Here is a 57,671-nt window from a genome sequence, read left to right as displayed (position 1 = left end):
TACAGTTATCGCCTTTGATGGGGCATGCTGCGCCTTCAGGGGGAGTACTCGGAACGTTATCTGCTTTGCCGGAGACCATTTCTAACCTTAAGTTCAGTGAGTTGTTTTTGGGACTACTGACTTTGGGGATTCTTTTTTTCTTCCCTAAGCAATATCGTAAATACGTTCCTGCACAGCTCGTGGCATTGGTCGCGGTGACTTTATTGTCTGTGATTCTCTTTGATACAGAAGATATTCGTCGTATCGGTGAAATTCCTGCTGGGTTACCTTCTCTCGTCGCCCCTTATATTGACACAGATATGTTTGTCGAGATGGTCATTGATGCATTAGTGCTCGGCACATTAGGTTGTATTGATACTTTGTTAACGGCGGTTATCGGTGACTCATTAACTCGTAAAGAACACGACTCAGATAAAGAGCTGCGAGGTCAAGGGTTAGCTAACATGATCTCAGGCTTGTTTGGTGCGCTGCCGGGGGCGGGGGCTACCATGGGGACGGTAACGAATATCCAAGTTGGGGCTCGTTCGCCATTATCTGGTGTGATTCGTGCACTAATGTTGGCGTTGGTTGTACTGGTTGCTGGCGGATTAACAGAGCCAATCCCGATGGCTGTGTTAGCAGGCATTGCGGTGTATGTTGGCTTTAACATCCTAGACTGGAGCTTTATTCAGAGGGCACATAAGGTAAGCTTTTCCGGAATGGCGGTGATGTATGGCGTTATGTTGCTTACAGTATTCGTTGATCTTATCGTTGCGGTGGGTTTAGGCGTCTTTATCTCGAACATTATCATCATCGAGCGTTTGAGCCGAGAGCAGGCGCGACAAGTAAAAGCGATCAGCGACGCGGATGAAGATGATGTGCCGCTGACTGACAGCGAGCGTGGTTTGTTGGATCGTGCTAATGGTAAAGTGCTGTTCTTTTATCTTTCCGGTCCGATGATCTTTAGTGTTTCTAAAGCCATTTCACGTCAGCACTCTAGTATTTCGGACTATGACGTGATGATTCTCGATCTTACGGATGTACCAATGATTGATGTAACCGTCGGTTTGGCGTTAGAGAATGCGATTAAGGATGCTCTCGATGCCAATTGTGCCGTGTATTTATTATGCCCGAATGAGCGAACACGAGAACAGCTAGAGAAATTCCATGTGATTGACCTTGTCCCGGATGAAAATATGTACCAATTCCGTTACGAAGCATTGAATGCGGCGGCGGCACATGTTGAGGCAGACCAGTATCAGCGCATAACGGCGTAATCATTCTGACAGTTAAAAACGCAACAGTTTCCTGTTGCGTTTTTTTATGCTCTATTTTGTCTTACTTAGAGATAACCTTTACGAGGTAAGGGTTATATTTCCAATATTATCGAAAGGTTTATTTGTAATCATCGTTATTCAACGATAAACTGATGGACCTCCAGTACGATACCCAAGGCGATTTTGTAGTAAACCGCTGCTAAATATGAGTCGGTATTAGTAATCACAAACAAACGGCAATCAAGACCTTATGTACGCATTAGAAATTGAACAATTGCGCAAGACGTATGCAGGTGGCTTTGAGGCGTTAAAAGGTATAAGTCTCCAAGTGAAAAAGGGTGACTTCTACGCGCTTCTGGGTCCCAATGGTGCAGGAAAATCGACCACGATTGGCATCATTTCCTCCTTAGTGAATAAAACCTCCGGAACGACGAAAGTTTTCGGTTATGACATTGATACCGACCTCGAATTGGCCAAGCAGAATTTAGGCTTGGTGCCACAGGAGTTCAACTTCAACCAGTTTGAAACCGTTGAGCAAATTGTGATGCAGCAAGCTGGCTATTACGGTGTGTCTAAAGTATTAGCCAAAGAAAGAGCAGAAAAATACCTGAAAAAATTGGATTTATGGGAAAAACGCCAAGAGCGTGCTCGTAACCTATCCGGTGGGATGAAGCGTCGTTTAATGATCGCAAGAGCTTTGATGCACGAGCCGCAATTACTCATTTTAGATGAACCAACGGCTGGAGTGGATATTGAACTACGCCGCTCAATGTGGGGGTTTCTGAAAGAGATCAACCAAGAGCAAGGAATTACGATTATTTTAACGACACACTACCTAGAAGAAGCGGAGATGCTGTGTCGAAATATCGGCATTATTAATCGTGGTGAGCTGATTGAAAATACCACCATGAAGGCGTTACTAGGTAAGCTAAGCGTCGAGACATTTATCTTGGATATTGAGTCAGAAGTCGAGGTGCCTGAGCTTGAAGGTGTTAATCGACAAAGTATTGTTGATGGCTCTTTAGAGATAGAACTAGATAAGAGCCAAGGATTGAATTCGGTATTCAGTCAGTTAACAGAGCATGGCATTAAAGTTCTCTCAATGCGTAACAAAGCCAACCGACTTGAAGAGTTGTTTGTCAGCATTGTAAGAGAGGGGAGTAATTAAATGTACGGTTTATATTGGACGGCATTTCGCAGCTTGCTGAGCAAAGAAGTCACTCGTTTTACACGTATTTGGGTGCAAACCTTAGTGCCGCCAGCCATTACGATGACGTTGTACTTCATCATTTTCGGCAATCTTATTGGCTCTCGAATTGGTGAGATGAGCGGCTTTAGTTACATGGAGTACATTGTTCCAGGTTTGATCATGATGTCGGTGATCACTAACTCATACTCGAACGTGGCGTCGTCATTCTTTAGTGCAAAGCTACAGAAGAATATTGAAGAACTGCTGGTGGCACCGGTACCAAACTATGTGATTATTGCTGGCTATGTGATGGGCGGCGTGACTCGAGGTTTGTTGGTCGGTGCAATTGTTACTTGTGTGTCACTTTTGTTCGTTGATTTGCAAGTGGAGCACTGGGGCATTATTGTCGCGACTGTCTTCATGACGTCGGTTGTATTTGCTCTCGGTGGCTTGATCAATGCGGTTTACGCAAAAACGTTTGATGATATTTCGATCATCCCTACGTTTGTATTGACTCCTTTAACTTACTTGGGAGGAGTCTTTTATTCGATCAGTCTGCTGCCTGAATTTTGGCAAGGCGTTTCTAAGATCAACCCAATCGTCTACATGGTGAATGCGTTCCGCTACGGCTTTTTAGGTGTCTCGGATGTGGGCATTGTCACTTCATTTAGTGTACTTGCAGTGTTTGTTGTTGCACTGTATGTCATTGCGCATTATCTAGTAACCAAAGGGATTGGGCTAAGAAGCTAAGCCATTCTCATAAAGCAAAGAGCGGCGATTCACGCTGCTCTTTCGCGTGCATAACAATACATACCCATACAATTTTTCGGTTTTTATCATGGTAGGTTTCAATCATTTGTAATAAATGAGTGATCCTATGAATATTGTCCCGCCGCCGCCTTTCTCCTATCAGTTACTTAAGCCCAAATATTGGTCTGTATGGCTGGCATTTGGATCTTTAGCGATTCTTGTTAATGTACTGCCATACGTAGTATTGCGAATCTTAGGTAGAAGCATCGGCTGTATTGCGATGCATGTAATGAAGCGCCGACACAAGATCGCTCTGCGTAATCTCCAGCTGTGTTTCCCTGATTTTACGGATTGGCAATGTAAGGACGTAGTACGAAAAAACTTTCAATATACTGGAATGGCTATCATCGAAACCGGTATCGCTTGGTTTTGGCCAGATTGGCGGATACGTCGGATAACCTCTATTGTTGGAAAAGATCGTTTACTCGCTGAGGAAAAGAATGGACGTGGTGTGTTGGTGGTGTGCAGTCACCATTTAAACTTGGAGATAACCGCTCGTATTTTTAGCCAGTTTGCCCAAGGTTATGGCGTTTATCGCCCAAATTCGAATCCTGCTTATGAGTTTATTCAACATCGAGGTCGAACTCGTTTTGGACATCAAATGATTGATCGAAAAGACGTGAAATCAATGCTCAAAGTTCTGAAGAATGGTCATCGACTTTGGTATTTGCCCGACCATGATTATGGCGTTAGCCATTCTGTTTTTGCGCCGTTTTTTGCTGTTGAACAAGCGGCGAGTACCGTCGGGTCTAGTGTTCTCATTGATGCAACAAAGTGCGCGGTTATATCTGGCGTTACAGTGAGTAAAAATCACCATTACACGCTGTACATTGGAAAAGACATTAGCGAGCGTTTCGAGAGACGTAATGCGGTTAAAGCGGCAAGCATCTTGAACCAAGAGCTTGAGAAAATGATAAAACGTGATATTCCAGCGTGGATGTGGCTGCACAAGCGGTTTAAAACTCGCCCTGAAGGGTTAGATTGCGTCTATACGTAGAGTATAAAAAAGGTCGACTAAGAGTCGACCTTTTTACTTTTATGGCTCAGAGCTTACTCTGCGTTCTCTGAGTTTGTATTGTTAGATTCAGCTTCTTCCTTCGTTTCGACAACCATATCTACCGTTTGGTTATCGATAAGACGAGCTTTGCCTAGGAACGCAGACATCAGAATAACAGCTTGTGTCGTTTCTGGTGTGATCACTTGTAATGTACGAGCATCACGAATGAAGATCTCATCAGGGTGCAGACCTGCAGCTCGAAGTTGGTCGCTTGCATCTTCGATGATCGATGCGTAGTCATCGCGGCCACCGCGAATGGCACTACTGATCCAACGCATTGTACGAGCAAGTACAGGAGCACGTTGACGCTCGTCCAGCGTAAGCAAGCCATTGCGTGAACTCATTGCTAAACCGTCCATTTCACGTACGGTTGGTACACCGATGATTTCAATGTCCATTGCTAGGTCATCAACCATCTTGCGGATAACAGCAAGTTGTTGGAAGTCCTTCTCGCCGAAGCACGCGACATCCGGTTGTACGATGTTAAACAGCTTATTCACAATCGTCGTCACGCCACGGAAATGACCTGGTCGAGACGCGCCTTCGAGAATTGTTGATAGGCCAGGGACATCGACGAAGGTTTGCTTATCCAGACCTTCTGGGTAGATAACTTCTGGTGTTGGCGTAAATACCACATCGACCCCTTCAGAGGTTAACTTGCTTAAGTCTTCCTCTAGCGTGCGTGGGTAATTATTTAAATCGTCAGCACGATCAAACTGCATCGGATTAACAAAGATGCTTACGACAACGATATCAGCGTATTCGCGTGCTTTACGCACTAAAGTTAAGTGGCCTTCGTGAAGGTTGCCCATGGTAGGGACAAACGCCACTTTACGACCTTCACGTTTAAAGGTTTTAAGGTGTTCACGAACTGCTGAGATTTCCGCAAAAGTTTGCATGCATTTATCCTCTAGGCAATGGTATGAGCGTCGTCTGGGAATACACCGTTGGCTACATCTTCAATGTATTTAGTAACGGCTTTGCGCATATCACCTGTTTCAGCAAGAAAGTTTTTGGAGAATTTCGGCATGTAGTTGGCAGAAATACCAAACATATCATGCATTACGAGAATTTGACCATCTGTTACGTTACCTGCACCAATACCGATAACAGGAACGTCAAGCACTTGCGTAATACGTTCAGCAAGCTCAGCTGGTACGCATTCTAGTAAGACGATTTGAGCGCCTGCTTCTTGCAGCGCTAATGCGTCTTTTACCATGCGGTCTGCTTTTTCTTGATCGCGACCTTGGATTTTGTAACCACCAAAAATATTAACAGCTTGAGGAGTTAAACCAAGATGAGCACAAACTGGAACTGATCGTTCAGTGAGCATTTTCACCGTGTCGACAAGCCAGTCACCACCTTCAATTTTTACCATATTGGCACCAGCACGCATCAGTTTAGCCGCATTTTCGCAAGCTTGCTCTGGCGTGGTGTAGCTCATGAATGGCATGTCTGCCATCAACAAACAATTTGGGCTACCAGCACGTACGCAACGAGTATGGTAAGCGATATCATCGACCGTTACTGGCAGAGTATCGTTGTGACCTTGCAAAACCATACCTAGAGAATCACCAACAAGAAGTACTGGCATTTCTTGGCTTTCAAACAGTTGGGCAAAGCTCGCATCATAAGCGGTTGAAGTAGCAAATTTACGACCTTCTTGCTTCCACTTGATTAGGTCGTTGATGGTCATTTTTTTCATGGTTTTATCCTTACTAGGAGTTGGCTATGACTGCCAGATACTGAGGCCGTTTCTATCTACTTGTTCCAGTAGTTCAGAGACCTCGGTCCCATCAGGGAGTTGTAAACTTGGTGCAATTTCCGCAAGAGGGTAGAGTACGAATTCACGCTCTTTCATTCCATAATGAGGAACGATCAGCCTCTCGGAATTAATCACCTCATTGCCATAAAGCACAATGTCGAGGTCCAAGGTTCTTGGTCCCCAGCGTTCGTCTTTACGGACACGCCCTTGTTCTTGCTCTATAGCTTGTGTGCAATTGAGCAATTCAATAGGCGTCAAACTGGTGTTAATAGACACAACCGCATTGATGTAATCCGGTTGGTTTTGTGGCCCCATTGGCGTGCTGCTGTATAGCGAAGAAGCTTGAACAAACTCTGATTTAGGCAGCGTTTTTAATGCTTCAATCGCTTGCTTTGCTTGGCTGACAGGATCAGCCAAGTTACTGCCTACCGCAATGTACGCTGTAATCATGATTTGGGCTTACTCTTTTTCTTGCGATAAGTTTTACGGCGGCGCTGGCCTGTTTTCGGTGATTGACCGTCTAAGTCGGCAGCCATTGCTTGACGCATTTCTCGGCCTGCATTTTGAAAAGTTTCCCACCACTTGGCAAGCTTCTGAGTGTCACCACCTTCAATTTCACCGCGCATTTCAAGAAAATCAAAGCCAGCTCTAAATTTATTGAGCTCCATAAGACGGAATGCACGTTTACCGTTACGTCGTGGAAGACGAAGCTGTAACTGCCAAATCTCGCGAATGGTTGCGGTGTGGCGTCTTGGAATGGCAATTGTGCGAACTTGCTCGTCAAGAATGATGTTGCTCGCTTCCATAATGGCGTCGTAATGGCCTAAGTTGCGCTCTTCCATCAGTTCATCGGCTTTCGCACACAGTGGGTACCACAGCATTGCAGCAAACATAAATGCTGGATTGATGCGTTTCCCATCTTCGATGCGCATGTCGGTAGAATCTAGGACAAGATCCAACATCTGCTCAGTGTGAGAGGAGTAATCTTCTGTAAAGTGCGCTGCAATCGTCGGGAATAGTTGCTGGAATAGGTTGTACTCACGCAGTAGGTGGTAGGTTTCTAAGCCATGACCGGATTGCAATAATTTGAGTGACTCTTCAAAAAGACGCGCTGACGGAATGTCACCGAGCAACGGTGCCATGTGTTCGATTGGCGCTGCGGTGTCTTCTTCAATATCGAAGTCTAGTTTTACCGCGAAACGAACCGCACGCAGCATGCGCACAGGGTCTTCACGGTAGCGTGTTTCTGGATCACCAATCAGTCGAATTAGGCGATCTTCTAAATCTTCAATACCACGTGCGTAGTCGTGAATCGAGTAATCTGCGATGTTGTAGTACATCGAGTTAATCGTGAAATCACGGCGCTCAGCATCTTCATCGATGGTGCCGTAGACGTTGTCACGCAGCAGCATACCCTCTTTTGATTGCTGAGAAATGCTCTTATTCTTTTGCTCTTGGTGGTGACCACGGAATGTCGCAACCTCAATGATGTCTCGGCCAAACATAATATGAGCCAAGCGGAAGCGGCGACCAATCAAACGGCAGTTACGAAATAGCTGTTTGATCTGTTCCGGCGTTGCGTTGGTCGCAATGTCAAAATCTTTTGGTTTTTGTCCAAGCAGTAAGTCTCGAACCCCGCCACCCACAAGAAAAGCATCGAAACCAGCACCATTTAGGCGGTACAGTACCTTCAGCGCATTATCACTGATCTGCTTACGCGAAATGTTGTGCTCTTCACGAGTTATTACATTGAGAGCGAGCTCTGGAATTGTGGCAGGTTCGCTTGGTGTATAGTCGTTTGTATTCATGTGCATCTGGCAATAACTGGGTTTAATCCAATCTTGCTTTGGTTAGTTTTATACGCCTCTAGGGCCTAATTTGCGGCTAATGATAGCCTACACAATGCCATTTGAGAATCACGGTGTGATCTCGATCTCTGCTGGAAGCTGTTCCAACCGCCAGTTTTCGCAGCCCCAACGAAGAATATCTTCTATGTTGGCCGCCCTTACGGTTTCAGGTATCTCGAAACCTAAAAATGTCATGGCGCGCAATAGAGTAGGTTTTGGTGTATCTATATCAATAGCCGTCGCGTGATTTTGTTTCGACAATTTATTGCCGTTGTTGTCCATCGCCAATGGTAAATGCAAGTAGCTAACTTCAGGCTGACCAAGTATTTGGTACAGGCTAATTTGACGCCCTGTCGGCTCGATTAAGTCTGCACCTCGCACGACTTCTGTGACGCCTTGGTCGATGTCGTCCAATACTACCGCAAGATTATAAGCAAATAATCCATCTCGACGTTTAATAATGAAATCTTCATTAACGAGTTGCTCTGGAATCGTAATGGTTCCCTGCTTTTGGTCGAGGAAATGAGCGACAGGCTTGGTCATTTTTAGGCGAATCGCGCCGTCTTTCAAGTTTTTATCGCGGCAAGTGCCAGGATAAAAACCGCCATGCTCTTTAATTTGCTTACGAGTACATTGGCAATAATAGGCTTCTCCATTTTCGAGCCATTTGTTTATTTGAGCTTGGTAAAGGTCGTGACGTTCGCTCTGGTATACCACTTCTCCATCCCAATGCAGCTGATAGGCCTTGAGTGCCTCTAGGATAAGTTGCGCTGCACCTGGCATTTCTCTTGGTGGGTCTAAGTCCTCAATACGTACTAACCAAGCTCCGTTTTGTGCTTTCGCTTGAAAATAACTGCCAAGAGCGGCAATCAGTGAACCAAAATGCAGTGGACCAGAAGGAGATGGGGCGAATCGACCTACATAGCGTGTCATGCGTGTATCTCGAATTTAGTAAACAAATAGGGTGCGAAGATAGCCAAAACAAAAAGGGAGCCTGAGCTCCCTTCAACAATCATAATGCTGGGTGATTAACCTTGCATTTGCTTCTCTTTGATTTCTGCAAGTGTTTTACAGTCAATACAAAGGTCAGCGGTTGGACGTGCTTCAAGACGGCGAACGCCAATCTCTACGCCACAAGACTCACAGAAGCCAAAATCGTCTTCTTTGATTTTATCCAAAGTCTTTTCAATCTTCTTGATCAAACGGCGTTCGCGGTCACGGTTACGCAGTTCTAGGCTGAACTCTTCCTCTTGAGAGGCGCGGTCAACTGGATCTGGGAAGTTTGCTGCTTCGTCCTGCATGTGGTGAACAGTACGATCCACTTCAGCTCTTAGCTGGTCGCGCCAAGCTGTTAAGATTTTCGTAAAGTGTTCAACCTGCTCTGGTGACATGTACTCTTCACCAGGTTTTTCCTGATATGGCTCCACGCCGGCAATGGCTAGGATGCCTATCGTTTTCTTCTTTGATTCTGGCATACAGCATCTCCTACTTACACCTAGTCAACTGCTACGCAGTCAATTTAAGGCGGGTATCTATAGCAAAAAGAGGCGGTGCAAGCAAATACTGAATCGCAAAGTTATCGTCAATGTGAAGACGACATCATTTTTTCTCTTAATTGATAAAATCAATAGCGGAAATCAGCTTCATTCCAGTATCGCTCAGTTCAGCTTTGTAGCAGAGAACTTCCACTCCAGCGTCTTGTGCTTGTTTGAGTAATAGTGAATATTTCGCGTCTATATGGTGCGCCGCGGATACTTTTTCAATACCTGAATGTAAAACAGTGAATAAAAGTATGGCTCTACTTCCATTTTGTGCCATTTCTGTGAGCTCTCTCAGGTGTTTTTGTCCCCGAGTCGTGACCGCATCTGGGAAGTATCCTTGTCCAGTAGAGTCGGTCTCATCAAGAAGAGTGACGCTTTTCACTTCTATATAGCACTTTGGCTTGTCGTCTGCGCTGAGCAAGATATCAATTCGGCTATTTTCATTGCCGTATTTCACCTCAGTTTGAAGTGTGTCATAACCACAAAGCTCTGAAATGACATTATTTTCAATAGCCTCTACGGCTAATTGATTGGCGCGCGCGGTATTGATACAAATACGGTGGCCTTGTTCGGTTTCACTCAACTCCCAACTATTGGGGTATTTTCGTTTCGGGTTGTCGGAAGTAGAAAACCAAACCTTGTTTCCGGGCGTAGCACAACCCGTCATTGCACCTGTATTTGCGCAGTGGATTGTACGGATTTCACCAGTATCGAGCTCGATATCGGCAAGAAAGCGTTTATAACGTTTGAGTAGAGTGGCGGACTCTAAAGCGGGTGTGAAATGCATTTGCTTATTTAGACAAAAAATTTTTTATGTACAATGTTGCCACCATTACACCATAAGGTATTTCCTTTGTCACAATTGCCGATTGAAGCCGTGATGCCTGAGTTGCTGACGGCGGTCAAAAATCAACATCAAGTGATCTTAAAAGCGGCGCCTGGTGCCGGTAAGTCGACTTACTTCCCTTTGCAGTTACTCTTAAATCATTCGGTTGCTGGAAAAATCATCATGCTTGAGCCAAGACGACTCGCGGCGCGTAACATTGCCCGTTATCTTGCTGAGCAATTGGGAGAACAAGTTGGTCAACGCGTGGGTTATCGAGTTCGTGGCGAGGCAAAGGTAAGTTCTGCAACGCAGCTGGAGATCGTGACCGAAGGGATCATGACCAGGATGATCCAAACTGACCCTGAACTGGATGGGGTTGATCTACTGATCTTTGATGAGTTTCATGAACGCAGCATTCATGCCGATACCGCTTTGGCATTCAGTTTAGAAGTTCAAGAGACATTGCGAGACGATCTCAAGCTGGTGGTAATGTCGGCAACGCTTGACCAACAAGCATTACAATCGTTGTTGCCGGAAGCCAGTTACATTGAATCTGAAGGGCGCAGCTTTGATGTGGCAATGCGCTACCAGCCGTTAGGTGTGAACGAGCATTTACCTACGAGTATGGCAAAAACAATAGAAAGTCTTATGAACAAAGAGTCCGGATCTTTGTTGGCTTTCCTGCCGGGTGTTGGTGCCATAAAACAAGTTGAAGAGCGGTTGTCTCATTTAGCGGATGATATCGACATATGCCCACTTTATGGTCAACTGAGTTTTGCAGATCAACAAAAAGCGATTACGCCAGCAGAACAAGGTAAGCGTAAAGTCGTTCTAGCGACCAACATTGCAGAAACTTCACTAACGATTGAAGGCATTCGCCTCGTGGTTGATTCTGGGTTAGAGCGTATTGCCCGCTTTGATTTGAAAAACGGTTTAACACGCTTAGAGCAAACACGCATTGCACAGTCTTCAGCGATTCAGCGTGCAGGACGAGCGGGACGAATAGAAGAGGGCATTTGTGTTCGTCTTTATTCTGAAAGCCAGTTCAAGCAGCAACCGCTGGTTCCCCTACCCGAAATTTTGCATTCCGATTTGGCTAGTTTAGTTATGGAGCTTGCCTTTTGGGGAACGGGTGATATCCACGATCTAAAGTGGCTTGATGTTCCCGCTAATGCGTCATTGGAACAAGCGAAGCAGCTATTGGTGTCATTGGGACTACTGACGGAAAAAGGGCAATTAACGTCCGAAGGAAAACAGGCGCATGAACTAGGCGTTGAGCCTCGTGCGGCTGCGATGCTAATTAAAGCGCTATCTTACAGTGATAAGATGTTAAATGCTGCTTTGGCGGCGGTCGCACTGATTGAAGAGCCAGAGAGAAATGTTACCAATATCGCTCATAGCTTGCATCGTTGGCTTGTTGGTACTCATCCAAAAAAGTCGATGTTGTTCAAGCGTGCTCAATCTCTGGCGTACAAATTGGATACGGTATTTGACCTGAAAGGCGTGGATGAAGATGCATTACCGCTGGTGTTAAGTTTGGCATTTCCAGATCGCATTGCGCAGCAGCGCACAAATCAATTTGGGCGATTTACTTTGGCTAATGGTCATGGTGCAGAATGTCATCAGGAAGACATGCTAGGTGGCTGTGAGTATTTGGTTGCCGTTGACTTAATGCGTTCTCATTCTAATTCAAGTCAAATTCATTCGGCATGTGAATTGGATGTCAATATATTGCGAACGACCTTTGATACGCTATTTTCGTCTGAAGAAGTAGTGGACTGGGATGAAAAAAGAGGCCGTCTAATAGCTGAGCGACAAACAAAACTCGGTCTGCTGGTCGTTGAACGCGAGCCGTTGCCAAGCCCGGGCAAAGAAAAAATGACACAAGCTTTACTCACGTATGTCCGCCGCCAGGGCTTACAGAGTCTAAACTGGACACCGGCAGCGGAGAGCTTGTTGGCTCGGATTCGTTGTGCGGTGGAATGGTTACCTGAGCAGTCATGGCCAGTGTTTGATGAAGCCAGTTTGCTGGATTCATTAGAGGAGTGGTTAGAACCATACATGACGTCTGTCAGCTCGGTTAAAGACCTGAGCAAGATAAACTTGGTCGAAGCGCTTAATGCTCTATTAGGTTGGCCACTCAATCAACAACTGGATGAATGGTTACCTGAGCATTACCAACTACCCACAGGTTCAAAGAAGCGTATCCGTTACCAATATGGCCACGAGCCGATATTATCGGTGCGTATGCAAGAAGTATTTGGGGAGAGTGGTTCCCCAACGGTAGCTCTTGGCCGCAAGCGTTTGGTGCTTGAACTGCTTTCACCGGCACAACGTCCATTGCAAGTAACGTCGGACTTGGCGGCTTTCTGGAACGGAAGCTACAAAGACGTTCAAAAAGAGATGAAAGGGCGCTACCCAAAACACGTTTGGCCAGATGATCCTGCCAATCATGTAGCAACAACGAAAACAAAAAGACAATTGAATAATGACTGACAGCAAGAAGCCTAGCGCGAAAAAAGCGCCAGCGAAGAAAAGTACAACCAATAAAGGAACCGCAAAACAGACTCGACGTACGCCGAGTAAAAAGCCGACTAACGAGAAACGTTCGTGGTTGAAAGTTCTGTGGTCGTTTAGCTGGAAAGCTGGCGTTGCACTTGCCGCTGTTTTGCTGTTTGTTGGGATTTACTTAGATAGTGTGGTGAAAGAACGCTTTGAAGGTCAGCTGTTTGAGCTGCCAACGGTGGTTTATGCCCGTATCTTGAATCTAAGCCCTGGTGAGAATATCACCATCCAAGAACTGCGCAACGAGCTAGATGTGTTGAATTACCGTAAAGTGAGTCAACCTCGTTACCCAGGCGAATATTCCTCTTCTTCCACTCGGATTGAATTGATTCGTCGTCCATTCGAGTTTGCCGATGGTCCCGAGCCGGATCGTCACATTATGCTGCATTTCTCTGATTCCGGCTTGCAACGTATTCAGTCTTTAGAATCTCGAGGAGACCTTGGTTACTTGCGCCTAGAACCGAAGATGTTGGGCATGCTGGAGAAAGACCGTGATGAACAGCGCCTTTTCTTACGTCGTGATCAGTTCCCTGAAATTTTGGTGGATGCACTGCTTGCGACCGAAGACCGGGATTTTTATCAACATGACGGGGTGTCACCGCTCGCGATTGCACGTGCATTGGTTGCGAACATTAAGGCGGGTCGTACTGTTCAAGGTGGTAGTACGCTGACTCAGCAATTGGCAAAAAACCTGTTTTTGACTCGTGATAAAACACTGTGGCGTAAAGTTCGAGAAGCGTATATCGCGCTAATTTTGGATTACCGTTACAGCAAAGATCGTATCTTAGAAGCCTACCTAAACGAAGTGTACCTAGGTCAAAGTGGAGGTGAAGCGATCCACGGGTTTGGCTTGGCGTCGCGTTATTATTTTGGGCAGCCAATTCAGGAGTTGCGAATCGATCAATTGGCGATGTTAGTTGGGATGGTAAAAGGACCGTCTTACTACAACCCAATTCGTTACCCTGAGAGAACGAAAGAGCGTCGTGATCTCGTTCTGCGCCTGTTAATGCAGCAAAACATGTTGACTTCAGAGCAGTATGAACAAGCTGTAAGTCGTCCACTCGATACGCAAAGCAAGCCACGTATTGCGAGCCGTCAGCCAGCTTATTTCCAACAATTGAGTATTGAATTAAAAGAAAAAGTTGGGGAGCGATTTAAGGCAGAGACCGGACTGCGCGTATTTACGTCTCTGGACCCAGTATCGCAAAGCAAAATGGAACAAGCTATCGCGAAAAAGATCCCAGAACTAGCTAAACGGGGTGGTAAAGAGTTAGAAGCCGCAGCTGTGGCCGTTGATCGCCATAGTGGTGAAATCCGTGCGATGGTAGGTGGTAAACGTGTCGGTTATGAAGGCTTTAACCGCGCGCTCAATGCCAGTCGTCCGATTGGTTCTTTAGTGAAACCAGCGATTTACTTAACGGCTCTAGAACAACCGGATAAATACAACCTAGGCACGACGCTACACGACACGCCGTTAAGTCTGAAGAGCAGTAAAGGTAACGTGTGGACGCCGCGCAACTACGATAGAAAATATCGTGGTGATGTGCCACTTTACATTGCTTTAGCGAAATCACTTAACGTACCGACCGTGCGCTTAGGTATGGCACTTGGCATTCCTGAAGTGTCCAATACTTTAGAGCGTTTGGGCGTGAACAAAGACGAAATTCGCCCAGTGCCTTCGATGTTTTTGGGTTCGTTTTCTTTGACGCCATTCGAAGTTGCACAGATGTATCAGACTCTGACGAATTCAGGTAAGCGTGCAAAACTGACCGCTCTGCGCTCAGTCATGGATATGGAAGGTAATGTGCTGTATCAATCCTTGCCTCGTTCATCAAGAGCCGTGGATGAACAAGCTGCATGGCTAACGACCTACGCGATGAAACAAGGGGTTGCTCAAGGCACTGGCCGCTTCTTACAAAGCCAGTTTGGTTGGGCTGCATTGGCAGGAAAAACGGGTACCAGTAATGACAACCGCGATAGTTGGTTTGTCGGTGTTGATGGTCGTGAGGTGACGACAATTTGGCTAGGCCGTGACGATAATAAACCCGTGAATCTAACAGGGTCGAGTGGTGCATTACGAGTGTACGCAGAGTACTTGAAGCAGCGTATTCCTGAGCGTTTAGAGCTCCCATGGCCAAGAGAAATCACCACATTAGGGTTCAAGCCTACATCTGATGGAGGTTTAGAAATGAACTGCCGTAGTGATTACAAACTGCCGATTTGGGATAAAACCGGTCAGATAAAGCAACAGTGTGAGAAGAAATCAAACTGGTTAAATAGCATATTTGATTGGTAGCATCGCCAAATCAACAACATTAGCTTGTTTATCTGATTAATTCTTAGTACATATTAGGGCGTGTTAGTACAGTACTGCTAGCACGCCCTACTTGATCAGATATTCAATAAAGGAAGAAGTGAATGTTCAAAAAGCTGTTATCAAGCCCATCGGTTCGCAACTTTGCGCTTTGGGTTAGTACCTTTTTGATGATCACTCCTTCTGTTTCCCTCGCAAACTCTCTAACAAAAACGGATGACTTGGAACCTCGACCAAAGGTGGCGGTTGTGCTCGCTGGTGGCGGAGCGAAAGGGGCGGCACACATTGGAGTTTTAAAAGCATTGGAAGAAATGCAGATCCCTGTGGATATTGTGACCGGTACCAGTATGGGCGCCTATGTGGGTGGGCTTTATGCCACGGGTATGAGTGCTGATGAAATCGAGAGTTTTATCTACACCGTCGATTGGGGCAGCGGTTATCGAGATCGTGTTGACCGTAGCCAACGTCGAGTTCGTGACAAAGAGTATGAAGACCGCTATCAAATTAATACCGATCTCGGCTTAAGGTTCGGTGAGGTACGAGCACCAACGGGTGTGGTGCAAGGCCAGAACATGTTGCGAGTATTGCGTGAGACTACAGGGAACTTAGGGCGATTCGATTCTTTTGATGATCTTGCCATTCCTTATCGTTCTGTTGCGACTGATATTCTTGCCCTAGAAGAAGTCGTACTGGGCAATGGTTACCTTGTGGACGCCATGATGGCTAGCATGTCTGTACCAGGAGCGCTTCCTCCTTATAAGCTCAATGGCCATATGCTTGTTGATGGCGGTGTCGTCAATAACATGCCTGTCGATGTGGCTCGCGCCATGGGGGCTGATGTCGTTATTGCCGTCGATATTAGCACCGATTACAAAACCGAAGATGAATTTACGGGGCTGTTTACTGTCGCGGACCAACTCTCTAACTATCTCGTTCGTCGTAGTACACAACAGCAAGTGGACGAGCTTGAACCTCAAGATATCTATATTCGTCCCAATGTGGGCACCATGGAAACTGTCGAGTTCGACAAAATGCCTTGGGCTTTTCAAGCTGGGTACGATATTACCAAGCAGTTAAAAGACAAGCTGAAAGGGTTGCGCTTGTCCAATGCGGACTATCAAAAATACATCGATCGCAAACAAGAAGTTCGTAAAACTTTGATTTATGGCGATCAGCGTGTGGTTGATGACATAGTGATTGTTAATAATACGCACTACAGCGATGTGTTGTTGACGAATCGTATTGAACTAGAAACCGGACGTCGTATTTCAACGGCCGAAATTGAGAAAGCCGTTGAAAACCTCTACGCGTTAGATCGGTTCGAGCTCATCACTTATCACTTTGAAGAGGTTGATGGTGAGACATTGTTGGTTTTTGATGTTAACGAGAAGTCGTGGGGGCCTAATTATCTCAACTTCCGATTTTTTCTTGAAGATGACTTCGATACAGATAGCCAGTACGGCATAGGAATATCGACCAACTTCACCAATTTAAACTCTCATGGCGCGGAGTTGGCGTTCAACGTAGAAATGGGCACGGATAAGCTGATTGAAGCTGAGTTGTATTCCCCTGTTTTATCTAGCCAAGAACTTTTTGTATCGGGGCGAATTTCCTATGGTAGTGAGAGCCGAAACTTACCTTTAACAGAGCCTCAAGCACCAGATTTAGAGTCAGTAAATGACTTTTTTCCGGTCACTTACGATGATTTTACAACAGAGTTAGCGATAGGTATCCAATCCACATTGTGGCAAGAACTTCGATTTGGCGCTCGCTACTCAACCGGAGATATTGAGCTTTCTACTTTGGCTTCTGCTGGTAAATTGGATTTTGAACGTCGTGGCCTGTTTGCCAATTATCGCCTAGATACACTTGATGATTTCGCATTTCCGACTCGTGGGCTTTTAGTCGATCTCGAATATTTAGTGTCTCATGATCAAAGTCCTCAAGGCGTTAGCCTTTTAGAAACTGACAAAATTATTGAAGATACCGTTTATGAAATCTCTGCACGATTTAAAGGTGCAGTGAGTCATCAGCGTCATACTTTAGTCGGACATGCTGAATATAGTTTTGTAGAGAGTAAAAACTCATCTTTACCGCTTGATCCCAGAGAGTTGGGCGGCTTTTTAAGCCTATCGGGAATCCCAAGAAATAGCCTGATCGGACAGAACTTATTTTTCAGCAGTTTGGTGTACCGATATAAGTGGTTTGATAATGATTTCGGATTGTTTGAAGCTCCAGTCTACCTGGGCGCATCGGTCGAATATGGCGGTGTTTGGTCTGATAATGATCTGAAACTAAACGAAGCGCCGCTTTACAATGCTGGTTCCATCTTCTTTGGTGTTGACTCACCAATAGGACCAATAATGTTGGCATACGGTCGTACCGAGCAAGATTTGGATGCTGTGTATTTGATCGTAGGAACATCGTTTAATTAACCGGGTATGAGAAAGCAAAAACTTGGCATATTTGGTCAAAATTAGCAGAACTTTAGTCGTAAGTTGCTATGTTGGTCAAAATGATAAGATTTTAATTTAAGGTTAAATTTGCTATTATTTTGCCCACAGTTTGGCCTCTACGGCGCTGTTTCTCAATCATAATTGAATGAAAACAAGGGCAATGGAGAGCCAAGTTTCCAAGGATGTTCACTCCTTTACTTTAACAATAGTAATAATAGAGGAGGAACCGCAATGAGAGGAAAAAGTCGTGCTTGAAGCCTACCGTAAACACGTCGAAGAGCGTGCTGCTGAAGGAGTTGTTCCTAAACCGCTAGACGCAGAACAAGTTGCTGGACTTGTAGAACTTCTGAAAAATCCCCCGCAAGGTGAAGAAGAAGTCATTCTTGACCTACTTGAAAACCGTATCCCTCCAGGTGTTGATGAAGCTGCTTATGTAAAAGCGGGTTTCCTAACAGCAGTAGCAAAAGGTGAAGTTAAATCACCATTAGTGAGTCGTGAAAAAGCGGCTGAACTGCTAGGCACTATGCAAGGTGGTTACAACATCGAACCGCTAGTTGAGCTATTGGATGATGAAGCACTGGCAGAGATCGCAGTAAAAGCGCTGTCTCATACGCTGCTGATGTTTGATGCTTTCTATGACGTAGAAGAGAAAGCGAAAGCTGGCAATGCGCATGCACAGAAAGTACTTCAATCATGGGCTGATGCTGAGTGGTTCCTTTCTAAGCCTAAGCTTGAAGAAAAAGTCACTCTAACCGTATTTAAAGTAACAGGTGAAACGAACACGGATGACCTTTCACCTGCACCTGACGCTTGGTCTCGCCCTGATATTCCAGTACACGCACTGGCGATGCTTAAAAACGAGCGTGAAGGAATAAACCCTGATCAACCGGGTACTATTGGCCCGATCAAGCAAATTGAAGAGTTAAAAGACAAAGGTCATCAATTGGTTTACGTTGGTGATGTTGTTGGTACTGGCTCTTCACGTAAATCGGCAACAAACTCAGTGCTTTGGTTTATGGGTGATGATATCCCTTACGTTCCAAACAAACGAGCTGGTGGGTATGTGCTTGGTGGCAAAATTGCCCCTATCTTCTTTAACACAATGGAAGATGCTGGCGCACTACCAATCGAAGTTGACGTAACTAAGCTCAACATGGGCGATGTTATCGATGTTTACCCATATGAAGGTAAAGTTTGCAACCACGAAACTGGTGAGGTTCTAGCTGAGTTCTCGCTAAAAACAGAAGTACTGATTGATGAAGTTCGTGCTGGTGGTCGTATCCCATTGATCATCGGTCGTGGTTTGACAGACAAAGCGCGTCAATCGCTAGGTCTTGAGCCTTCGGACGTATTCCGCAAACCTGGTGAAATCGCAGATTCTGGTAAAGGCTACACGCTTGCACAGAAAATGGTTGGTAAAGCATGTGGCGTAGAAGGCATCCGTCCTGGAACCTACTGTGAGCCGAAAATGACGACAGTAGGTTCGCAAGATACTACTGGCCCTATGACTCGTGATGAACTTAAAGACTTGGCGTGTCTCGGCTTCTCTGCTGATCTTGTCATGCAGTCTTTCTGTCACACATCGGCTTATCCAAAACCAGTAGACGTTAACACTCACCATACACTTCCGGACTTTATTATGAACCGCGGTGGTGTATCTCTTCGTCCTGGTGACGGTATTATCCACTCATGGCTAAACCGTATGCTACTACCGGATACTGTCGGTACGGGTGGGGACTCACATACTCGTTTCCCTCTGGGTATTTCATTCCCAGCAGGCTCGGGCTTGGTTGCCTTTGCAGCTGCGACAGGCGTTATGCCGCTAGACATGCCAGAGTCAATCTTGGTTCGTTTTAAAGGTGAAATGCAACCGGGTATTACACTGCGTGATCTTGTTCATGCCATCCCTTACTACGCGATTCAGCAAGGTCTACTAACGGTAGAGAAAGCGGGCAAGATCAACGAATTTTCTGGCCGTATCCTTGAGATTGAAGGCTTAGAAACGCTAACGGTTGAGCAAGCATTTGAGCTTTCTGATGCATCTGCAGAGCGTTCGGCGGCAGGTTGTACTGTGAAATTGTCTCAAGAGTCGATCGAAGAGTACTTAAACTCTAACATCGTGATGCTGAAGTGGATGATCTCTGAAGGCTACGGTGATCGCCGTACTATCGAGCGCCGCATTACAGCAATGCAAGAGTGGCTAGCAAACCCTGAGCTGATGCAAGCAGATAAAGACGCTGAATACGCACATGTGATTGAAATCGATATGGCTGAAATCAATGAGCCAGTACTATGTGCACCGAATGACCCAGATGACGCTCGTTTGTTGTCTGAAGTACAAGGCACAGCGATTGATGAAGTGTTCATCGGTTCTTGTATGACGAACATCGGTCACTTCCGCGCAGCAGGTAAATTGCTTGATAAGTTCAATGGCCAGTTAGCAACGCGCCTTTGGGTAGCGCCACCAACAAAGATGGATAAAGACCAACTGATTGAAGAAGGCTACTACGGTATCTTCGGACGTGCAGGGGTTCGTATTGAAACGCCAGGGTGTTCACTTTGTATGGGTAACCAAGCACGTGTTGCAGATAAATCAACAGTAATGTCGACTTCAACGCGTAACTTCCCGAACCGTCTGGGTACTGGGGCGAATGTTTACCTATCGTCAGCTGAGCTAGCTGCAGTAGGTGCAATTCTAGGTAAGATTCCAACCAAAGAAGAATACCTAGAATACGCGAAGCAAATCGACGCTACGGCAACGGATACATACCGCTACTTGAACTTCCATAAAATGGATCAATACACCAAGAAAGCGGAAGAAGTGATCTTCCAAGAACCGGCATAATCAGAAATGCACAATTCAAAAGCACCTCATATGAGGTGCTTTTTTTATGGGAGCAATTCGCTATACTCGCACCAAATTGATACGAAATAGGCAATCTCGGTGGAATTTGAATTCATTCGTAACACGTTGATGGGCGAGTACTACGTAAAATGTAGCATGGGACATGAGATTGTAGGGCGCTGGTTGCAAGAAGAAATTGGCAAAGAGCCGATGAAGATTGCACAGGTTGAAAAGCTAATTGAGCGGTCATTTTCAGCGCCTTCTCAGGAGCATAACCTAACAGGCACGGAAATTAGCTTGATGATTCAGGGCGACGAAGTTCTTGTACAAGAAAACGCATTAGCCCATGAATATGATGTCGAGATGGAAAGTGAGTTCGACTTCTACAATGCAGAAAGTACAGCAAGTTGTGGGATAGAGGATTTCATGGCACTTATCGAACAGTGGAAAGACTTTTTGAACATTTAATGCACAGTTTTGGGTAACTTCTCTGCCGTTGCTTTAAATTTGTGAAAAGGGCGCACCGATATGGTGCGCTCTTTTTGTTTATAGATATGTAAATTGAGGTTAGTTTTTATTATTCAATAACTTAAAAACTTGGCACGTAGATTGGATTATAAGAAGTGTTTCAGGATGAAAGCTTCGGAGATAACTCAATGAAAATAATCAATGCCATTATTAAGCCGTTTAAATTAGACGATGTACGAGAAGCATTGGCTGATGTCGGTATCGAAGGGATGACAGTATCAGAAGTTAAAGGGTTCGGTCGTCAAAAAGGTCACACGGAATTGTATCGCGGTGCAGAGTATCAAGTCGATTTTCTACCAAAGGTGAAAATTGAAATCGCGACTCACGCAGACAATGTAGATCGCGTTGTTGAAGCAATTACAAAAGCTGCGCAAACCGGAAAAATCGGCGACGGTAAAATTTTTGTTTACGATCTGAACCAAGCGGTGCGTATCCGAACTGGCGAAATGGACGCAGAAGCACTTTAAGAATTCAAAGGATTGGAGATACTTATTATGGAATTAGCAACAACAGTAACCGAGTTACGTTACGCACTTGACACCTTTTTCTTCCTCATTTCCGGTGCGTTGGTAATGTGGATGGCAGCAGGCTTTGCGATGCTAGAGGCTGGCCTTGTGCGCTCTAAAAACACAACAGAAATTCTTACGAAGAACATCTGTTTGTACGCCATCGCATGTACGATGTTTCTGATTGTCGGTTATAACATCATGTATGTCGATAATGGAGAAGGAGGCTGGTTACCTTCATTTGGTACGTTAATTGGTACTCAAGGTGAAGGGGCCGACCACTCTTTAGAGTCTGACTTCTTCTTCCAAGTTGTCTTCGTTGCAACTGCCATGTCCGTCGTTTCTGGTGCGGTAGCTGAGCGCATGAAGCTTTGGTCTTTCTTGATTTTCTCTGCGATTTTAACTGCGTTTATCTATCCAATGGAAGGTTACTGGACATGGGGTGGAGGCTTCCTAGCAGAAGCTGGATTTAGTGACTTTGCGGGTTCTGGTATCGTACATATGGCAGGTGCTTCTGCTGCTCTAGCTGGTGTGTTACTGCTTGGCGCGCGTAAGGGTAAGTACGGTAAAAATGGTGAAATTTATCCGATTCCAGGTTCTAACATGCCTTTGGCAACGTTGGGTACTTTTATCCTTTGGTTTGGCTGGTTTGGATTTAACGGTGGTTCTCAGTTGATGGTTTCAGATTTTGAGAATGCTACAGCGGTAGGTCAGATCTTTCTAAACACTAACGCAGCAGCGGCTGCCGGTGCAATTGCGGCGCTATTCGTTTGTAAAACTACTTGGGGTAAAGCCGATTTAACGATGATTCTCAATGGCGCGCTAGCTGGCTTGGTTGCCATCACTGCAGACCCTCTATCGCCATCACCACTGTACGCGGTTGCGATTGGTGCGGTGTCGGGTGCACTAGTAGTATTCAGTATCATTGCTCTAGATAAACTTAAAATTGACGATCCAGTAGGTGCTATCTCAGTTCATGGTGTGTGTGGTTTCTTCGGCCTAATGGTAGTGCCACTGAGCAACGGTGATGCAACGTTTGGTGCTCAGCTTTTAGGTGCCGTAGTTATCTTTGCTTGGGTATTTGGTGCCAGCCTAGTTGTGTGGGCAATCTTGAAAGCAACCGTCGGGATTCGCGTTACAGAAGATGAAGAAATGGAAGGTATGGACATGCATGATTGTGGTGTTGGTGCTTACCCAGAGTTTGTTACGGTGAAATAATCATTAGCTTGTAATAAATGGTTACACACTTAACACAATAAAACCTGCTCCGATGAGCAGGTTTTTTAATATTCGTCATTGTCTTCTTATTGAACATACATATAATAACGCAACTGATAAACGTTATCATTAGCATGGTAAAGGATTAAACAATGAAAAAACTGCTAACTCTTTCAGCACTAACTTGCGCTACTCTAGCTCCAACAGCAATGGCTGCTGAAGAAGTGAACGTCTACTCTTACCGTCAACCTTTTCTAGTTGAACCTATGTTCAATGAGTTCACTAAAGAAACTGGTATCAAAGTAAACGTAAAATTTGCTAAAAAAGGCTTAGCAGAAAAGCTAGCTCAAGAAGGTGAGTACAGCCCTGCTGACGTTATTCTTACGACAGACATCAGCCGTCTAGCTGAACTGACAAACAAAGGTTTAGTTCAGAAAGTCGATAGCAAAATCATTGAAGAAAACGTACCTGCTCAATACCAAGATAAAGAGAATGAGTGGTTTGCTCTAACTCTACGTTCTCGTAGCGTTTATTCATCACGTGATCGCGTGGGTAAACTAGGCGCAGATTTCAACTACGCAGACTTAGCTAAGCCAGAGTTCAAAGGTAAAATTTGTACTCGTAGCGGTAAGCACCCGTACAACGTTTCTCTAGTTTCAGCAATGATTGCTCACAATGGCGAAGCAGAAACCAAAGAGTGGTTGGAAGGTGTGAAAGCAAACCTTGCTCGCAAACCACAAGGCAACGATCGTGCACAAGTTAAAGCGATCAAAGAAGGCCTATGTGATGTTTCTCTAGGTAACAGCTACTACCTAGGTAAAATGGTTAACGACAAAGAGCAAAAAGCTTGGGCTGATGCAGTTTACATCAACTTCCCTAACCAAGAGACTACAGGCACTCACGTGAATATCTCTGGTATGGCGATGGCGAAGTACTCTCCAAACAAAGACAATGCTGTGAAGCTAATGGAATTCCTAACGGGTGACAAAGCGCAGCAAATGTACGCAGAAGTTAATTACGAGTACCCAGTTAAAGAAGGCGTGAAGCGTTCTGAGCTTGTGGAATCTTGGGGTGACTTTAAAGCAGACAAGCTTTCTCTAGACGATATTGCAGCCAACCACGAAGCGGCAATTAAGCTATTAGACGAAGTGAAATTTGACCTTTAATTCCTTGTGGGGGTATAACAGTACCCCCATTTGATTAAAGGATATGAGATGTATTTGCAACAGCATTTGTATTTCATACAGCCTTGCAGTAATTAGGCGATGAAAGATAAACACTCTTTATGGAAAACCAGTAGTGGGGTAATAACTCTGCTACTGGTTTTGCCGATCTTAGCGATCTTCTACACCGCGATTGGTGAAACGGATGATTTGTTTGCTCATTTAATGGCAACGGTCATGCCGACTTATATTTTTAACACGGTTGCGCTAACTGTTGGCGTAATGGTGCTGTCCTTAATTCTTGGTATTCCAAGCGCTTGGATAATGGCCATGTGTAAACTGCCGACCGAAAAATGGTTGCAGTGGGCATTGGTGCTACCTCTTGCGATGCCAGGTTATATCATTGGTTATATTTTTACGGATTGGTTTGATTTTGCTGGCCCGATTCAAATCTTTTTGCGTGATGTAACCGGATGGGGACCTAGCGAGTATTGGTTCCCTGACATTCGTACGTTGCCTGGCGCGACCTTTGTGTTAGCTTTGGTGTTGTATCCTTACGTGTATTTATTGTGCCGGGCTGCGTTTATGGAGCAAAATGTCTCTTTATTGCAAAGCGCGCGTTTGCTCAAGTGCTCTCCATGGGAAAGCTTTTGGCGCATCTCGTTGCCGTTAGTAAGACCCTCTATCGCAGTGGGTTTATCATTGGTCGCAATGGAGACCATCGGTGACTTTGGTACGGTAAGTTACTTCGCGGTGAATACGTTAACCACAGCGGTCTACGATACTTGGTTGGGGTACTCTAATCTTAATGCGGCAGCCAAGATTTCTGCCATGATGCTCGTCATTGTAGTACTGCTTCTTAGTGCCGAACGATACAGCCGCCGTAAACAAAAGCTTTTTCAAAGCCAATTTAACAGTCACGAAGATTTTCGTTACGAGTTGACGGGCTGGAAAAAGTGGACCGCACTGGTTTGGTGCTGGGGCTTGGTTTCGGTCGCGTTTATTTTGCCGCTACTACAGCTGATTGATTATGCGATCACTTATTTTGCGCAGAGTTGGACCTCAGAGTTTCGTGAATACGCATGGAACAGCTTAGTTGTGTCTGTTATTGCTGCGATTATTGGTGTTGCTGTCGCACTGATCGTTAACTTTACCCATCGAGTCAATGGTAAACGAGAAAGCTTGGCATTTATGCGTCTTTCTTCTATGGGCTATGCAGTACCAGGAACGGTACTAGCCATCGGTGTGATGGTCGCTGTGCTGTTTATGGATCATCGTGTCAACGACGTTGCTAAAGCCATGGAGTGGGGAAGACCGGGACTTATTTTTTCTGGCTCCATGTTCGCCCTGGTTTTTGCCATGGTTGTGCGCTTTTCAGCGGTGGCGATTGGTAGTATCGAAAGTAATTTAAATAAAATTTCTCCGTCGTTAGATATGGCATCGCGCACTATGGGTTGTAAGCCCAATGTCATGCTGTGGCGCGTGCACTTTCCGCTGGTTAAGCGCGGTGCACTGATTGCGGCTTTATTAGTGTTTATCGAGTCGATGAAAGAGCTTAATGCGGCTTTGTTACTTCGTCCGTTTAACTTTGAAACACTAGCCACATACGTTTATAACTTCGCCTCGGATGAGCATTTAGAATTGGCCGCTTTGCCAGCGGTTCTGTTGGTTCTTGTTGGGTTGATCCCGCTTGTTGTTGTTAACCGTTCACTGGAGCAAAATCACTGATGAGCTGTGCATTATCAATTAAAAACCTAACGTGCCAATATGATGATCAAACCGTACTCGAATCATTGTCTCTTGAGGTAGAACAAGGGCAGATTGTCTGTTTGCTAGGAGCTAGTGGCTGTGGGAAAACAACACTATTAAAGGCCGTTGCGGGATTATTGCCGTTAACGTCAGGCGAAATGAGTCTAAATTGCGTCACAATTGATGATGGGGAAAACTGGTTGCCGCCAGAACAGCGTAATATAGGGATGATTTTCCAAGATTACGCACTTTTTCCTCACTTGACGGTGGAGCAAAACATTGCCTTTGGCTTAAAGCAGTGCTCGACAAAAGAGAAAAATGCCAAAGTTCAAGAGATGTTAGAACTCGTGCATCTTCAAGGTTATGGCGATCGTTATCCTCATCAATTGTCTGGTGGACAGCAGCAGCGTGTTGCGATTGCTCGCTCATTAGCTTACAGCCCAGACTTACTGTTACTGGATGAACCGTTTTCTAATATTGATACGCAAGTTCGCCATGAGTTGATAAGTGAGATCCGTAAGATTTTTAAGGCGCAAGGCGTGACTGCCATTTTTGTTACGCATAGCCGTGAAGAGGCTTTTGCTTTCGCCGATAAAATGGCAGTGATGAACAATGGAGTCATCGAGCAATATGGCACAGCATCTGAGCTTTACTACCAGCCTTCAAGTAAATTTGTCGCTGATTTCTTAGGGGGTGGCAGTTACCTTGCTGCTAAACGGGTTTCGAATTCAGAATATGAAACCCACTTGGGCGTGGTTGAAGCCACGGCTCAACAAGATATTCCAGTACAGGCGGAGTGCTCTTTACTGCTAAGACCGCAGTATGTGCAAATTCAATCCGATGAAGATAGTTCGGTAACCGTATTGGAACAGCATTTTATGGGTGATCACTGCCGTTATGTGATTAACGCGAATGGTGACCGTTTGTTAGCTACAGCTTCGCAAGCATTAAATATAGGTGAGTCCGTCGCGGTGAAAATTGAAACGCAAGGCGTTCTGGCATTTGCTTAACGCTCCTGAGTATCTTTGCTATCTCGTTTACGACTTTCCAACATACAATAAAAAAGCCCGGCTGTGGAGCCGGGCAAGTGCTCTTCTCCTGTTGATGAGCGCCTTTTCAGACAGCGTCGACTCTCACCATAGTGCTCGAAGCGGGCACAAGGTTCAGTTATAAAAACAAGAAGTCTTTAAACTGTTGAAGAACACGTTCCGCAGTGTCCTTATCTTGCATCTCTGCAAAAATTCGTAGCAGTGGCTCAGTGCCAGAGAAGCGTGCGATGATCCAACCGCTGTTTTTGAAGTAGACTTTCGCACCATCTTCATAGCTGACTTTTTCGATTTCAAACTCAAACTCAGGCAACTGCTTTTCAACATAAATCTTGTTGAACAGTACGTCTTTTTGTGCTGGTTTGAACTTGCAATCGCCTTCTGCCATGTAGGCATAGCCGTACTTGCCGTAGATTTCATCCAGCAACTCAGACAGCTTCTTGCCGGTTACTGAAATCATTTCTACCAATAGGCTTGATGCGAATACGCCGTCTTTACCTTTGATGTGGCCGCGAATGGTTAGGCCACCAGAGCTTTCCCCGCCAATCAGTGAGTCATCCGCTTCCATTTGGGAGCTGATGTGCTTAAAGCCTACAGGAACCTCAAAGCATTTCTCGCCATGATCTTCGGCGACTTTATCGAGAAGGTGGGTGGTTGCGATGTTACGTACCACGGAGCCTTTCCAGCCTTTGTATTCAAGTAGGTAGTAGTAAAGCAGCAGTAGCACTTCATTTGGATGAATGAAGTTACCTTTTTCGTCGATAATACCAAGACGGTCCGCATCGCCATCAGTACCGATGCCAATATCGTAACCTTGCTCTTTCACTAGGTGCATCAAACGGTAGAGTGTTGCAGCGCTTGGCGAAGGCATTAACCCACCGAAGTCTGGGTTTTTGCCATCGTTAATCACATCAACGTCACAGCGGCCGTTGATTAATACGGTTTGCAGTGCGTTTTTCGCGACACCAAACATTGGGTCGATCAAAACACGTAAATTCGCCTTCTTGATCGCTCCGATGTCGATAAAGTCGATGATTGAGTCAACGAATTCGTTCATCGGATTGATGATTTCAATCAGCTTATCTTCAACCGCTTGTTCAAAGTCGACGCTTTTTACATCTTGCGCAGTGAGCTCGTCTATTTGTGATTCGATTTTTTGGGTGATGATTTCATCTGCGTCACGACCGCCTTCAATGAAGACTTTAATGCCGTTGTAATCGGCAGGGTTGTGTGATGCGGTAATACATGCCGAGTATGCGCAGCCCATTTCTTTCGCTTTAAACATTACGATAGGTGTTGGGACAAATTTGTCGATAAAGCTAACCATAATGCCGTTTGCTGCTAGAACTTCAGCGAACCAACGACCTGCTTTATCGGAAAGAAAACGACGGTCATAGCCAATCACAAAACCGCGATCAGCAACCGATTCGTTATTCGTGATGTTTGCAACTGCTTGGGCAACCAAGCGTACGTTATCTTTGGTGAACTCCTCACCAATAAATGCACGCCAACCGCCTGTACCAAATTTGATCATGATTCGATCCTCGATAAGAGCGGCATCCCACCGCGTCTTAAATCTTTGCTAGCGAACCGATGCACTTGTAAAACATAAATGCACCGGATAAATCAAAAGGGGAGAAGGACTCCTCCAAAAGATGATTAACCTAGAGTAACGATAACTTCGTTTACTGAACCTTCCGCTTGAACTGGGACAGAGGCACCATTTACAGCTTCACCGTTCACGGTAATCGACTTAACGCCTTTGCTTACTGAGTTTGGGTTAACGACTTTGATGTTGTACGTTGCTCCTAGCCATTGGCGAGTCACTTCGAAACCAGGCCAGTTCGTTGGGATACATGGATCTATAGTTAGGCCATCGAAGCCTGTACGCACACCAAGGATAAAGTTGGTAACAGCGAAGTAAGCCCAGCCTGACGTACCTGTTAACCATGGGTGGTTTGCACGACCGTGGTCTTGGTGGTCACGACCCATGATGAACTGTACGTATGAGTATGGTTCTGCAATACGTTTTTCGATGATGTCGTTCTGGTTGTATGGGTTAAGTGCATCGTAGAACTTCATTGCACGATCACCACGACCCAGTTTCGCTTCAGCTACCCAAGCCCATGGATTTGGATGCGAGAAGATCGCACCGTTCTCTTTTACGCCTTGGTAAACACGAGTTACGAAGCCGATATCATCATTCGGTGTTGCAAAAGATGGTGAGTTTAGGTGGAGGCCGTATTCAGAGAATAGGTTCTCATCGACAGCGTCCATCGCTTTTTCGCCGCGCTCTTGAGATACCGCACCAGAAAGTACCGCAAGTGTGTTTGACTCTAGGTGTACACGACCTTCTTTTTGTTGCGCTGTACCGATCTTTTCGCCGTTTTTCGTTAGACCACGGATATACCAGCCGCCTTCTTCGTCCCAAAGGTGTGTTTCACACGCTTCACGCACGTTTGCTGCCATCTCGGTGTATTTTTCAACGTCGGCTTCCTTACCTAGGTATTTCGCTAGGTCGATGAACTCCTGCAGTGCCCAGAAATGTAGGAACGACACCATTGAAGATTCGCCGCCACCTAGGTTCAGACAGTCGTTCCAGTCTGCACGCAGACCTTTACAGATACCGGTTTGACCTACGTATTCAGCCGAGAAGTCTAGCGCGGCTTTCATGTGGTCATAAACCGTTGCATCGCCACCGTCGGCGTAAGGGATCACTTCGTCGAAGAAGCTGTGCTCACCGGTTTCCATCACGTACTTACAGATGGTTGGAACTAGCCATAGGTGATCATCAGAACAGGTGTCTTCGATGCCGTGAATTTTGTCTTCATCAGAAGGTGTTGGAACTACGGTTGGAGATTTAGATGGTTTAACATCCGCTTTTTCTGGATCAAACCAATCTGGATCGAATAGGTGTAGACCGTAGCCCGCTTTTACTTGGCCGCGCAGTAGGTCAACGATACGTTTGCGCGTCATTGCTGGGTTAGCGTGAGGAACTGAGATTGCATCTTGCGCTGTATCGCGGTAACCAAGACCAGTACGGCCTCCCACCTCGATGAATGAAGCAAAGCGAGACCACACCACACACGTTTCCGCTTGGTATAACGTCCAAGCGTTGATCATGGTATCTAGACCTTCGTTTGGTGATTTCACTTGGAACTTGCCACAACGCTCATCCCAGTGTGCTTTGATACCCGCAAATGCGTTGTCGACTTCTGCAAGGTCTTGGTACTTAGCACGCAGACGCTCTCCGTTGCCTTTACCGATACCGAGAATGTAAGCAAAGCGAACTTCTTCACCCGGCTGAATAGTAAATTGCTTATGCAAAGAGCCACAGTGGTTGTAACAAGTTTGCGCTGTATTGAAACACTTACCTTGTTCTACTGCTAACGGGTTTGCTTCGTCACGGTATAGGCCTAGGAAGCTGTCACGTTGGCCGTCGTATGAATCTGGGGCAAATGTTGAAGCTAGGTAGTAGAAGCCTTCGAAATCGTTGGTGTTGTAGTACAGGTCGTACTCTATCACGCCTTCGTTGTAAGCCGTACCTGCCGAGTACAGAGACATCTGATGGTTTTGGTTATCAGATTGAATGTGGCTGAATGAGAACTCAACAAATGAGAATGCACTGATCGTACGTGGTTTGTCAGAGGTGTTTTTAATCACTACATCCCAGATTTCAGCGTCTTCGCCTTTTGGCACGAACAGAGTTTTTGTTGCGGTAATACCGCTGTATTCACATTTGAACTTAGAGTAAGACAAGCCGTGACGAACTTCGTAGTTTGCTTCGTCTAGGCTCTTCGCAACTGGTTGCCAAGAGATTGACCAGTAATCACCTGTCTCATCATCACGCAAGTAAACGTAGTGTCCTGGGCGATCGAATGTCGCATTTGGACGGAATTTAGTAACACGGTTGTATTCTGGAGAGTTGTAGAACGAGTAGCCACCCGCGTTGTGCGAGATAACCGTACAGAACTTCTCAGTACCTAGGTAGTTGGTCCATGGTGCTGGTACGTCAGGGCGAGTGATGACGTATTCGCGATTCTCGTTATCGAAATAGCCGTATTTCATTTGTGTCTTTCCTTTTTACGAAGCTGCATCAGCAGCCAAAATTTAAAAACTCTTCAAGCGTGATGTTTCGACATCAGTTTTGTATTACTTCCACGGTTTACGGTAATTCACTCCCTGCAAATCAAGCAGAGGTAGATGGCCTTTCAAGCGTGATAAATAGTCGGTCCAATCTCGGTGTTGTTTGTCTGTCCAACATGCTTCTGCCATTGCAGTTAAACGAGGGAAGATCATGTAGTCCATGCGAGGTTGGTTATTGATAATTTCGCACCATAATGCTGTTTGAATGCCCCAAATGCGCTTACGTATTGGGTCGTCAGCAGGCACTTCAGCGAGCGGCTCGTAGTTGTAAGCTTTTTCTAGTGGCAGTGGGTTTGCCCAGTCCACGCCCGGTTCTTCAGGTGCGTAGTCTTGGGTCATATCTAGGTAAGTGGTTTGTGCTGGTTGCAGCACCACATCAAAGCCTTGGCGAGCACAGTTCAAGGCCGCTTCTTCGCTTAGCCATGAGTAGATCACCGTATCTTTACTGACTTTGTCGCCGTGTTGAGCTTCTTCCCAGCCCAGCATGCGTTTGCCCAATTTACGAAGTTTGTCTTCGGCATAACGCAAGAAGTGTCCTTGCAAATCTTTGTAGTCGCTGTAACCCAGTTGTTCCATTAGTGCTTGGCATGCTGGGCTTTTTGACCATACGCCGTTAGGTACTTCGTCGGCACCAATATGAACGTAAGGCGCAGGAAAAAGCGCAGAGACTTCTTCTAGCACTTTGTCGATAAATTCATAGCTCCCCGGCAGAGCTGGGTTAATGACGTTGTCGTTGTAATGCTGAATACTGCGGTATTCGGTGGTATCTTCCGCTTCTACCAATAGGTGTGGTAACGACTTGATGGCGGCTCGGCAATGACCAGGTACATCAATTTCAGGAATGATGGTGATGCCGCGTTGCGATGCAAATTCGATAACGTCTTTGATGTCTTCTTGTGTGTAGAAGCCGCCGTAACGTTCATCAAAGTGCGTGTACTGTGGTTCATTGATCTCATCCAATCCGCGCCAAGCACCAATATCGGTCAGTTGAGGCAGTGATTTGATTTCAATTCGCCAACCCTCATCGTCGGTGAGATGCCAATGGAACGTATTGAACTTGTAATGAGCCAGTTGGTTGATCAAGCGTTTGACTTGCTCAACGGAGTGAAAATGACGAGCACAATCCAGCATCATGCCGCGGTATCGAAAACGAGGGCTGTCTTTGATCGAGCAGCACACCACTTCCATGGTGTTGGTGTTCTCGTCTCGTTTTAGTAGTTGCAATAAGGTCGCACAAGCATGGGTAAAGCCAGACGAAGACCCTGCCTCAATCTTGATCGACTCTTCTGATACTTTTAACTTGTAAGCGCCTTCATCTAGCGTAGGGTTACTTTTGAACAGGATTTTTCCGCTGTTGGATGAAGAAAGCTCAAACTGATGAATACGCTGGAGCTCTTCCTGTAACCACGTTTTTGCTGAGTTGGCTAAGTCAGTATAAATTGCCACGCCAGCTTGCTCGTCAAACGTGAACGAGTGGTCACTGACCTCAATATGATTAGGCTTTGGCAGCAACGGCTGTGCATGGGTTAAGCTTGCAGGAATCTCACTGCGTTCACGGTAAGGTGACGCTAAAACGATAGGAGTTACATCCACTTGTGCGCGCTGTGGGTTTCCGTCAACGACAAAGTCGATCATCGCTTCATTAAAGCCATCCGAGTAATAACGGAATGGGTTTGAACCAATACTGAATTCACAGTAATAGTGATGGTTGGCAGCCAGTACCAGCCCTTCTGGCTTAAGTGTGCAAAAACTACCAATTTGAGTCAGTTGACCATTTGAAACGCTGTCTGGAAGAATGTAACGATCGAAAGCGAAAGTTAAGCTCCAGCTGTTTAGGTCTTGGTCGCTCAAGTTATGAAAGGTGAGGCCAAAGCGGCAGTTTTGTTTCTGCTCAGAAAGGACTACGAGATCAACACGATATTCCATATCTACTCCTACGCCGCACTGAGCGAGTAAAGGTTATGTTCTGGTTTGCCAGCAAACATAATTGCGCCTTCAATCGCGTCAAACTGTGGCTCAACAATCCATTGCTGAACTGGTGGTGAAAGCCAACGTACAATGCGTTCAGCTATGCTGCCCATTAAACAAATACGTGTTGCGCCGCGCTTGTTTAATGTCACGAGAAACATTTCTATATCCGCTGCGGTTTGCTTCAGCATTTCAATGGCCAGTGCATCGCCTTGTTCCGCATGTTGGAAAATAGCCGGAGAAAACTGCCCATAATCACGAGGAAGCGCCTGTTTTGACCACGTCACCACGTTGTCGACCTCATTTTCGAAATGCGTCATAACGTGTTGTGCTAGGGGCGTTTTTTCTCTGATGCCATCTTCAGCTAACAAAACTTGCTGAACTAGGCGTAGCCCCATCGCTGCGCCGCCACCTTGATCCGAAATAGGGAACTCACGACCACCGACAACATGTTGCTCCAATCCGTTAAGGTAGATGCCACAAGAACCGGTTCCCGCAATCATGATTGCGCCATCTTCGCCATTGTGCGCACCAACGCACGCACCGTAAGCATCGGTATTCAGAGTCATACTGGCAAATGGATGAGGAAGAGACATGAAGGCTTGCCAAGATGCTTTGTGCTCTGCGCCAGCAAGGGCTAAGCCGACGTGCATCGACGCGAAATCTTGTTGTGTCAGACCGCCTTGCTCGGTAGCCGAAGTGATGGATTCAAGAATCGAAGCCATTGCTATTTCAGCACCTAGCATGATGTTGGCACTGCCGCTTTTGGCCTCGCCAAGAAAATTACCTTGTGAATCTTTAATCCTGGCTCGACATGACGTGCCGCCACCATCGATACCGACAAAATACATTCCCATGATTATTCTTCCTTCATATTTTTAGAGGTCGCCAACTGAGAAACATGCTGAGCTTGACTCATTATCGCGAGTAAGTACCAAGCGCCATGCGGGATCCATTGTTCGCCCCAGCGCCAGTTTTGTAACACGTCTTCTTTTTGTGCTGGTGGGTTAAATGCAATGTCTTCCTCGTCTTCAAAGCCGCCAGTGATTCCGTTACACACGCCACCTTTTGCGTTGAAGAAACCATATTGAGGGAGGTAATCAGGGTTGTTACGACCATGGCCATCTAGCATGCACATGTCGTATGGGTTTAAGCCTACAATCCAGTTCAATGCATCTTGAGCAAACACAGAAAGTTGTTGCTGTACGTCTTGCGACGCTATATGCGGTTGAGCAAGGTACGCCATGGTCGCGAGTGAGCCCAGTCGAGCATTCTCGCCTTGCCACCAATAGCCGGATTCATTGTTGTGTGCGACAAAAAATGCCTCGCGTTTTGACTCATTTACGCCTTTAACATATTGGCGAGGGTAACCGAATGGGTTGATCACTTTATTCGATATTGTGGTCTCAAACTCACACGCTAGGTTGACGATACGTTTTACCGATTCCGCTCGTGCTGAGTCGTCTTCAATTAATAGATATTCGCATAGGGCAATAACTGGTAGACCAGCTTCGGCTGCGTGAAAATATGGACGGCTGCCGTTTTGGTTTGCTGACCAAAAGTGTTGAATCTGCTCGTCGCTCATTTGGCGTGCAACTAAACGTTGCGCCCACAAACGGCTCTCTTCCAAGTAGCGAGTTTCTTTGGTTGCTTTAAACAGTTCTACACAAGCCAGTAGCGCACAGTATTCGTCGATAATGTTTTCTTCCCCATCATTGAGGTACTGCGTATTGTGCTCTTTTAAGTGCCAGTAACCATTTTCGGCAGCGTTGCGGTATTTTTGTTGATCGTATTCACCGTGAACACTTAAACGCGACGCTGCCGCTAGCGCTGCAATGGCGACACCGCCACCTTGTCGAAAGCCTGCTTGATAGTCGTCAAATTTGTGACCAAGTTGAGTTTCGTACGCGCAAATCTCGCGTTGCGCAGTATCTTTGCTCCACTTGTCAAAGACCGTCATGTAGAAAAAGCCTTTTTCGTTTTGCATACGCACAAGAAAGTCTGCACCGAACAGGGCTTCTTCAATCAGACGTGTACGTGTGAAAGCTGTAATGTCTTCGCTTCCTTCAAGCAACGAAACCCCTTTTAGGATGTTCCAAACCACCATTGGGGTTTGTTGAGGATTCAAATAATTCGCGTATGAAAGGTGACTTAAATACTTGCTAACGTCTCCTGATGCGTCGTACCAGCCGCCGTGTACATCAACCTTTTTATTGGAGTTTAGTACTGGAAGTTGTCGATCTTGTTGATCGAAGATTCCGCCGCAACGTTGCGATTTGAAATAGTGGATCACATCTGACAAAGTTTGATCCAACAGAATGTGTTCGCCAACGATGAAAGAGGAAGAGCGCGTATCTTCTACTTGCAAGAAATAGTCACCTGACGTTGTGAAAGAGGAAAAGTCGATGAGGTAGAAATAGCCCTGATGCCAGTTCGCCACTTTACCTTGTTCTTCAACCGCAAAAGTTGCCACGGTTTGCTCGCTAGTGGCACAAATCAATTGAGCAGTGTAAGAAGACAAGTGTGGTTGTTCGGTCTGGATAATGGCTTTCTTTGGGCCCAGACGTTCATAACCAATGTGGTTAGTCAGTAGCAGCATTCAATGTCTCCGGGAAACGATAAAAACAGGAATGGGTCAGGCTGAACCTGACCCTCGTTATGATTAATCTTCAAATAAGTAACAGCGGACAAAGTGGTTGTCGGACAGTTGAGTGACGCCCGGTAGTCGTTCGCGACATTTGTCGGTAGCGTGTACACAACGTCCAGCAAATGGACAGCCGACAGATTCTGGTGTCCAAAGTGGGATTTCCCCTTTGTTGCCTTTCAGTTTCTCGTGAATAGACTTCGATGGATCTGGAACCGCAGATACCAACAGTTGCGTATATGGGTGTTGAGGATCGTGAATGATTTCTTCAGTATCGCCCCATTCAACCATGTGACCTACGTACATGACCGCGAGATCTTCAGCAATGTAACGCGCTGTTGCGATGTCGTGAGTGATGTAAAGCAGAGACATTTGTTTCTCGAACTTCATCTCTTCCATCAAGTTCAGAACACCGGCACGGATTGATACATCGAGCATCGATGTTGGCTCATCCGCCAATACCACTTCAGCACCAACTGCGATGTTACGAGCTAGGTTTACACGTTGACGCTGACCGCCAGATAGCTGGTGCGGGAACTTTTGCGCCGTTTCTTTTGGTGGAATAAGACCAACTTGTTCAAGTAGGTCGTACACACGCTCTTCCAGTTCTTTCTTGTTGCCCGGTGCTACTTTCTTATGAATCAGCAGCGGGCGCGCAATATGGTGGAAGATATTGTGCGTTGGGTTTAGCGAGCCAAACGGGTCTTGCCACACCATTTGTACACCTTCACGGTAGGTCATTAAATCGTGACGAGAGGTGATGTCTTGGATATCACGACCTTTGTATTCAATGATGCCATCGGTTGGTGCGTACATTTTTGCAATCATTTTTGCAGTAGTAGACTTACCTGAACCAGATTCACCTACCACTGACAAGCCGCGGCTCTTGTACATTTTGAAAGAGACGTCGTTGATTGCGCGCATCTTAGATTGTTTGATTGAGTTACTGTTTAAAGGGAAGTCCTTAACGACATTTTTACCCTCAATCAGCAGTTCGCCGAATTGTTTGCTCATAATTCTCTCCAGTGTAATTTTTGTTCTTAGCTAGCGTTTTTTTGTTGTTAAACCTTAGCTTGAGCAATGGTGTCGCCGTACAAATGGCAATTTGAGAGGCGACCTGGTTCAATTTGACGTAATTGGGTTGGTACACGTGTACATGCTTCATGTACGCGATCGCAACGAGCTTGGAAGCGGCAGCCCCGTGGTACTTCTAGCAAGTTCAACGGGTTACCTGGAATACCAGTCAATTTGGTCTTTGGTCCAGTTAGTGGAGGGAAAGAGCTACCCAAACCTTTGGTGTAAGGGTGGTAAGGACTTTCCAGAATTTGCTTAGAAGGCGCGACTTCAATCAACTCACCTGAGTACATGATGCCGATACGATCCGAGAACTCGACCATCAATGACAAGTCATGTGTGATGAACAGAATTGAGAAACCAAACTCTTCTTTAAGCGCGTAAATTTTTTGTAGAATTTCACGTTGAACCACTACATCCAATGCGGTAGTCGGTTCGTCCATGATGATCATTTTTGGGTTCAGAGCCAAAGCGATTGCGATTACTAGACGTTGACGCATACCACCAGAGAACTGGTGCGGGTAATCACTCAATCGGCTAGGGTGGATATCAACGATTTCCAGCAGACCTTCAGCGCGTGTTTTTGCTTGAGCGCGAGTCATATTGGTATGACGCATGATGACGTCACAGAACTGCTCTTCCATGGTTAGAACAGGGTTCAAAGCGTTCATCGCACTCTGGAATACCATCGACATTTCACTCCAGCGGAACGCTTGCATGCGATCATCGCTGTACTGAAGGATATCTTCACCGTTGAAGATCACCTCACCACCTGTGATAAACGCTGGCGGCTTATGAAGGCGCATTAGTGAGAAGGCAACAGTGGATTTGCCACAGCCAGATTCACCAGCCAGACCGAATACTTCACCTGGTGCAATGTCGAAGCTCACGTTGTTACAGGCGCGGACATCGCCCGCGTCTGTGATGTAGTCTACGCATAGGTTACGGATGGAAATTAGTGGTGCAGTCATGATTATTTATCTCCGCTCCATAGTGCATTTTGTGGTGCCAGTTCAGGCTCACGTTCTTTCTTGTCTTTTGCTGCTAGTTTTTTCCAGCGTTTCATGCCTTTGTGAGAACGAAGTTGAGGGTTCGCAATTTCGTCAACGGCAAAGTTCAACAGAGCAAGACCAGTAACCAGTAGTGTTAGGGCAATACAAGGTGCTAGTACTTCCCACCATGCGCCAATCAGCATGGCTGATGAGGTTTGCACGTTGTAAAGCATGATGCCCCAACTGATCGTGTTGGCATCACCCAAACCTAGGAACGAAATGACCGCTTCAGTGTTGATCGCCAGCATTACTGAGCCAATGAAGCTCGCACCGACAATTGGGATAAGGTTTGGTAAAATCTCAACGAAGATGATGCGGAATGAAGACTCTCCCAATACTTCGGCAGCTTTAACGAACTCTTTCTCGCGTAGTGCCATAGTTTGAGAGCGGACAACACGTGCACCCCATGCCCAAGAAGTACCAGCGATAATCAAGGCAATGGTGAGTGGGCCTGCTTCACCGATAAAGGCCGCCAACACGAATAGCAATGGATACTGCGGAATTACTAACATGATGTTCATCGCGGCACTCAATACGTCATCCACTTTGCCGCCGAAGTAACCTGCCGATATACCAATGACTGTTGCTAAGAAGCACACTATGATGCCAGCGCCAAAGCCTACACCCAGTGATACTCGTGCACCGTAAGCCACTTGCGACCAGATATCGCGACCCATTCGGCTAGTACCTAATACGTGGTCGGCCTTTTTAGACATAATCAGCGTACGACGATCGTCTGCTAGGTTTTTAGCGACCCAACCATCAGGATTGTTTTGTGCCTGTTTTACAACAAAGCTTGGGTATTCGTGTGGGTTACCGGTTCGCTTGTCTGGCGCATGCTTTGTAAGTAAAGGAGCGGCGATCGCAACGAATACGAATACGGTAACAATACCAAGACCGATTCGAGCGAATGCGTTACCTAAAATAAGTTTGAATAGTTCTTTCATGATTATTTGCCTCCCGTACGTAGGCGAGGGTCTAGAATCATGTACAGCATGTCAGCCATTAAGTTGAAGCACAGCATGAACATCGTCATGATAATTAACTGACCTTGAAGTACTTGGTAGTCACGAGCGTGAATTGCGTTAAGTAGCACGGTGCCTAAACCTGGGTAGTTGAAAATCATCTCGATGATCAATTGACCACCAATGGCCATACCCAAAGACATAGACAGTGCGGTAACACTTGGAAGTAGTGCGTTACGTGCGGCGTAATTAAAGACGACGCGGTTTTCACTCAGCCCTTTACCTTTAGCCATCGTGATATAGTCTTCGGCGAGAAGGTTGATCATGTTGTTACGCATGTTAACTAGGAAGCCACCAATTTGAACGATGGTTGCACAGAATAGAGGTAGTACAGCGTGGTAACCCACGTTCTTGATGAACTCCCAGCTTGTCCAATCAGGAATAGTACCTGGCGTGTAAGCATAGCCAGATGGGAACCATTTCAGGCCAATCGCAAAGGTAAACAGCGCTAACATTGCGATAACCATTTGTGGAATCGCTTGAATGATCAATGTGCCAGGCGTTACGAATGCATCGTACTTACTACCGCGCTTCCAGGCGGCAAAAATACCAAGGACAGAAGCGATGGAGAAAGAAAGTACAACCGCAGTACCAGCTAGAAATAGTGACCAGCCAAATGCACTACCTAGTAAAGAATTAACTGAAAGTGGGTAGAACTGGATTGAGGTGCCCAATTCCCAACTTAGAATGTTTTTAATGTACGAGAAGTACTGAATGTAAATTGGCCCATCAACGAAACCGAGCAGTTCTTTCATTGCTGCGATTCGTTCTGGAGTCACCTGTACTGAAGCATTAGCAAACATCATGGTAACTGGGTCACCAGGCATTGCTCGCGGAATAATAAAGTTTAACGTCGCTGCAACTAAGAGCGCGACAAGATAGAACGACAAACGTCTTAAAAAATAACCCATAACTCACACCTTACTCACCCAGATTTTTTCCCTGTTTCTGGTTTCAGGTCGCTCCTAGCGAAATTTAGAGCGAAAAATCCCCTGACGACGAGCGCCACATATTGGTTTCGTTAACAAGGGATTTTTATAGGCGGCACACGGGATGTATGCCGCTTGAAATGAACTTCTACTTATTTAACTGGTTTTAGGTCCAGTACGTGAAGTAGACGCTCTGGGATACCTGCCCAAATGTTTGGACGGCCCTTAGGGTTTTCTTCGTTCCACCAACCAGTGAAGCGAGTTGTGTTGTATTGGTACATGTACGCGCCAGATAGCACAGGAATAGTTACTTGGTCCTGAGCAATGATCTTCTGAATGCCATGAGCGATCTCTAGCTGTTCTTGCTTATCTGCTGTCTTGTAGAAGCTGTTAAGAAGACCGTCTAGCTTATCGTTCTTGTAGAAGTGCATTGCAAAGCGAGGCATGCCGTCACCAGCTTGTAGCTTCGAGTTGTAGCCACTATCCCAGTACAAGTGTGGATCTGCACCGTGGAAGTAGTTGGTGTAAGCAACGTCGTAAGTACCTTCTAGCATTGCTTGGTTGTATACCGAGAAGTCTGGTGTACGAGCACGAGCTTTAATGCCCACTTCTGCTAGTTGCTCAACGGCTAGTTGTACTGTGTTGTTGAAGTCAGTCCAACCGTTTGGTGATTGAATTAGGAGCTCGAAAGACTTGCCAGATGGTGTATCCACAAAGCCATCTTTGTTTACATCTTTGAAGCCAGCTTTAGCTAGAAGCTTTTTCGCACCTTCCGCGTTGTATGTGTTGTAGCCCTTGTACTTGTTGTGCGTCTCTTCATCAGACCAAGCTTCGAATGCGTAGCCAAGGCCAGATGCGAAGTCGTTCACTGTACCGCCGCCGTAGAAAGCGATATCAATGATAGTTTGACGGTCTAGCGCCATAGAGAACGCACGACGGAAGTCAACGTTAGTTAGTGCTTCGTTTTTCGCAGCGTCTGGGTTTTTGAAGTTCACTACAAATGCTTGAGTACCCGCTGGTGGGTACCAGTAGTGGTGATTCGGACTTGCTGCAGCGTACGTACGGTCGATGTCTGGTACGAATGAAGACGTCCAGTCCATTTCGCCGTTAACGATTTTGCCCAAGAATTGGTCGTTGTTCGCGATTTGCGGCACACGCAGACAGTCTACATCTAGGTTGTCTGCATCCCAATAATTCGGGTTCTCACACTGGATATATAGCTGCGGTGTGAAAGTGTCGATTTCGGTAAATGGACCACTGCCTACTGGATTTTCGTTTGTGAATGTTGCTGGATCTTTTACTTTGCTCCATACGTGCTTCGGTACGACGGGTACTTTCGCAATTTCGTAAGGAACGTTTGAGTTTGCTTCGCTTAGACGGAATTTAACTTGGTAGTCGTTAACTTTTTCTACGCCAGTCACCCAAGAGTTGATACCAGACTGGTCTAGCTCTGGCTTCTCTTTCACTAGGTTGAAAGAATAAACAACGTCATCAGCGGTAAACGCTTTGCCATCAGACCATTTTACGCCCTTACGGATATCGAAGGTTACGCTCATCAGGTCATCAGCCATGGTAAAGTTTTCTGCTAGACGAAATACAGGCGTGTTACCGTGCATTTCGTTAAAAACAACGAGCGGCTCGTAAATAAAGTCGGTTGTTGTGTGCAGGTTAGTTGCACCCAAGAAAGGGTTAAAGTTACGAACGAAAGTTGTAAACTCTTTAGGGTGGATAGTCAGTTCACTGCGTTCAGCCGCAGTAGCTACCGATGCAAAACCTGTAGTAGCCGTTGCAATAATTGCTGTTGCTAGTGCTGTTTTTTTAATATTGGCAAGCATAGCTGTTCCTTACTATTTGCTTTCATTTCACTAAATGGAATTGAATGTCATCAATTGATAAACACTCTCTAAGACCTACCTCTTGTACATGCCTTACTCATTACAACATTGAGTTTCGCCAAGAGTGGCCTGTAGGCCTTAGGCAGGAGTAAGAAAACACCTTATCCATAAAATAATCAAACTTGATTCCCGTTAAAAACGTTAAAATCTCTGAGCTCTCCGTTATAAACGTTATTTTGGCTAATTTTAACCAGTAGAGGGACAAAAAATAAACGTTGATATGCGTCGCAGTTTATATCCTTGTTAATAATGAGTGTTGGTGATTACTAACCTGGTGATCCATTTAAAATATACGTTTCTTGCTTGGTTTCTAGGTTCGGAGATCTCGCTCACATGCAGAAATGGTGTTAATTAATCAGCTAAAAATTAATCTGCCGTTCTGTTGTGATTAAGTTCGCAATCTCTATCAATAGTTCGTCAAAATCCGCTTGTTATCTGAAAAATGGCCTTTTTTATCGACAGTTTTCTTCCGTTTGTCGTCCTTTTTTTATTGTATGAATGAAGTTTTTTGGTTGCTCGAACTTACCTAATTAAGGCCAGTTAAATGGATAAGATCGTACGTTTTGAAGACCAACAATAGATAGCGATGTCTAACCGAATGTTCGTTATTGGAAATATGTTAATGGGGTAGGAAGAGGCGGTCTCTTTTATCTCTAGGAAGGGAATACTCGAATAACAAAAAAGCCCAGCATGCACGCTGGGCTAGTTTTTTTGATAAATATTAGCTGGTCAATAGTCGCTGTAGTTTATCTCGTTGTGCTTCTATGTATGCTCTCTCGGGGCTCTGTTCTTTGCAGTGTTCGAGAATGAACTCTATCGAGCTTAGCACCGTTCTCCAACGTGGTGTTTTGGGTAATGTTTCTATGCGCATGTATTTATCTAAAGTGCGTGTTTGCAAAGTACTACGGTCTAGATAAACGCGCCACAAGCCACTTTGCTCTGCAAATGCGAACTTACTTTCACCCGTTACAGATTCCCAATACTCTAAAGCATGTGTCATTGCGTCTACTAGAACTTCTCGCATAAGTTCTTGCTTGTCTTTTTTATTACCGAGCGCTTTGTCTGCAAGGCGCGTAAATTCTCCGCCAAGCTCTTTTAGCTTTTGCAATTGGTCTTTGTCACCATCAAATGCATAACTTGAAAGCACTTCTACGGCGGTTTCTAGATTATGTATGCGAGCGGCACTGGCTCCACCGCCGACATTAAAGATGTACATGATATCTAACCCTGAACCTTCAGGGAGCTTAAGAATGTCTGCTTCGATGTTCTGACGAATATCTTCAATATAGATATCAATCTTGCCACAGTAATGAGGTTGTTTGACGGTCAGATATTTAGGGGCAATCAGCTCATCAGCAGATGAGCGTTTTAGCTGTTCTAAGCTGCGCTTGAATAGCTTACAAGCAGCTTCGTTAGCAAAGCGAATACGCTTGTCTTCACGTAGACAGATGATAGCTTCAGGAGCCGATTCTAGCTGTTCCAACAAACGACCTTGAGTCTCAAGTAAGCTTGCTTCAACGACTGCACGCTGTCTAAGTTCAGACTCTAGCACTTTGTTTTCCATATGGCGCATTTCTGCTTTACTTGCCGTTAAATGCGCTTGGATACGTGCCGCCAACTCTTGTTTATTAAATGGTTTCGATAAATAGTCGTTGGCTCCTGCCTCAAAACCTCTTACACGATCTTCTGTTTGACTGAGTGCGGTGAGCATAATGATTGGCAACTCGGCATGATCATAGGTTTCACGTAGTTCACTACAAACTTGGTAGCCGCTCATGCCTGGCATCATGATATCCAATAACAGAAGTTCCGGCTTCTCTTGCTCGACGAGCGCTAATGTTTCTGGCCCATCGGAGACGGTACGCACACGATAGCCCTCTAAACGTAAAAAGCTTTCAAGCACGCGTAAGTTTACTGGTTCATCGTCAGCAACATACAGTAACGGGCCGTCTGGGTTCTCTGGAAGTGATAAGTCTTCACTGTTCTCTACATTAACTTCAGGGATTTGGAAGTGTCCGTGCGCAGCTAGAGTCTGGGTTGCTTGGATTTCTTCTTCACTGGCGAGCGGTAAAGTGAAACTGAAGGTAGTTCCGACCATTGGTTGGCTACTGACGTATAACGAGCCTCCCATTAATTCGATCAATTGACGGCTAATGGAGAGCCCAAGCCCTGCACCTTGACGATAACGGCTCGCGTCTTGCCCTGCTTGGATGAGTGGTTCAAAAATATGTTCAAGTTGTTCTGCGGGAATTCCTTGTCCAGTATCCACGACTTGTACGCGTACATGATCATCTACCACATTAGCGGAGATAACAATTTTACCTTCTGAGGTGTATTTAATCGCATTGCCAATCAGGTTATATAGCACTTGTTCAAGGCGTTGCGGGTCAGCTGACACTGCTTTTAAATCCGCAGGGACTTGGTTGATGATGCGGATGGTTTTACTTCCAAGTAAATGGCTAGAAAGCTCTAAAACCAATCGTGTTGCACTGCCCAAACTCACTGCTGATTTCTGGATATCCATGCTTCCATAACGCATTTTATGATAATCCAACAAGTCATCGACTAGATTAGCGAGACGCTGACCACTTTTAATGATGATATCAAGCTGATATTTCTGGCTAGCGGGGATCGCGCCATTGGCGCCGGACGCTAAGGTTTCAGCAATCCCGACCATGCCGTGTAACGGTGTACGAAGTTCATGAGAAGTCGTGGCTAAGAATTCATCTTTTAATTTATCGGCCAATTGCAGTTCTTCATTCTGTTTTTGAATGATCTGTATGTTGCTTTCTAGTTCTTCATTTTGCTTCTTAATGGTTTGAATCTTCTCTCGAATAGAGCGTTGCATTCGTTCAAAGCTTAACGCAAGCCGACCAATTTCATCTTTACGAACCGTATTAAAAGACGTGTCATCAAGATCCCCTGCAGAGACCTTTTCGGCAACCCAAGTCAATTTCAGCAACGGAGAAGTGATAAAGTTTGATAAATAGTGAGAAGCGATCACCACAAGGATAATGGCGATCAACATAGCGATAACGAATAGTTTTTCGAGTTGATGTATACGAGCGAAAGCTTCGTTTTCTGGTAACTGTACGACGAGCGCCCAAATCACACCACGAGTTTCAATCGGTGCATAAGCCGCGATGATCTCTTCACCTAAACCGTTTGTGTAAGTGCCGACACCAAATGCACCAGAGAGTGCTTTATCGATCACTTCTAAACTGTTCTTAATGTCGTCTTGTTTCGTGTTAATTGTGCGAGGTTGGTGATCATTTCCAACCAGCAAGGTGTTAATTGATGACTCTCGGTTGGCGTCTGCGGCTAACTTAGTGATGCCATTATTTGGCAAGCGGAACATGGCATAGCTGTGTAGATAACCTTGCTGAACAATTGGTGCACCTAGCCAAGCGACTGATTTCCCCCCTTCCAGCTCGAAGTCAGACACAATCACAGGAGTGTAGTCTTCGTTTACTTTTCGACGTTCAGTCACATCATCGGCGAGACGCTTGAAAGTTTTGCCAAGTGCCGAGTCTTTGTAGGGGCCTGATAACAAGTTCGTTCCGTAGTTATCGTCTTTGTTGATCGAGTAGGTGACGTTACCATTGATGTCTACCAGCAAAATGTCATTAAAATCAGAGCGCTTGAGGAGCTCTAAGTAGGCCCAATGATAGCGTTTATGTAAAAGCCGGTAACGTTCACTTCCTACATAGTTGGATGACTCGGGTAACGTTGAGGTTTTGATTTGGTCTCCGCTGCCCTCGATGTAGCGCTGTTGGGCGTTTTTACGAGACTCTTCAATATCATTGCCTAAACGACTAAAAGCATTGACGAGACCGTAGAATCGGCCACCACTGGCGTAAGCCAACTCTGAGCGCACAAAGCCCATGACTTCGGTTTCTCGTGCCTCAAAGTAGTCGATGATTTGCTGCTGTTTTGTATCTCGAACAGACAGTAAGTGTGAGGTGCTTTGTTCTTGCAGATCTTTACTGTGGGACTGCAAGAAAAAGATCGCAGTAATGGTAAGAGGTGTGATACTGAGCACCAGAAATGCGGTCATCAGTGTACTCTGAAGGCGCTTAAATTTCTGTTTTTTGTAGAATTTAAACATGGATAAGATTACAACTCATAATGGGCAGTTCTAAAACATACTTCGCTGCCGAGGTTCTCGTTAAAAACGGATAAGATGTTCAACTAGATAGAATTAACAAAATTAACGAGTTTTTTTTCTTTGACAAGAAAGTTAGTTGTAAAGCGTGCAGGGTGACGCAGTTTTTCTTATGAGTGTTGAATTTATGAGAAAAAATTGCGCAGGTTTGTGCCTGCGCGGGGGGAAGTTATGATTTTTTCGCGTAGTAGATAGAAAATTTATTGGTCTTATTTAGCGTCTCGCAATTATTAAACGCCCGCTCGATAATTGGTGGGTATTTTAAGAAGCTATTCGCGACAATCACCATTTCGCCGTCTTTGGTTAGATATTGTGGTGCCTGACCCAACAAGGTTTCCGCTGCGTTGTAATTTGTGTCTAAACCACTGTGGAATGGCGGGTTGCTGATAATAAAGCGGTAGTCTTTTGCGGTATCCGAGTATATATCTGATGCAAATACGCGTCCGGATAAACCATTCGCTTCTAATGTGGCTTGGCTAGAAGTGATCGCATAAGCATTAATGTCACACATCTCAATCGCGATCTCTGGATTCGCTTTCGCCATAAACGCACCGAGCACACCTGCACCACAACCAAAGTCGAGCACTTTGCCCGACAGCTTAGGTAAGGTTTCAAGCAGCAATCGGCTACCTAAGTCGAACTCGCCATGGCTGAATACGCCAGGTAGGCTCTTAACCGCTAGCGACTGCTCACCGAGTGTAACAGTGTAAGACTTAAACCAATCTGCTTGGTTGAAAGGTTTTGGTTCATTGAGGCAATTACCCCAGTAAAATGAGCAGCGACGAGCAGAGTCGTACTTGTTCACAGGGCCGTATTCTTGGAACATCTTCTCGATGCTCTTGATGCCGGAGCGGTTTTCACCAACGATGACGATTTCGGTGTTAATGCCCAGTTTCGCCATCAACATCGCCAGCAAGTATTCTGCTTCAGCTTTTGCCTTTGGCCAGTATAAAAGGACCATGTCTGCTTTTGTTTCAACATCAAACACAGAGCCAAAATGACTTTTCACTTTGTCAGAGGTTTGAATTTGGCGGTAGTAGCTATAGTTGGAAGTAAACACTTCAACAGACTCACAATGAGCTACTAACTCAAGAGGAAATAGGTCTTCAACTTCACCCGCGACTAAAACGTGTTTTCCGTTGAAGTATTCAAGTTGGCGCTGAGCTATTTGGCTAGGAGCGATATAAGCAGACATAAATTTGGTTCATCAGAAATAATTTGGGGCAGATTTTCGCACAATCTGCCCCAAGCTTGAAGTGATTAAGCGGTGACTAGCTGTTGTCTTGTTGGTTAAGGAAGTCTTTGAATTCTTCCTCGTAGATATTAAACAGTACCATGGTCACGGCAAAAATAAGTGGGCCGTAGATAAGACCAATCAAACCAAACAGATGCAGACCACCCAGTAATGAGAAGAAAATCATAAGGGTATTCATGCCGGCGCTGCCTTGCATTAGCAACGGGCGCAATAGGTTATCTATAGAGCCAACGACAACTACACTCCACACCGTCAAAAAGATAGCCCAAGTCATATCGCCTGTTAAGAACAAGTACGCTGCTGCAGGAATCCAGATTAGCGCGGTTCCTACCACTGGAATGAATGATGCAAAGCCCATCATCGTTCCCCAAAATAGCCCAGGGAAGCCGGCGAGCCACATACCGATGCCGCCAGCCAAACCTTGAGCAATCGCCGTCATGAATGAGCCCATTACGGCTGATTTAGAAACTTGCTCTATCTCTGTCAATATTCGGTCTTCTTGGCTACGTGAAAGTGGCAGAATATGACGAATCGCAGAGATAATTTTGTCGTGGTCACGAAGCAGAAAAAACAACACAAACAGCATTAGGAAGAAGTTCATTAGGAAGTTGGTTGCGTCTCCTAAAATCTTTGCGCTAATAGCAACTAAGTTAGAGCCAAACGATGTGGCAAATTGCCCAATTTTCTCAGCGATGGCTTTGGGCTCGATTTTATCAAAAGGTAAGTACTCATTAACAATCGCTAAGCCTTTGATAACGAAAGGATGTTGGAATATATCTTGGATACCACCATTGGTAACCCAATTATATGTATTTTGTGAGAAAACAGAGCCTTGCTGAACAATGGCGGCAAACACAAATAAAAGCGGGATAACAATAATAAACGTCAAAACGACACATGACAGCAGTGCCGCCATATTGGGGTGCTTGGGAATTTTCTGCTCAAACCATTCGTGTATCGGAAACATGAGCAAAGAAATGATAAAAGCCATCACAATTGAGTTGATATATGGCTCAACCAATAAGTAGCAAGCAAAAGCAGCGGCGAGTAAAGCAACCATTAGTACTCGGTGACTCGACGTTATTTTTACATTATTTGGCATGGTATTAGTCCAACTTACAGGTGACGTTTACGGTTTATGCCTTCAATGATGGCGTGTAACCTTTATTACTTTGCACTCTTAACTCTTTCAAGCTTATGACAATGCCGAATTAGAGCAGGGCGATGTACCTTGCTATAATGACTACAAATCAGTCGGTTATCAATCAAGAGATGAGCTATGGGTTGTTGCAACGGTGATAAAAAGTGTCAAACCGAGAAAAAAGCTAAGCGAATACCGTGGTTTGGCATTGTCGTTGGGGTATTAGCGATATTGGTTATTTTGAATTGGCAATAAAAAAGGACCGTTACGGTCCTTTTCTAAATGCGTTATCGCCGTTTTTAGCGATTACTTCGCTTCTTCTGCAAGAACAGCAAAACAGCGGTCAGCAGCTTCTAGTGTGGCATCAATCTCTTTTGAACCATGAGCGAGTGAAGTAAAGCTCGCTTCAAACGCAGATGGCGCAAGGTAGACACCGTGTTTTAGCATTAAGTGGAAGAAACGCTTGAAGCGTTCTACATCGCACTTCGTTACGTCTTCGTAGCAAGTTACTTTTTCTTGGTCAGTGAAGAAGAAGCCGAACATACCGCCCACTTGGTTAACAACTAGCGGAATACCGTGTTTTTCTGCTAGAGACTTAAAACCTTCAGCAAGTTGTTTCGTTTTAGAAGCTAGGCGCTTTTCGTTGCCCTCTTCTTTTAGAAGGTTCAAACATGCGTAGCCTGCTGCCATTGCGACAGGGTTACCGGAAAGGGTACCAGCTTGGTAAACTGGGCCTGTAGGTGCAACGTATTGCATCACTTCTTTACGGCCACCGAAAGCACCTACTGGCATACCGCCACCAATCACTTTACCCAGTGTCGTTAGGTCGGGTTTGATGTTGTAGTGTGCTTGCGCGCCGCCTAGAGCAACACGGAAGCCTGTCATTACTTCATCAAAAATTAGTAGCGCGCCTTCTTGATCACAGATGTCACGTAGCCCTTCGTGGAAGCCTTCCACTGGTGGAATACAGTTCATGTTGCCTGCTACTGGCTCAACGATGATACAAGCAATTTCGCCTTTGTTAGCAGCAAATAGCTCGCGTACAGAATCTAGGTCGTTGAATGTTGCTGTTAGCGTGTGCTTAGCAAAATCTGCAGGAACGCCAGGAGAGCTTGGTTGGCCTAGAGTTAGTGCACCAGAACCTGCTTTTACTAGCAAGCTGTCAGCATGGCCGTGGTAACAACCTTCAAATTTCATGATCTTGTCGCGACCGGTGAAGCCACGTGCAAGGCGAATCGCGCTCATCGTAGCTTCAGTACCAGAACTTACCATGCGGATTTGCTCCATTGATGGAACAAGCTCAGAAACTAATTCTGCCATCGCGATTTCAAGTTCTGTTGGCGCACCGAAGCTAAGACCGCGTTGCGCTGCATCAATTACTGCTTCGCGGATAACTGCGTGGTTGTGGCCAAGAATCATTGGACCCCAAGAGCCAACGTAATCAATATACGCTTTACCATCGGCATCAAAAATCAGTGGACCGTCTGCTCGTTCGATAAATAGCGGAGAGCCGCCAACGCCGTTGAATGCACGAACTGGTGAATTGACACCGCCAGGGATGGTTTGCTGAGCTTTTTGATACAGCTCTGATGATTTGGTCATGGGGTTATCCTCTTTTGATTGCTCGGACCAAGTGGAGCGCATTGTACCTAGCTATAATCAAGTTAGAAACGTTTTGCTTAATTTATGTGTTGTTTCGCAGTGTAATCTTATATATCCGCATCTGTTATAAAGAATCGGCGGCGAATACTTGAACGAGTTTGTCAGGTATTGGATAATCGTCTCAATTAGCACAAATTTGACGTCTTGCTTCAGGCTTGACGCATTACACGAGTGAGAGAGGTCTTCGTGAGCGAAGTAAACGTACCATTATCTTTTTCTGACGCAGCAGCATCTCGCGTTAAAGCATTGATTGCTGAAGAAGAAAACCCAGCATTGAAACTGCGCGTATACATTACTGGCGGCGGCTGCAGCGGCTTCCAATACGGCTTTACTTTTGATGAAAATGTAAACGAAGGCGATACGACAATCGTAAACAGTGGTGTAACACTGGTTGTAGACCCTATGAGTCTGCAATATCTCGTTGGCGGTATTGTTGACTACACAGAAGGGTTGGAAGGAGCGCGCTTCTTCGTAAATAATCCAAATGCAACGACAACATGTGGTTGTGGTGCATCGTTCAGTGTGTAATTAACACCTAACAGGCAGCTAATGGCTGCCTGTGCTTTATGTAGAAGGATGTCACGTAAAGCGCACACTCGCAGATATGCAGAGAAATAATAAAAAGGACTTTATATGTCTGGACTTTCTTTTGGACGCCGAATTGTCGAGCGCCCTTGGCTAGTATCTCTTATCCTCGTCTTACTTCTTGTTGCATGGCTAACCATCGGCCAACTCAAAGCACAAGATGATCATCCTAACTCTTCAACATCCACGAACACAACACCACTTGCAAAGGTGATGTTTGATACTTTTCTTGCCGAACCTACCAGTAAAACCATTGAATTGTATGGACGAACAGCGCCCAATCGTCAAGCGCGTCTTGGCGCCGAAGTTGCCGGTAAAATAGTCAGTCTTAACATAAAGAAAGGCCAAGCGGTCAAACAGGGACAAGTGATCGCAAACATCGATAAGCGCGACCTTGGCATTCAACTTAAACGGGCCCAGGCGATGCTGTTGGTTAAAGAGAAAGAGTTTAATGCAGCTAAATCGCTAAAAAGTCGTGGACTGCAAGGTGAGGTTGCATTTGCGACAGCGCAAGCAGCGTTGGTAGATGCACGTGCGAATTTGAGTAACGTGCAAACGGCTTTAAGAAATACTGAGGTTAAAGCGCCATTTGATGGCATCGTAGATCACCACTTTGTTGAGTTAGGTGATTTTGTCGGGATTGGCGATCCTATTGCGACGGTCATTGATTTGGATACTTTAGTGATTGAAGCCGATGTCAGTGAACGGCATATACAATACCTTAAGGAAGGCCTAGAAGCCGACGTAAGAACCATTAACCAACAGCATCATCAAGGTCGTGTGCGCTACATTGGACGTGTTTCTTCTGCTTCTACTAATACATTTCCAATTGAAATCGAAATTGATAATCAAGACGCAAGAATTCCTGCCGGTATGAGCGCAGAAGTACAGCTGCCTTTGAGTGAAGTGTTGGCAGTAAAGATTACGGCTGCCATGTTAGCACTAGATGAAGAAGGTAACTTAGGTGTCAAGACACTGCGTAATGAGTATGTTGAGTTTGTTCCAATTCAACTCGTTAAGGCCGAGGATGATGGTGTGTGGCTCTCTGGGTTAGGAGAGCGTGCAGACATTATCGTACTGGGACAAGGTTTTGTGCGAGATGGTGATCAAGTACTGGCCAATAAAGTTGATGACGTAGTTGTTGAAGCGGCTAGTGAGCAGTAAGGAGCACTTATGTACACTCTGATTGATGCTGCGTTATCCCGCGCTCGCACCATGCTGACATTACTGGTGATGATCTTAATTGCCGGTGTCATTACTTACGTCACTATCCCCAAGGAATCGAGCCCAGATATTACCATTCCTATTATCTACGTTTCTGTTGGGCATCAAGGCATTTCTCCCGTCGATGCCGAACGTTTATTAGTTCGGCCAATAGAGCAAGAGTTGCGCTCTATTGAAGGCGTAAAAGAGATGACCTCTGTGGCATCAGAAGGTCATGCTTCGGTGACGCTGGAATTTAGTGTTGGAGTGGATCTTGATAAAGCGATGGCAGATGTGCGTGATGCGGTTGATCTTGCAAAGCCAAAATTACCAGAGGACAGTGATGAGCCAACGGTAAATGAAGTCACGTTTGCATCTGAAGAGCCTGTTTTGACTGTTGTTCTATATGGCACCGTACCAGAGCGGACCATTGTACAGATTGCCAGAACGCTACGTGATCGTTTGGAGAGTTTCCGTCAGGTTCTTGAAGTTGAAATCGCAGGGGATCGCGAAGACATCGTGGAGATAGTTGTCGATCCGCTATTGATGGAAAGCTACGGTCTCGATCAAGCGGACATCTATAATTTAATTGCCTTGAATAACCGAGTTGTGGCTGCGGGGTTTGTCGATACTGGGTATGGACGCTTTTCGGTAAAAGTCCCATCGGTTTTTGATTCACTGAAAGATGTGCTTGAACTACCGATCAAGGTGAATGGCAAAGAGGTGATCACTTTTGGCGATGTGGCGACAGTACGACGTGCATTTCGCGATCCTGAAAGTTTTGCTCGTTTAGATGGCGAATCTGCCATCGTTTTGGACGTAAAAAAACGGGCAGGGGAAAACATCATTGAAACGGTTGAGCTGGTAAAAGAAGTACTGGCTCTGGGACAGAAGCGCGCCGAGTGGCCCGACAATTTGCAAGTTAAATATACTTGGGATCAATCCGACGATGTCAAATTGATGCTCAGTGATCTACAAAACAATATCTTATCCGCAATTATCCTCGTAGTTATCGTCATTATTGCCATATTGGGGGTTAGGACCGCGCTTCTCGTGGGGATTTCTATTCCAGGATCGTTCTTGACTGGGTTGTTGGTGTTATCGGTATTTGGGCTGACGGTCAATATCGTCGTACTGTTTGCTTTAATTATGGCGGTAGGCATGTTGGTGGATGGTGCCATTGTGGTGACAGAGTTTGCAGATCGGCGCATGCAAGAAGGAACGCCACGTAAAGAAGCCTATCGAGATGCAGCAAAGCGAATGGCCTGGCCTATTACCGCATCCACAGCAACCACATTGGCTGCGTTTGCTCCGTTACTTTTCTGGCCAGACATCACTGGTGAGTTCATGAAGTACTTACCACTTACTTTAATTGCTACCTTGGCCGCTTCGCTGATGATGGCTTTATTGTTCGTTCCTGTCATCGGTGGGATCATTGGCAAGCCTCAAGTAGTCAATCAGAAAGCTCAGCGAGAAATGGTGGAGCTGCATAACGGCAACTTTGAAAAAGCGACTGGCATTACCAAGCTTTATTACCAGACTCTGTCGGTAGCGATTCGTCATCCATGGAAAGTCTTACTCAGCGCGATACTGCTAGCGGCAGGTGTCGGCTTCACTTACAACAAAGCTGGCTTGGGTGCAGAGTTTTTCCCTGAGGTGGACCCTGCCTTTTTTACCGTTAAAGTTCGTTCTTATGGTGACCTGTCTATTCACGAAAAAGATGTTGTTATGCGCGAAATCGAGAAGGTGATGCTCGGTCATGACGAGTTTGAAAGTGTCTACACGCGCACAGGATCGAGCGATAATGGGGACGAGATTGGCCAGATTCAAATAACGCCTGTGGATTGGCAGTATCGACGCAAAGTGAAAACCATTATTGAGGAACTAAAAGAGACGACAGACCGCTTTTATGGTGTTGAACTTGAGTATAAATTCCCGGACGCAGGGCCGCCTGTCGAGCATGATCTCGTGATTGAAGTGTCATCACGAAATTTGAGTGTTAGTGCGTTAGATGAAGCAGCCAAAAAAGTACGACATTGGGCTGATGGTAATCCTGCACTGACCAACTTGAGTGATACCACTAATAAGGAAGGGATTGATTGGCAAATTGATATCCAGCGAGATGACGCCTCTCGCTTTGCAGCGGATGCTACTTTAGTCGGGAATACCGTCCAGTTTGTTACGAACGGCTTGAAAATAGGCGATTATTTGCCCGATGATGCGGATGAAGAAGTCGATATTTTGGTGCGCTATCCGCAAGATAAGCGCGACATAGGTCGATTTGATCAGCTGAGAGTGAAAACGGCAGCTGGTCTAGTACCGATTACGAATTTTGCTCAAATCAAACCAGATCATAAGCAAGACACTATTCGTCGGGTCGACGGTCATCGAGTTATCAATATTAAAGCGGATATGGTGGAAGGTTACAATTTGGCGCTTGAGTTACCTAAGATTGCCGCTGGAATGGAACAGCTCGACTTACCAGAAGGCATTGAATATAAGATTCGGGGTCAAAATGAAGAGCAGGAAAACTCATCAGCATTCTTGCAAAATGCTTTTATTGTCGCGCTTGGTGTGATGGCTTTGATTTTAATTACGCAGTTTAATAGCTTTTATCAAGCTTTCTTAATCCTTAGTGCAGTGCTGTTTTCTACCGTTGGTGTCTTCGCTGGGTTACTTATTTTCCAAAAGCCATTTGGCATCATTATGTCGGGAATTGGAGTGATTGCGTTGGCTGGTATCGTGGTAAACAACAATATTGTTTTAATCGATACTTATAATCAGATGCGTAAACGTGGCTTAGAAAAATCTGAGGCTATTTTGCGTACGGGTGTGCAGCGTTTAAGACCCGTTTTACTTACGACGGTGACCACCATATTAGGCTTATTGCCAATGGTGTTAGAAATGAACATCGACTTAGTTAATCAGAAAGTGGAGTTTGGCGCACCAAGCACTCAATGGTGGTCTCAGCTTGCGACCGCTGTCGCGGGTGGTTTGGCGTTTGCGACTTTGCTAACGTTAGTTCTGACACCGTGTTTGCTTATGCTCGGGAGAGAGCATCACTCCGAACAGTAAGCTTTATCGTGATGATATCGACAAAACAAAAAGGGCAGCGAAGCTGCCCTTTTCAATACCTTGCCTTACTTCATTGCTAACAGTTTGCTGTAGCGTTCAAGCTTGTCCATGCTAACTTTCGCGTTTGCCATGAAAGTTTGTCTCGCTTTTCCTGTCAGGGATTTAGATTGTGGCAAATTCACCGTGCGCGGGTTTTTATGGACACCATTCACAAGGAACTCATAGTGCAGGTGAGGGCCAGTTACACGGCCAGTTCCGCCAAGCGTACCGATGGTTTGGCCTTGCTTAACGCGTTGACCAGCTCGTACAGTACGTTTGGTTAAGTGCAGGTACTTGGTAATGTAAGTATTACTATGTTTAATGAAAACGTAGTTACCATTAAATTTGTTGTAAGACGATTTTTGAACGACGCCATCACCAGCTGCCCAAATCGGGGTACCCACCGGTGCCGCATAGTCCGTGCCTCTATGAGGACGAACGCGTCCCGTCACTGGATGTAAGCGGCGTGGGTTGAAATTAGACGAAACTCGACGGAAATCCAACGGCGCGCGTAAGAATGCTTTTTTCATTGCACGCCCATTTTCGTCGTAATACTTGCCACTTTTCTGATCCAATATTGCGGTAAAGGTATCGCCTTGGTTTTTAAAGATCGCAGCAATGATTTTTCCACGGCCGATTACTTCACCTTCTACCACTTCCTCTTGGTAAAGTACTCGGAAGCTGTCGTTTTTACGAATATCTAAAGCAAAGTCGATGTCCCAACCAAATATGCCAGCCAGTTCCATGATTTGGTTACCATTTAATCCAGAAGATATTCCTGCATTCCAAAAGTTTGATTTGATGGTGGCTTCAGCGTAGTTGTACTGGAAGTCGACTTCTTTTTTATCAACTTCAGAAACGTACTTGCCGTCTTTTAATGTGATACGAAAAGTCTCGAACGCGCTTAGTGTTCTTCTTAGCTGCACCAAGTCGCTATTTTCGTCAAAACCAAATTGCAATCGGTCACCAGGTCGAAGCCGAGTTAACTGTTTTTCCACTTCTTTGTCTGATGACACCAGTTCATGTAATAGACGAGCAGAAAGCCCTACGCGACTAAATAAGATGGCAGCACTCTCGCCATTTTTTACCTTGTATGTCTCCCAGCGCAGCACGGCGGGAACCGCAGGCGATGAACTATTTAGTGCACTGAGTTCGAGGGAAACTGGCACAGGATAATGTTGACCAACTTTTAATCGGCTCTGCTGCGGGTCTAGGTCTTGCGGATCAGGTAAAAAGAAGAGCGCGAAGATAATCAGCGCACTAAAAAAACCGATCAATACTTTGTGCAAGAGTGGAAGTCGGACAAAAATCGAATGCATGAGGTACTTGATTGCTAAATTAAACGGAAAAAGTGACAACTACCTAGTCTAACGTGTTTCAAAATGCATCGCTATTCAAGTAATATGTTCAGCTATTATATTTTTGCCAAATCTGTGGGAGTGAACAAGAATGGCGAGCATTGAAGCTGCACTAGCCGAGATTAAGCGCGGTGTTGAAGAGCTGATTCCAGAAGAAGAGCTAATCGCAAAACTAAAAGAAGACCGTCCTCTACGTATTAAATTGGGCGCTGATCCAACAGCACCTGACATTCACCTAGGTCATACGGTTATTTTCAATAAGCTTCGCTTGTTCCAAGAACTAGGTCATGAAGTGACGTTCCTAATCGGTGACTTCACTGCAATGGTTGGTGACCCGACAGGTAAAAACACAACTCGTCCACCGCTAAGTCGCGAAGACGTATTGCGTAACGCTGAAACGTACAAAGAGCAAGTGTTCAAAATTCTCGATCCTGCAAAGACTAAAATTCAGTTTAACTCTGAGTGGCTGTCTGAATTGGGCGCAGAAGGTATGATTCGCCTTGCGGCAAACCAAACCGTTGCTCGTATGCTAGAGCGTGACGACTTTAAAAAGCGTTACGCGGGTGGTCAGCCAATTGCTATTCATGAGTTCATGTACCCACTTCTACAAGGTTGGGACTCAGTAGCAATGGAAACGGATGTTGAATTAGGTGGTACAGACCAGAAGTTCAACCTTCTAATGGGTCGTGAACTGCAAAAGTCTCACGGTCAAAAACCTCAGGTTGTACTGATGATGCCGCTTCTAGTGGGCCTTGATGGCGAGAAGAAGATGTCTAAGTCAGCAAACAACTACATCGGTATCAGCGAAGCGCCAAGCGAAATGTTTGGTAAAATCATGTCTATTTCTGATGACTTAATGTGGAGCTACTACGAGCTGCTCTCTTTCCGTCCTCTGGAAGAGATTGCTCAATTCAAAGCTGATGTAGAAGCGGGCAAAAACCCTCGTGACATCAAAGTATTGCTAGCAAAAGAAATTATTGCTCGTTTCCACAGTGAAGCCGATGCCGATGCAGCAGAGCAAGAATTCGTAAACCGTTTTGCGAAGAACCAAATTCCTGATGAAATGCCAGAGTTTGACTTTGACGCAGGTCGCCCAGTGAGTAATCTGTTGAAAGAAGCAGGTTTATGTCCATCATCGTCAGATGCGATGCGCATGGTTAAGCAGGGCGCTGTGAAGATTGATGGTGAAAAAATTGCGGACAGCAAATTTGCTCCAGAAGCGGGTACTTACGTGTTCCAAGTAGGCAAACGTAAATTTGCTCGTATTACTATTCAGTAATCCATAATGACTGCAAATGAAAGCGTCCGAAGGGCGCTTTTTTTGTATGAAAATTTAGCAAAAACGGCAAAGTAAAACTTCCATACCTGATGAACTTTGCTACTATACTTGCGCTGCCAATAATGGCAGCGCTATCGGAGATTTACATGAACAATACCGACCATCCTCCCAGTCGTTGGGTGAGTAAGATTAAGGGAGCGAAATAACCCGCTTCGGTATTGGCGATCTCCGCCTTACCTAAGTGGTGAGGCATCTTTTCTAATTTTTTTCTCGTTATTTCCTTCATACATTCTGAATAGACAGTGCATTCGCATTGGTTTTCTCTGTGCATCTTATTTGTTGTCTGACTTTTAGCGTGCAAGAGTGGCTTTTCATGCTTTGTCGATGGTCGTTACCAATGCCAATCGGGAGATTCGCCATGACGGTAATGAACAACACTTTTATTGAAACAACACCAAACTTTTCTGAAGTAGAAATTGGTGCAGCTCGCAATGC

The 57,671-nt window shown here is 45.5% G+C and carries 40 protein-coding genes and 1 pseudogene (1 of these 41 running past the window's edge); 19 read left to right on the top strand and 22 right to left on the bottom strand.

Features of this window, described 5'->3' with window-relative positions; genetic code table 11:
- From R8N28_RS18080 to R8N28_RS18065, 4 genes are all read left to right on the top strand, one after another.
- Positions 1-1,256, top strand: partial view of a SulP family inorganic anion transporter gene (locus R8N28_RS18080; RefSeq protein WP_065274836.1) — the 3' portion only. Its footprint begins 415 nt before the window's first position; only the last 1,256 of its 1,671 coding nucleotides appear in the window; the start codon falls outside the window, past its left edge; its stop codon occupies positions 1,254-1,256.
- 250 nt (positions 1,257-1,506) lie between these two features.
- The gene (locus tag R8N28_RS18075; RefSeq protein ID WP_005380000.1) at positions 1,507-2,424 is read left to right on the top strand and encodes an ABC transporter ATP-binding protein; all 918 of its coding nucleotides are present in this window, start codon (positions 1,507-1,509) and stop codon (positions 2,422-2,424) included.
- The gene (locus R8N28_RS18070) at positions 2,425-3,195 is read left to right on the top strand and encodes an ABC transporter permease (protein WP_065274835.1); all 771 of its coding nucleotides are present in this window, start codon (positions 2,425-2,427) and stop codon (positions 3,193-3,195) included.
- A 127-nt stretch (positions 3,196-3,322) separates the two neighbouring features.
- Positions 3,323-4,252, top strand: coding sequence for a Kdo(2)-lipid IV(A) acyltransferase (locus tag R8N28_RS18065; protein ID WP_053304122.1), 930 nt, complete (start codon positions 3,323-3,325; stop codon positions 4,250-4,252).
- A 53-nt stretch (positions 4,253-4,305) separates the two neighbouring features.
- Here R8N28_RS18065 and panC read toward each other — a convergent pair whose 3' ends face one another.
- The 7 genes from panC to sfsA form a co-directional block, all read right to left on the bottom strand.
- On the bottom strand, positions 4,306-5,211 hold the full coding sequence (gene panC, locus R8N28_RS18060) for a pantoate--beta-alanine ligase (protein ID WP_065274834.1): 906 nt from the start codon (positions 5,209-5,211) through the stop codon (positions 4,306-4,308).
- An 11-nt stretch (positions 5,212-5,222) separates the two neighbouring features.
- On the bottom strand, positions 5,223-6,017 hold the full coding sequence (gene panB, locus R8N28_RS18055; protein ID WP_005386592.1) for a 3-methyl-2-oxobutanoate hydroxymethyltransferase: 795 nt from the start codon (positions 6,015-6,017) through the stop codon (positions 5,223-5,225).
- Positions 6,018-6,041: 24 nt separating this feature from the next.
- Positions 6,042-6,527, bottom strand: coding sequence for a 2-amino-4-hydroxy-6-hydroxymethyldihydropteridine diphosphokinase (gene folK, locus R8N28_RS18050; protein ID WP_017635910.1), 486 nt, complete (start codon positions 6,525-6,527; stop codon positions 6,042-6,044).
- The gene (gene pcnB / locus R8N28_RS18045; protein WP_005386589.1) at positions 6,524-7,891 is read right to left on the bottom strand and encodes a polynucleotide adenylyltransferase PcnB; all 1,368 of its coding nucleotides are present in this window, start codon (positions 7,889-7,891) and stop codon (positions 6,524-6,526) included. Before pcnB ends, folK begins: the two co-directional genes overlap by 4 nt.
- Positions 7,892-7,993: 102 nt before the next feature.
- On the bottom strand, positions 7,994-8,857 hold the full coding sequence (gluQRS, locus tag R8N28_RS18040; protein WP_047102653.1) for a tRNA glutamyl-Q(34) synthetase GluQRS: 864 nt from the start codon (positions 8,855-8,857) through the stop codon (positions 7,994-7,996).
- Positions 8,858-8,952: 95 nt separating this feature from the next.
- Entirely contained in the window at positions 8,953-9,399 is a 447-nt protein-coding gene (dksA, locus tag R8N28_RS18035) for an RNA polymerase-binding protein DksA (RefSeq protein WP_005386584.1), read from the bottom strand.
- Between the two features lie 136 nt (positions 9,400-9,535).
- Entirely contained in the window at positions 9,536-10,252 is a 717-nt protein-coding gene (gene sfsA / locus R8N28_RS18030) for a DNA/RNA nuclease SfsA (RefSeq protein WP_017635909.1), read from the bottom strand.
- 66 nt (positions 10,253-10,318) lie between these two features.
- Between sfsA and hrpB the strand changes: the two genes are divergently transcribed.
- From hrpB to R8N28_RS17980, 10 genes are all read left to right on the top strand, one after another.
- Positions 10,319-12,787 carry an ATP-dependent helicase HrpB gene (gene hrpB / locus R8N28_RS18025; RefSeq protein WP_065274833.1) on the top strand — a complete coding sequence of 823 codons (2,469 nt, stop codon included), beginning with the start codon at positions 10,319-10,321 and terminating at the stop codon, positions 12,785-12,787.
- Positions 12,780-15,152, top strand: a complete 2,373-nt coding sequence (gene mrcB / locus R8N28_RS18020) for a penicillin-binding protein 1B (protein WP_053306758.1) — start codon at positions 12,780-12,782, stop codon at positions 15,150-15,152. Before hrpB ends, mrcB begins: the two co-directional genes overlap by 8 nt.
- Before the next feature lie 122 nt (positions 15,153-15,274).
- On the top strand, positions 15,275-17,605 hold the full coding sequence (locus tag R8N28_RS18015) for a patatin-like phospholipase family protein (protein WP_065274832.1): 2,331 nt from the start codon (positions 15,275-15,277) through the stop codon (positions 17,603-17,605).
- 268 nt (positions 17,606-17,873) lie between these two features.
- On the top strand, positions 17,874-20,471 hold the full coding sequence (gene acnB / locus R8N28_RS18010; protein ID WP_065274831.1) for a bifunctional aconitate hydratase 2/2-methylisocitrate dehydratase: 2,598 nt from the start codon (positions 17,874-17,876) through the stop codon (positions 20,469-20,471).
- Positions 20,472-20,570: 99 nt separating this feature from the next.
- On the top strand, positions 20,571-20,939 hold the full coding sequence (locus R8N28_RS18005; protein ID WP_065274830.1) for a YacL family protein: 369 nt from the start codon (positions 20,571-20,573) through the stop codon (positions 20,937-20,939).
- A gap of 188 nt (positions 20,940-21,127) precedes the next feature.
- Positions 21,128-21,466: a P-II family nitrogen regulator gene (locus tag R8N28_RS18000; protein ID WP_005386570.1), complete on the top strand. Its 339-nt coding sequence runs from the start codon at positions 21,128-21,130 to the stop codon at positions 21,464-21,466.
- 27 nt (positions 21,467-21,493) lie between these two features.
- Positions 21,494-22,723 (top strand): ammonium transporter, encoded by a 1,230-nt coding sequence (locus tag R8N28_RS17995; RefSeq protein ID WP_047102648.1) that lies wholly within the window; start codon positions 21,494-21,496, stop codon positions 22,721-22,723.
- A 152-nt stretch (positions 22,724-22,875) separates the two neighbouring features.
- The gene (locus R8N28_RS17990) at positions 22,876-23,889 is read left to right on the top strand and encodes a Fe(3+) ABC transporter substrate-binding protein (protein ID WP_005386566.1); all 1,014 of its coding nucleotides are present in this window, start codon (positions 22,876-22,878) and stop codon (positions 23,887-23,889) included.
- Positions 23,890-23,988: 99 nt separating this feature from the next.
- Positions 23,989-25,614 (top strand): ABC transporter permease, encoded by a 1,626-nt coding sequence (locus tag R8N28_RS17985; RefSeq protein ID WP_065274829.1) that lies wholly within the window; start codon positions 23,989-23,991, stop codon positions 25,612-25,614.
- Positions 25,614-26,645, top strand: coding sequence for an ABC transporter ATP-binding protein (locus tag R8N28_RS17980; RefSeq protein WP_065274828.1), 1,032 nt, complete (start codon positions 25,614-25,616; stop codon positions 26,643-26,645). The genes R8N28_RS17985 and R8N28_RS17980 overlap by 1 nt, the downstream gene beginning before the upstream one ends.
- A gap of 157 nt (positions 26,646-26,802) precedes the next feature.
- Here R8N28_RS17980 and R8N28_RS17975 read toward each other — a convergent pair whose 3' ends face one another.
- From R8N28_RS17975 to hemL, 14 genes are all read right to left on the bottom strand, one after another.
- On the bottom strand, positions 26,803-28,215 hold the full coding sequence (locus R8N28_RS17975) for a phosphoglucomutase/phosphomannomutase family protein (RefSeq protein WP_065274827.1): 1,413 nt from the start codon (positions 28,213-28,215) through the stop codon (positions 26,803-26,805).
- 125 nt (positions 28,216-28,340) lie between these two features.
- Complete coding sequence (locus R8N28_RS17970) at positions 28,341-30,749, bottom strand: GH36-type glycosyl hydrolase domain-containing protein (protein ID WP_206959610.1); 2,409 nt, start codon at positions 30,747-30,749, stop codon at positions 28,341-28,343.
- An 84-nt stretch (positions 30,750-30,833) separates the two neighbouring features.
- Positions 30,834-32,753 (bottom strand): beta-N-acetylhexosaminidase, encoded by a 1,920-nt coding sequence (locus tag R8N28_RS17965; protein WP_065274825.1) that lies wholly within the window; start codon positions 32,751-32,753, stop codon positions 30,834-30,836.
- Positions 32,754-32,761: 8 nt separating this feature from the next.
- Positions 32,762-33,652: an N-acetylglucosamine kinase gene (locus tag R8N28_RS17960; protein ID WP_065274824.1), complete on the bottom strand. Its 891-nt coding sequence runs from the start codon at positions 33,650-33,652 to the stop codon at positions 32,762-32,764.
- A gap of 2 nt (positions 33,653-33,654) precedes the next feature.
- Complete coding sequence (locus R8N28_RS17955) at positions 33,655-35,394, bottom strand: glycoside hydrolase family 9 protein (protein ID WP_065274823.1); 1,740 nt, start codon at positions 35,392-35,394, stop codon at positions 33,655-33,657.
- A gap of 63 nt (positions 35,395-35,457) precedes the next feature.
- Positions 35,458-36,453 (bottom strand): ABC transporter ATP-binding protein, encoded by a 996-nt coding sequence (locus R8N28_RS17950; protein ID WP_005380041.1) that lies wholly within the window; start codon positions 36,451-36,453, stop codon positions 35,458-35,460.
- A gap of 47 nt (positions 36,454-36,500) precedes the next feature.
- Positions 36,501-37,484, bottom strand: a complete 984-nt coding sequence (locus R8N28_RS17945; RefSeq protein ID WP_005380040.1) for an ABC transporter ATP-binding protein — start codon at positions 37,482-37,484, stop codon at positions 36,501-36,503.
- 2 nt (positions 37,485-37,486) lie between these two features.
- The gene (locus R8N28_RS17940; protein ID WP_054730004.1) at positions 37,487-38,512 is read right to left on the bottom strand and encodes an ABC transporter permease; all 1,026 of its coding nucleotides are present in this window, start codon (positions 38,510-38,512) and stop codon (positions 37,487-37,489) included.
- Positions 38,513-38,514: 2 nt separating this feature from the next.
- Positions 38,515-39,501: an ABC transporter permease gene (locus R8N28_RS17935; RefSeq protein ID WP_005380038.1), complete on the bottom strand. Its 987-nt coding sequence runs from the start codon at positions 39,499-39,501 to the stop codon at positions 38,515-38,517.
- A 170-nt stretch (positions 39,502-39,671) separates the two neighbouring features.
- Entirely contained in the window at positions 39,672-41,354 is a 1,683-nt protein-coding gene (locus R8N28_RS17930) for an ABC transporter substrate-binding protein (protein WP_005380037.1), read from the bottom strand.
- Positions 41,355-42,135: 781 nt separating this feature from the next.
- Entirely contained in the window at positions 42,136-45,522 is a 3,387-nt protein-coding gene (locus tag R8N28_RS17925) for a response regulator (protein WP_005380036.1), read from the bottom strand.
- 226 nt (positions 45,523-45,748) lie between these two features.
- Positions 45,749-46,774: a 16S rRNA (guanine(1207)-N(2))-methyltransferase RsmC gene (gene rsmC, locus R8N28_RS17920; protein WP_025768200.1), complete on the bottom strand. Its 1,026-nt coding sequence runs from the start codon at positions 46,772-46,774 to the stop codon at positions 45,749-45,751.
- A gap of 76 nt (positions 46,775-46,850) precedes the next feature.
- Positions 46,851-47,936: an AI-2E family transporter gene (locus R8N28_RS17915; RefSeq protein WP_005386541.1), complete on the bottom strand. Its 1,086-nt coding sequence runs from the start codon at positions 47,934-47,936 to the stop codon at positions 46,851-46,853.
- Between the two features lie 345 nt (positions 47,937-48,281).
- Positions 48,282-49,577, bottom strand: a complete 1,296-nt coding sequence (hemL, locus tag R8N28_RS17910) for a glutamate-1-semialdehyde 2,1-aminomutase (protein ID WP_017820414.1) — start codon at positions 49,575-49,577, stop codon at positions 48,282-48,284.
- Between the two features lie 246 nt (positions 49,578-49,823).
- Here hemL and erpA point away from each other — a divergent pair, with 246 nt between their 5' ends.
- The 3 genes from erpA (at position 49,824) to vmeK (ending at position 54,500) form a co-directional block, all read left to right on the top strand.
- Positions 49,824-50,165: an iron-sulfur cluster insertion protein ErpA gene (gene erpA, locus R8N28_RS17905; RefSeq protein WP_005380031.1), complete on the top strand. Its 342-nt coding sequence runs from the start codon at positions 49,824-49,826 to the stop codon at positions 50,163-50,165.
- Between the two features lie 105 nt (positions 50,166-50,270).
- Entirely contained in the window at positions 50,271-51,386 is a 1,116-nt protein-coding gene (locus tag R8N28_RS17900) for an efflux RND transporter periplasmic adaptor subunit (protein WP_005386537.1), read from the top strand.
- Between the two features lie 9 nt (positions 51,387-51,395).
- Positions 51,396-54,500, top strand: coding sequence for a multidrug efflux RND transporter permease subunit VmeK (vmeK, locus tag R8N28_RS17895; RefSeq protein ID WP_017820415.1), 3,105 nt, complete (start codon positions 51,396-51,398; stop codon positions 54,498-54,500).
- A gap of 65 nt (positions 54,501-54,565) precedes the next feature.
- Here the strand turns inward: vmeK and R8N28_RS17890 are convergent, their stop codons facing one another.
- A complete protein-coding gene (locus R8N28_RS17890; protein ID WP_021707738.1) occupies positions 54,566-55,858 on the bottom strand; it encodes a peptidoglycan DD-metalloendopeptidase family protein in 1,293 nt (430 codons plus the stop codon).
- Positions 55,859-55,988: 130 nt separating this feature from the next.
- Here R8N28_RS17890 and tyrS point away from each other — a divergent pair, with 130 nt between their 5' ends.
- Entirely contained in the window at positions 55,989-57,176 is a 1,188-nt protein-coding gene (gene tyrS / locus R8N28_RS17885) for a tyrosine--tRNA ligase (RefSeq protein ID WP_017820416.1), read from the top strand.
- 397 nt (positions 57,177-57,573) lie between these two features.
- Positions 57,574-57,671 (top strand): annotated as a pseudogene (locus R8N28_RS17880) (magnesium transporter); the annotation flags it as partial.

Source organism: Vibrio sp. Vb1554 (genome assembly GCF_033344235.1).
The sequence above is the reverse complement of the archived record's forward strand: the minus strand, read 5'-3'. Positions and strand labels throughout refer to the sequence as shown.

What these genes read in the sequence shown, in the direction of transcription:
- R8N28_RS18075 (WP_005380000.1), top strand. Translation starts at nt 1,507, where the DNA reads ATGTACGCATTAGAAATTGAACAATTGCGCAAGACGTATGCAGGTGGC.
- R8N28_RS18070 (WP_065274835.1), top strand. Translation starts at nt 2,425, where the DNA reads ATGTACGGTTTATATTGGACGGCATTTCGCAGCTTGCTGAGCAAAGAA.
- R8N28_RS18065 (WP_053304122.1), top strand. Translation starts at nt 3,323, where the DNA reads ATGAATATTGTCCCGCCGCCGCCTTTCTCCTATCAGTTACTTAAGCCC.
- panC (WP_065274834.1), bottom strand. Translation starts at nt 5,211, where the DNA reads ATGCAAACTTTTGCGGAAATCTCAGCAGTTCGTGAACACCTTAAAACC.
- panB (WP_005386592.1), bottom strand. Translation starts at nt 6,017, where the DNA reads ATGAAAAAAATGACCATCAACGACCTAATCAAGTGGAAGCAAGAAGGT.
- folK (WP_017635910.1), bottom strand. Translation starts at nt 6,527, where the DNA reads ATGATTACAGCGTACATTGCGGTAGGCAGTAACTTGGCTGATCCTGTC.
- pcnB (WP_005386589.1), bottom strand. Translation starts at nt 7,891, where the DNA reads ATGCACATGAATACAAACGACTATACACCAAGCGAACCTGCCACAATT.
- gluQRS (WP_047102653.1), bottom strand. Translation starts at nt 8,857, where the DNA reads ATGACACGCTATGTAGGTCGATTCGCCCCATCTCCTTCTGGTCCACTG.
- dksA (WP_005386584.1), bottom strand. Translation starts at nt 9,399, where the DNA reads ATGCCAGAATCAAAGAAGAAAACGATAGGCATCCTAGCCATTGCCGGC.
- sfsA (WP_017635909.1), bottom strand. Translation starts at nt 10,252, where the DNA reads ATGCATTTCACACCCGCTTTAGAGTCCGCCACTCTACTCAAACGTTAT.
- mrcB (WP_053306758.1), top strand. Translation starts at nt 12,780, where the DNA reads ATGACTGACAGCAAGAAGCCTAGCGCGAAAAAAGCGCCAGCGAAGAAA.
- R8N28_RS18015 (WP_065274832.1), top strand. Translation starts at nt 15,275, where the DNA reads ATGTTCAAAAAGCTGTTATCAAGCCCATCGGTTCGCAACTTTGCGCTT.
- R8N28_RS18000 (WP_005386570.1), top strand. Translation starts at nt 21,128, where the DNA reads ATGAAAATAATCAATGCCATTATTAAGCCGTTTAAATTAGACGATGTA.
- R8N28_RS17995 (WP_047102648.1), top strand. Translation starts at nt 21,494, where the DNA reads ATGGAATTAGCAACAACAGTAACCGAGTTACGTTACGCACTTGACACC.
- R8N28_RS17990 (WP_005386566.1), top strand. Translation starts at nt 22,876, where the DNA reads ATGAAAAAACTGCTAACTCTTTCAGCACTAACTTGCGCTACTCTAGCT.
- R8N28_RS17985 (WP_065274829.1), top strand. Translation starts at nt 23,989, where the DNA reads ATGAAAGATAAACACTCTTTATGGAAAACCAGTAGTGGGGTAATAACT.
- R8N28_RS17980 (WP_065274828.1), top strand. Translation starts at nt 25,614, where the DNA reads ATGAGCTGTGCATTATCAATTAAAAACCTAACGTGCCAATATGATGAT.
- R8N28_RS17975 (WP_065274827.1), bottom strand. Translation starts at nt 28,215, where the DNA reads ATGATCAAATTTGGTACAGGCGGTTGGCGTGCATTTATTGGTGAGGAG.
- R8N28_RS17970 (WP_206959610.1), bottom strand. Translation starts at nt 30,749, where the DNA reads ATGAAATACGGCTATTTCGATAACGAGAATCGCGAATACGTCATCACT.
- R8N28_RS17965 (WP_065274825.1), bottom strand. Translation starts at nt 32,753, where the DNA reads ATGGAATATCGTGTTGATCTCGTAGTCCTTTCTGAGCAGAAACAAAAC.
- R8N28_RS17960 (WP_065274824.1), bottom strand. Translation starts at nt 33,652, where the DNA reads ATGGGAATGTATTTTGTCGGTATCGATGGTGGCGGCACGTCATGTCGA.
- R8N28_RS17955 (WP_065274823.1), bottom strand. Translation starts at nt 35,394, where the DNA reads ATGCTGCTACTGACTAACCACATTGGTTATGAACGTCTGGGCCCAAAG.
- R8N28_RS17950 (WP_005380041.1), bottom strand. Translation starts at nt 36,453, where the DNA reads ATGAGCAAACAATTCGGCGAACTGCTGATTGAGGGTAAAAATGTCGTT.
- R8N28_RS17945 (WP_005380040.1), bottom strand. Translation starts at nt 37,484, where the DNA reads ATGACTGCACCACTAATTTCCATCCGTAACCTATGCGTAGACTACATC.
- R8N28_RS17940 (WP_054730004.1), bottom strand. Translation starts at nt 38,512, where the DNA reads ATGAAAGAACTATTCAAACTTATTTTAGGTAACGCATTCGCTCGAATC.
- R8N28_RS17935 (WP_005380038.1), bottom strand. Translation starts at nt 39,501, where the DNA reads ATGGGTTATTTTTTAAGACGTTTGTCGTTCTATCTTGTCGCGCTCTTA.
- R8N28_RS17930 (WP_005380037.1), bottom strand. Translation starts at nt 41,354, where the DNA reads ATGCTTGCCAATATTAAAAAAACAGCACTAGCAACAGCAATTATTGCA.
- R8N28_RS17925 (WP_005380036.1), bottom strand. Translation starts at nt 45,522, where the DNA reads ATGTTTAAATTCTACAAAAAACAGAAATTTAAGCGCCTTCAGAGTACA.
- rsmC (WP_025768200.1), bottom strand. Translation starts at nt 46,774, where the DNA reads ATGTCTGCTTATATCGCTCCTAGCCAAATAGCTCAGCGCCAACTTGAA.
- R8N28_RS17915 (WP_005386541.1), bottom strand. Translation starts at nt 47,936, where the DNA reads ATGCCAAATAATGTAAAAATAACGTCGAGTCACCGAGTACTAATGGTT.
- hemL (WP_017820414.1), bottom strand. Translation starts at nt 49,577, where the DNA reads ATGACCAAATCATCAGAGCTGTATCAAAAAGCTCAGCAAACCATCCCT.
- R8N28_RS17900 (WP_005386537.1), top strand. Translation starts at nt 50,271, where the DNA reads ATGTCTGGACTTTCTTTTGGACGCCGAATTGTCGAGCGCCCTTGGCTA.
- vmeK (WP_017820415.1), top strand. Translation starts at nt 51,396, where the DNA reads ATGTACACTCTGATTGATGCTGCGTTATCCCGCGCTCGCACCATGCTG.
- R8N28_RS17890 (WP_021707738.1), bottom strand. Translation starts at nt 55,858, where the DNA reads ATGCATTCGATTTTTGTCCGACTTCCACTCTTGCACAAAGTATTGATC.
- tyrS (WP_017820416.1), top strand. Translation starts at nt 55,989, where the DNA reads ATGGCGAGCATTGAAGCTGCACTAGCCGAGATTAAGCGCGGTGTTGAA.